General features: G+C 66.7%; 47 protein-coding genes and 1 tRNA gene (1 of these 48 cut by a window edge). 33 read left to right on the top strand and 15 right to left on the bottom strand.

Features of this window, described 5'->3' with window-relative positions:
- Positions 1–2,491, bottom strand: the 5' portion of a protein-coding gene (gene uvrA / locus AAIL68_RS09735) for an excinuclease ABC subunit UvrA (RefSeq protein WP_347139581.1). Its footprint begins 362 nt before the window's first position; 2,491 of the gene's 2,853 nt are visible here — the first part of the coding sequence; it begins with the start codon at positions 2,489–2,491; the stop codon falls past the left edge of the window.
- A 180-nt stretch (positions 2,492–2,671) separates the two neighbouring features.
- Here uvrA and pyc point away from each other — a divergent pair, with 180 nt between their 5' ends.
- On the top strand, positions 2,672–6,103 hold the full coding sequence (gene pyc / locus AAIL68_RS09730) for a pyruvate carboxylase (protein WP_347139580.1): 3,432 nt from the start codon (positions 2,672–2,674) through the stop codon (positions 6,101–6,103).
- 17 nt (positions 6,104–6,120) lie between these two features.
- Here the strand turns inward: pyc and AAIL68_RS09725 are convergent, their stop codons facing one another.
- Positions 6,121–7,518, bottom strand: a complete 1,398-nt coding sequence (locus AAIL68_RS09725) for a hypothetical protein (protein ID WP_347139579.1) — start codon at positions 7,516–7,518, stop codon at positions 6,121–6,123.
- A 76-nt stretch (positions 7,519–7,594) separates the two neighbouring features.
- On the bottom strand, positions 7,595–9,109 hold the full coding sequence (locus AAIL68_RS09720) for a YifB family Mg chelatase-like AAA ATPase (RefSeq protein ID WP_347139578.1): 1,515 nt from the start codon (positions 9,107–9,109) through the stop codon (positions 7,595–7,597).
- A 126-nt stretch (positions 9,110–9,235) separates the two neighbouring features.
- On the opposite strand from AAIL68_RS09720, the gene coaBC reads away from it, so the two are divergent.
- The 10 genes from coaBC to uvrB all read left to right on the top strand — a co-directional run bounded on the left by coaBC (position 9,236) and on the right by uvrB (position 21,179).
- A complete protein-coding gene (coaBC, locus tag AAIL68_RS09715) occupies positions 9,236–10,468 on the top strand; it encodes a bifunctional phosphopantothenoylcysteine decarboxylase/phosphopantothenate--cysteine ligase CoaBC (RefSeq protein WP_347139577.1) in 1,233 nt (410 codons plus the stop codon).
- Entirely contained in the window at positions 10,465–11,502 is a 1,038-nt protein-coding gene (locus tag AAIL68_RS09710; RefSeq protein ID WP_347139576.1) for an aminotransferase class V-fold PLP-dependent enzyme, read from the top strand. Before coaBC ends, AAIL68_RS09710 begins: the two co-directional genes overlap by 4 nt.
- Positions 11,503–11,532: 30 nt before the next feature.
- Positions 11,533–13,077 carry a Fe-S cluster assembly protein SufB gene (sufB, locus tag AAIL68_RS09705; RefSeq protein WP_347139575.1) on the top strand — a complete coding sequence of 515 codons (1,545 nt, stop codon included), beginning with the start codon at positions 11,533–11,535 and terminating at the stop codon, positions 13,075–13,077.
- Positions 13,078–13,144: 67 nt separating this feature from the next.
- Positions 13,145–13,900 carry a Fe-S cluster assembly ATPase SufC gene (gene sufC, locus AAIL68_RS09700; protein WP_347139574.1) on the top strand — a complete coding sequence of 252 codons (756 nt, stop codon included), beginning with the start codon at positions 13,145–13,147 and terminating at the stop codon, positions 13,898–13,900.
- Positions 13,900–15,234 (top strand): SufD family Fe-S cluster assembly protein, encoded by a 1,335-nt coding sequence (locus AAIL68_RS09695; RefSeq protein ID WP_347139573.1) that lies wholly within the window; start codon positions 13,900–13,902, stop codon positions 15,232–15,234. Before sufC ends, AAIL68_RS09695 begins: the two co-directional genes overlap by 1 nt.
- 29 nt (positions 15,235–15,263) lie before the next feature.
- A complete protein-coding gene (locus AAIL68_RS09690; protein ID WP_347139572.1) occupies positions 15,264–15,725 on the top strand; it encodes a hypothetical protein in 462 nt (153 codons plus the stop codon).
- Positions 15,722–16,315 carry a YIP1 family protein gene (locus AAIL68_RS09685; protein WP_347139571.1) on the top strand — a complete coding sequence of 198 codons (594 nt, stop codon included), beginning with the start codon at positions 15,722–15,724 and terminating at the stop codon, positions 16,313–16,315. Before AAIL68_RS09690 ends, AAIL68_RS09685 begins: the two co-directional genes overlap by 4 nt.
- A complete protein-coding gene (locus AAIL68_RS09680; protein ID WP_347139570.1) occupies positions 16,312–17,523 on the top strand; it encodes a cysteine desulfurase in 1,212 nt (403 codons plus the stop codon). The genes AAIL68_RS09685 and AAIL68_RS09680 overlap by 4 nt, the downstream gene beginning before the upstream one ends.
- Before the next feature lie 101 nt (positions 17,524–17,624).
- Positions 17,625–18,839 (top strand): FAD-dependent oxidoreductase, encoded by a 1,215-nt coding sequence (locus tag AAIL68_RS09675; protein ID WP_347139569.1) that lies wholly within the window; start codon positions 17,625–17,627, stop codon positions 18,837–18,839.
- 153 nt (positions 18,840–18,992) lie between these two features.
- Positions 18,993–21,179: an excinuclease ABC subunit UvrB gene (uvrB, locus tag AAIL68_RS09670; RefSeq protein ID WP_347139568.1), complete on the top strand. Its 2,187-nt coding sequence runs from the start codon at positions 18,993–18,995 to the stop codon at positions 21,177–21,179.
- On the opposite strand, the gene AAIL68_RS09665 is transcribed toward uvrB, so the two are convergent.
- The 3 genes from AAIL68_RS09665 to edd form a co-directional block, all read right to left on the bottom strand.
- On the bottom strand, positions 21,176–23,836 hold the full coding sequence (locus AAIL68_RS09665; RefSeq protein ID WP_347139567.1) for an ATP-binding protein: 2,661 nt from the start codon (positions 23,834–23,836) through the stop codon (positions 21,176–21,178). The two genes, uvrB and AAIL68_RS09665, sit on opposite strands and share 4 nt — an antisense overlap.
- A gap of 124 nt (positions 23,837–23,960) precedes the next feature.
- Positions 23,961–24,050: transfer RNA gene (locus AAIL68_RS09660), tRNA-Ser, on the bottom strand.
- Between the two features lie 48 nt (positions 24,051–24,098).
- Positions 24,099–25,901 (bottom strand): phosphogluconate dehydratase, encoded by a 1,803-nt coding sequence (gene edd / locus AAIL68_RS09655; protein ID WP_347139566.1) that lies wholly within the window; start codon positions 25,899–25,901, stop codon positions 24,099–24,101.
- 134 nt (positions 25,902–26,035) lie between these two features.
- Between edd and AAIL68_RS09650 the strand changes: the two genes are divergently transcribed.
- From AAIL68_RS09650 to pgi, 5 genes are read left to right on the top strand one after another with little or no spacing between them, the layout of a single operon-like run.
- Entirely contained in the window at positions 26,036–27,229 is a 1,194-nt protein-coding gene (locus AAIL68_RS09650; RefSeq protein ID WP_347139565.1) for a class I SAM-dependent rRNA methyltransferase, read from the top strand.
- Positions 27,229–27,768, top strand: coding sequence for a PIN domain-containing protein (locus AAIL68_RS09645; RefSeq protein WP_347139564.1), 540 nt, complete (start codon positions 27,229–27,231; stop codon positions 27,766–27,768). The genes AAIL68_RS09650 and AAIL68_RS09645 overlap by 1 nt, the downstream gene beginning before the upstream one ends.
- Positions 27,769–27,828: 60 nt before the next feature.
- On the top strand, positions 27,829–29,280 hold the full coding sequence (gene zwf, locus AAIL68_RS09640; RefSeq protein WP_347139623.1) for a glucose-6-phosphate dehydrogenase: 1,452 nt from the start codon (positions 27,829–27,831) through the stop codon (positions 29,278–29,280).
- 2 nt (positions 29,281–29,282) lie between these two features.
- Positions 29,283–29,954, top strand: a complete 672-nt coding sequence (gene pgl, locus AAIL68_RS09635) for a 6-phosphogluconolactonase (RefSeq protein WP_347139622.1) — start codon at positions 29,283–29,285, stop codon at positions 29,952–29,954.
- Between the two features lie 22 nt (positions 29,955–29,976).
- Positions 29,977–31,587: a glucose-6-phosphate isomerase gene (gene pgi, locus AAIL68_RS09630; protein ID WP_347139563.1), complete on the top strand. Its 1,611-nt coding sequence runs from the start codon at positions 29,977–29,979 to the stop codon at positions 31,585–31,587.
- Between the two features lie 75 nt (positions 31,588–31,662).
- Here the strand turns inward: pgi and AAIL68_RS09625 are convergent, their stop codons facing one another.
- On the bottom strand, positions 31,663–31,881 hold the full coding sequence (locus AAIL68_RS09625; protein WP_347139621.1) for a SlyX family protein: 219 nt from the start codon (positions 31,879–31,881) through the stop codon (positions 31,663–31,665).
- A 51-nt stretch (positions 31,882–31,932) separates the two neighbouring features.
- Between AAIL68_RS09625 and hisS the strand changes: the two genes are divergently transcribed.
- The 4 genes from hisS to AAIL68_RS09605 all read left to right on the top strand — a co-directional run bounded on the left by hisS (position 31,933) and on the right by AAIL68_RS09605 (position 35,547).
- The gene (gene hisS / locus AAIL68_RS09620) at positions 31,933–33,414 is read left to right on the top strand and encodes a histidine--tRNA ligase (protein WP_347139562.1); all 1,482 of its coding nucleotides are present in this window, start codon (positions 31,933–31,935) and stop codon (positions 33,412–33,414) included.
- Entirely contained in the window at positions 33,411–34,475 is a 1,065-nt protein-coding gene (locus AAIL68_RS09615) for an ATP phosphoribosyltransferase regulatory subunit (protein WP_347139561.1), read from the top strand. The genes hisS and AAIL68_RS09615 overlap by 4 nt, the downstream gene beginning before the upstream one ends.
- On the top strand, positions 34,472–35,164 hold the full coding sequence (gene hisG, locus AAIL68_RS09610; protein ID WP_347139560.1) for an ATP phosphoribosyltransferase: 693 nt from the start codon (positions 34,472–34,474) through the stop codon (positions 35,162–35,164). The genes AAIL68_RS09615 and hisG overlap by 4 nt, the downstream gene beginning before the upstream one ends.
- Positions 35,165–35,277: 113 nt before the next feature.
- Complete coding sequence (locus AAIL68_RS09605; protein ID WP_306752513.1) at positions 35,278–35,547, top strand: DUF2171 domain-containing protein; 270 nt, start codon at positions 35,278–35,280, stop codon at positions 35,545–35,547.
- A 48-nt stretch (positions 35,548–35,595) separates the two neighbouring features.
- Here the strand turns inward: AAIL68_RS09605 and ftsY are convergent, their stop codons facing one another.
- The gene (ftsY, locus tag AAIL68_RS09600; RefSeq protein ID WP_347139559.1) at positions 35,596–36,612 is read right to left on the bottom strand and encodes a signal recognition particle-docking protein FtsY; all 1,017 of its coding nucleotides are present in this window, start codon (positions 36,610–36,612) and stop codon (positions 35,596–35,598) included.
- A 139-nt stretch (positions 36,613–36,751) separates the two neighbouring features.
- Between ftsY and AAIL68_RS09595 the strand changes: the two genes are divergently transcribed.
- The 4 genes from AAIL68_RS09595 (at position 36,752) to ispG (ending at position 40,196) form a co-directional block, all read left to right on the top strand.
- Positions 36,752–38,044 (top strand): adenylosuccinate synthase, encoded by a 1,293-nt coding sequence (locus tag AAIL68_RS09595; protein WP_347139620.1) that lies wholly within the window; start codon positions 36,752–36,754, stop codon positions 38,042–38,044.
- Between the two features lie 75 nt (positions 38,045–38,119).
- The gene (locus tag AAIL68_RS09590; protein WP_347139558.1) at positions 38,120–38,332 is read left to right on the top strand and encodes a DUF2842 domain-containing protein; all 213 of its coding nucleotides are present in this window, start codon (positions 38,120–38,122) and stop codon (positions 38,330–38,332) included.
- Positions 38,329–38,991, top strand: coding sequence for a thiamine diphosphokinase (locus AAIL68_RS09585; RefSeq protein WP_347139557.1), 663 nt, complete (start codon positions 38,329–38,331; stop codon positions 38,989–38,991). Before AAIL68_RS09590 ends, AAIL68_RS09585 begins: the two co-directional genes overlap by 4 nt.
- A gap of 77 nt (positions 38,992–39,068) precedes the next feature.
- Positions 39,069–40,196: a flavodoxin-dependent (E)-4-hydroxy-3-methylbut-2-enyl-diphosphate synthase gene (gene ispG, locus AAIL68_RS09580; RefSeq protein WP_347139556.1), complete on the top strand. Its 1,128-nt coding sequence runs from the start codon at positions 39,069–39,071 to the stop codon at positions 40,194–40,196.
- 70 nt (positions 40,197–40,266) lie between these two features.
- Here the strand turns inward: ispG and moaA are convergent, their stop codons facing one another.
- Positions 40,267–41,274: a GTP 3',8-cyclase MoaA gene (moaA, locus tag AAIL68_RS09575; RefSeq protein ID WP_347139555.1), complete on the bottom strand. Its 1,008-nt coding sequence runs from the start codon at positions 41,272–41,274 to the stop codon at positions 40,267–40,269.
- Between the two features lie 110 nt (positions 41,275–41,384).
- Here moaA and AAIL68_RS09570 point away from each other — a divergent pair, with 110 nt between their 5' ends.
- Complete coding sequence (locus AAIL68_RS09570) at positions 41,385–41,888, top strand: hypothetical protein (protein ID WP_347139554.1); 504 nt, start codon at positions 41,385–41,387, stop codon at positions 41,886–41,888.
- Here the strand turns inward: AAIL68_RS09570 and AAIL68_RS09565 are convergent.
- The gene (locus AAIL68_RS09565; RefSeq protein WP_347139553.1) at positions 41,876–42,550 is read right to left on the bottom strand and encodes a DNA alkylation repair protein; all 675 of its coding nucleotides are present in this window, start codon (positions 42,548–42,550) and stop codon (positions 41,876–41,878) included. The two genes, AAIL68_RS09570 and AAIL68_RS09565, sit on opposite strands and share 13 nt — an antisense overlap.
- A gap of 110 nt (positions 42,551–42,660) precedes the next feature.
- Between AAIL68_RS09565 and aroA the strand changes: the two genes are divergently transcribed.
- Entirely contained in the window at positions 42,661–43,992 is a 1,332-nt protein-coding gene (gene aroA / locus AAIL68_RS09560; protein WP_347139552.1) for a 3-phosphoshikimate 1-carboxyvinyltransferase, read from the top strand.
- Here aroA and AAIL68_RS09555 read toward each other — a convergent pair.
- From AAIL68_RS09555 to AAIL68_RS09545, 3 genes are all read right to left on the bottom strand, one after another.
- A complete protein-coding gene (locus AAIL68_RS09555) occupies positions 43,989–44,369 on the bottom strand; it encodes a VOC family protein (RefSeq protein ID WP_347139551.1) in 381 nt (126 codons plus the stop codon). The genes aroA and AAIL68_RS09555 overlap by 4 nt on opposite strands.
- A 54-nt stretch (positions 44,370–44,423) precedes the next feature.
- Entirely contained in the window at positions 44,424–46,316 is a 1,893-nt protein-coding gene (locus AAIL68_RS09550) for a propionyl-CoA synthetase (RefSeq protein WP_347139550.1), read from the bottom strand.
- Positions 46,317–46,549: 233 nt separating this feature from the next.
- A complete protein-coding gene (locus tag AAIL68_RS09545; protein WP_347139549.1) occupies positions 46,550–48,829 on the bottom strand; it encodes an NADP-dependent malic enzyme in 2,280 nt (759 codons plus the stop codon).
- A gap of 127 nt (positions 48,830–48,956) precedes the next feature.
- Between AAIL68_RS09545 and AAIL68_RS09540 the strand changes: the two genes are divergently transcribed.
- From AAIL68_RS09540 to AAIL68_RS09515, 6 genes are all read left to right on the top strand, one after another.
- Positions 48,957–49,352, top strand: coding sequence for a cytidine deaminase (locus tag AAIL68_RS09540; protein WP_347139548.1), 396 nt, complete (start codon positions 48,957–48,959; stop codon positions 49,350–49,352).
- Positions 49,349–50,632: a thymidine phosphorylase gene (locus AAIL68_RS09535; RefSeq protein WP_347139547.1), complete on the top strand. Its 1,284-nt coding sequence runs from the start codon at positions 49,349–49,351 to the stop codon at positions 50,630–50,632. Before AAIL68_RS09540 ends, AAIL68_RS09535 begins: the two co-directional genes overlap by 4 nt.
- The gene (locus tag AAIL68_RS09530; protein WP_347139546.1) at positions 50,629–51,816 is read left to right on the top strand and encodes a phosphopentomutase; all 1,188 of its coding nucleotides are present in this window, start codon (positions 50,629–50,631) and stop codon (positions 51,814–51,816) included. Before AAIL68_RS09535 ends, AAIL68_RS09530 begins: the two co-directional genes overlap by 4 nt.
- Positions 51,813–52,772, top strand: a complete 960-nt coding sequence (locus AAIL68_RS09525; RefSeq protein ID WP_347139545.1) for an adenosine deaminase — start codon at positions 51,813–51,815, stop codon at positions 52,770–52,772. The genes AAIL68_RS09530 and AAIL68_RS09525 overlap by 4 nt, the downstream gene beginning before the upstream one ends.
- Positions 52,769–53,401, top strand: coding sequence for a uracil phosphoribosyltransferase (upp, locus tag AAIL68_RS09520; RefSeq protein WP_347139544.1), 633 nt, complete (start codon positions 52,769–52,771; stop codon positions 53,399–53,401). The genes AAIL68_RS09525 and upp overlap by 4 nt, the downstream gene beginning before the upstream one ends.
- Positions 53,402–53,468: 67 nt before the next feature.
- Complete coding sequence (locus tag AAIL68_RS09515) at positions 53,469–54,416, top strand: SPOR domain-containing protein (RefSeq protein ID WP_347139543.1); 948 nt, start codon at positions 53,469–53,471, stop codon at positions 54,414–54,416.
- Between the two features lie 73 nt (positions 54,417–54,489).
- Here AAIL68_RS09515 and AAIL68_RS09510 read toward each other — a convergent pair whose 3' ends face one another.
- Both AAIL68_RS09510 and tyrS read right to left on the bottom strand, forming a co-directional pair.
- Positions 54,490–54,630, bottom strand: coding sequence for a hypothetical protein (locus AAIL68_RS09510; RefSeq protein ID WP_347139542.1), 141 nt, complete (start codon positions 54,628–54,630; stop codon positions 54,490–54,492).
- A 119-nt stretch (positions 54,631–54,749) separates the two neighbouring features.
- Complete coding sequence (gene tyrS / locus AAIL68_RS09505; RefSeq protein ID WP_347139541.1) at positions 54,750–55,994, bottom strand: tyrosine--tRNA ligase; 1,245 nt, start codon at positions 55,992–55,994, stop codon at positions 54,750–54,752.
- Between the two features lie 59 nt (positions 55,995–56,053).
- Here tyrS and AAIL68_RS09500 point away from each other — a divergent pair, with 59 nt between their 5' ends.
- A complete protein-coding gene (locus tag AAIL68_RS09500; protein WP_347139540.1) occupies positions 56,054–57,181 on the top strand; it encodes an anhydro-N-acetylmuramic acid kinase in 1,128 nt (375 codons plus the stop codon).
- Positions 57,182–57,247 lie beyond the last annotated feature (66 nt).

The following is a 57,247-nucleotide window of genomic DNA, read 5'->3' as shown; positions in this document are numbered from 1 at the left end:
GGGTGGTGGCCTGCTGGCCGACCTTGACGTAGCCGAGGCCCACCTCCATCAGCGCGTCCATCTTGTTGCGGATGGCGGGAACGGCGGAAAAGAAGCCCTGCGCGTCCTCGACCGTCATGTCCAGCACGTCGGCGATGGACTTGCCCTTGAACAGCACCTCCAGCGTTTCGCGGTTATAGCGCTTGCCCTTGCAGGTCTCGCAGGTGACGTAGACATCGGGCAGGAAGTGCATCTCGATCTTGATGACGCCGTCGCCCTGGCAGGCCTCGCAGCGGCCGCCCTTGACGTTGAAGCTGAACCGGCCGGGCTTGTATCCGCGCGCCTTCGATTCGGGCAGGCCCGCATACCAGTCGCGGATGGGCGTATAGGCGCCGGTATAGGTCGCGGGGTTCGACCGCGGCGTGCGCCCGATGGGCCGCTGGTCGATGTCGATGACCTTGTCCAGATGCTCCAACCCCGTGATCGTCTCGCACGGCGCAGGGGTCTGGCGCGCGCCGTTGAGGCGCAGGCTGGCGGTCTTGAACAGCGTCTCGATGGTCAGCGTGGACTTGCCGCCGCCCGACACACCGGTGACGCAGACGAACTTGCCCAGCGGGAACTCCGCCGTGACATCCTTGAGGTTGTTGCCCGTGGCCTTGACGACCTTTACCGCCTTGCCGTTCCCCTTGCGGCGTTCGTCAGAGACGGGGATTTCGCGTGCGCCCGACAGGTATTGTCCCGTCAGGCTGGCCGGATCGGCGGCGATTTCCTCGGGCGTGCCCCTGCTGACCACCGTGCCGCCGTGGACGCCCGCGCCCGGCCCCATGTCGAAGACATAATCCGCGTGGCGAATCGCATCTTCGTCATGCTCCACCACGATGACCGAGTTGCCCTGGTCGCGGAGCCCCTTCAGCGTGTCCAGCAAGCGGTCGTTGTCGCGCTGGTGCAGCCCGATGGAGGGTTCGTCCAGGACATACAGCACACCCGTCAGCCCGCTGCCGATCTGCGACGCCAGCCGGATCCGCTGGCTTTCGCCGCCCGACAGCGTGCCCGCCGCGCGCGACAGCGTCAGGTAGTCCAAGCCCACGTTCACCAGGAAGCCAAGCCGCTCGCGGATTTCCTTGAGGATCGCGTGGGCGATCTCGTTCTTCTGGCGGGACAGATGCTGGGGCGCGGCTTCGATCCAGGCCAGGGCCTCCTTGATCGACAGTTCGACCACCTGACCGATGTGGCTGCCCGCGATCTTGACCGCCAAGGCCTCGTCCTTGAGGCGGTAGCCGTGGCAGGCGCCGCAGGGGCGGTTGTTCTGGTAACGCTCGAATTCTTCCCGGACCCACTGGCTGTCCGATTCTCGCATCCGGCGTTCCATGTTGGGAATCACCCCTTCGAACACCCGGCGCACGTTGTAGACGCGGCCCGCGTCGTCAAAGCGGAACTCGATCTCCTCGCTGCCCGATCCGTGCAGGAACATGCGCCGCACATCTTCCGGCAGGTCTTTCCATTTGGTCTTCTTGTCGAACCCGTAATGCTTGGCCAGCGCATTGACCGTCTGCGTCAGATATGCCGACTTCGACTTGGCCCAGGGGGCAATCGCGCCCTTTTCCACCGACAGCGCGGCATCGGGGACCACAAGGCGTTCATCGAAGAACAGTTCGGCCCCCAACCCGTCGCAGACCGGGCAGGCGCCATACGGCGCGTTGAAGGAAAACAGCCGGGGCTCGATTTCCGGGATGGTGAAGCCGCTGACGGGGCAGGCGAAGTTTTCGCTGAAAGTCGTCCGCTCGGGTTCATCCGCCGCCGTTTCGACGATGGCGATGCCGTCGGCTAGATCCAGCGCGGTTCGCAGCGAATCGGCCAGGCGCGTTTCCAGCCCCTCGCGCACGACGATGCGGTCCACCACCACGTCGATGTCGTGGCGGAACTTCTTGTCCAGGGTGGGCGGCTCGTCCAGTTCGTAGAACTGGCCGTTCACCTTGACCCGCTGGAAACCTTGCTTGCGAAGCTCCAGGAATTCTTTCTTGTATTCGCCCTTTCGGTCCCGGACGATGGGCGCCAGCAGATAGGCGCGCGTGCCTTCCGGCATCTCCATGATCCGGTCCACCATATCCTGGACCTGCTGCGCCTCGATCGGCATTCCGGTGGCGGGGGAATAGGGCGTGCCTGCGCGCGCGAACAGCAGCCGCAGATAGTCATAAATCTCCGTGACTGTGCCCACGGTTGAACGGGGGTTCTTCGAGGTCGTCTTCTGTTCGATGCTGATCGCCGGGGACAGGCCGCTGATATGGTCCACATCCGGCTTGCCCATCATGTCCAGGAACTGGCGCGCATAGGCCGACAGGCTTTCGACATAGCGGCGCTGGCCCTCGGCATAGATCGTGTCGAAGGCGAGGGACGACTTGCCGCTGCCCGACAGGCCGGTGATCACCACCAGCTGGTCGCGCGGAATGTCCATGTCCACGCCCTTCAGGTTATGCTCGCGCGCGCCGCGAACCTCGATGAACTTCTGTTCCATGACATGTCCCTGGCAGACCAAGCGCATCAGATAGGGGCGCGGTTCCAAAAAGCAACCGCAAAATGGGAACATCAGGCGAACACGACCTAGCGTAAACCTTTTGTTGCAGGCGACCTCGGGTGCCGCTTGCGCTGCGCTGCAGCATCGCTAGTCTCCCGCCAACTTCGAAGGGGAACCGCGATGTTTCAAAAGATCCTGATAGCCAACCGCGGCGAGATTGCGATCCGCGTGATGCGGGCGGCCAATGAGTTGGGCAAGAAGACGGTCGCCGTCTATGCCGAGGAGGACAAGCTGGGCCTGCACCGCTTCAAGGCGGATGAGGCGTATCGCATCGGCGAGGGATTGGGGCCGGTGGCGGCCTATCTGTCCATCCCCGAGATCATCCGGGTGGCGAAGGAGTCGGGCGCCGACGCGATCCATCCGGGCTATGGCCTGCTGTCGGAAAACCCCGACTTCGTGGACGCCTGCAAGGCTGCCGGGATCACCTTCATCGGCCCGCGTGCCGACACCATGCGCGCGCTTGGCGACAAGGCCAGTGCCCGGCGCGTGGCGATCGCGGCGGGCGTGCCGGTGATTCCCGCGACCGAGGTTCTGGGCGACGACTTCGAGGCCATCAAGCGCGAGGCGGCCGAGATTGGCTATCCGCTGATGCTGAAGGCCAGTTGGGGCGGCGGCGGACGCGGGATGCGCCCGATCAATGGGCCGGACGAGCTGGTGGACAAGGTCCGCGAAGGCCGGCGCGAGGCCGAGGCCGCCTTCGGCAATGGCGAGGGTTATCTGGAAAAGATGATCCTGCGCGCCCGCCATGTCGAGGTGCAGCTTCTGGGCGACACCCATGGCGGTCTCTATCACCTTTATGAACGCGACTGCACCGTGCAGCGCCGCAACCAGAAAGTCGTCGAGCGCGCGCCCGCGCCCTACCTGACCGACGAGCAGCGCGCCGAGGTCTGCGAGCTGGCGCTGAAGATCGGCCGTGCGGTGGGCTACCAGAACGCGGGCACGGTCGAGTTCCTGATGGATATGGACAGCCAGCAGTTCTACTTCATCGAGGTGAACCCGCGCGTCCAGGTCGAGCATACCGTAACCGAGGAGGTCACCGGCATCGACATCGTGCAGTCCCAGATCCGCATCGCCGAGGGCGCGACGCTGGCCGAGGCGACCGGCGTGGCCTCGCAGGAGGGCATCACGCTCTCGGGCCACGCGCTGCAGTGTCGTGTGACCACCGAGGATCCGCTGAACAACTTCATCCCCGACTATGGCCGGATCACCGCCTATCGGTCGGCCACCGGCAACGGCATCCGCCTGGACGGCGGCACCGCCTATTCGGGGGGCGTGATCACGCGCTATTACGACTCGCTGCTGGTCAAGGTCACGGCCTGGGCACAGACGCCCGAGCAGGCGATCCGGCGCATGGACCGGGCGCTGCGCGAGTTCCGGGTGCGGGGGGTTTCGACGAACATCGACTTCGTCATCAACCTGCTCAAGCACCCGACCTTCCTCGACGACACCTATACGACCAAGTTCATCGACACCACGGCCGAACTGTTCCAGTTCGACAAGCGCCAGGACCGGGCCACCCGGATCCTGACCTATCTGGCCGACATCAGCGTGAACGGCCATCCCGAGACGGCGGGCCGCCCGCTGCCGCCCGCCCAAGCCCGCCCGCCCGTGCCGCCCGCGCCCAGGGCCGAGCCCGCGCCCGGCACGCGGCAACTGCTGGAGGAAAAGGGCGCGCAGGCCGTGGCCGACTGGATGGCCGATCAGACGCGCCTCTTGATGACCGACACCACCATGCGCGACGGCCACCAGTCGCTGCTGGCGACCCGCATGCGGTCCATCGACATGATCCGCGTGGCGCCCAGCTATGCCGCGAACCTTCCGCAACTGTTCAGCGTCGAATGCTGGGGCGGAGCGACCTTCGACGTAGCCTACCGCTTCCTGCAGGAATGCCCCTGGCAGCGTTTGCGCGACATCCGCGAACGGATGCCCAACCTGATGACGCAGATGCTTCTGCGCGCCTCCAACGGCGTGGGCTACACCAACTATCCCGACAACGTGGTCGTCTCCTTCGTGAAGCAGGCGGCGGACACCGGCGTCGATGTGTTCCGGGTCTTCGACAGCCTCAACTGGGTCGAGAACATGCGCGTCGCCATGGACGCGGTGATCGAGACCGGCAAGATCTGCGAAGGCACGGTCTGCTATACCGGCGACATGCTGGACCCCGACCGGTCCAAGTATGACCTGGCCTATTACGTGAAAACCGCGCAGGACCTGAAGGCCGCCGGTGCCCATGTGCTGGGCCTGAAGGACATGGCGGGCCTGCTGAAACCCGCCGCTGCGCGCATCCTGATCAAGGCGCTGAAGGAGGAGGTGGGCCTGCCCGTCCATTTCCACACCCACGACACCTCGGGCCTGGCCGCCGCGACGATCCTGGCCGCGGCCGAGGCGGGGGTGGACGCGGTCGATGCGGCCATGGACGCCTTCTCGGGCGGCACCTCGCAGCCCTGCCTGGGCTCCATTGTCGAGGCGGTGGAGGGGACCGAGCGCGACACCGGGCTGGACATCGCGGCGATCCGCCAGATCAGCAACTACTGGGAACGCGTGCGCGAGAACTACGCGGCCTTCGAGAGCGGCTTGCAATCGCCGGCCTCCGAGGTCTACCTGCACGAGATGCCGGGCGGGCAGTTCACCAACCTCAAGGCGCAGGCACGCTCCATGGGGCTGGAGGACCGCTGGCACGAGGTGGCGCAGGCCTATGCCGACGTGAACCGCATGTTCGGCGATATCGTGAAGGTCACGCCGTCGTCCAAGGTGGTGGGCGACATGGCGCTGATGATGGTCGCCCAGGGGCTGACGCCCGCGCAGGTGCTGGACCCGGCCACCGAGGTCAGCTTCCCCGACAGCGTCGTGGACATGATGAAGGGCAACCTGGGCCAGCCCCCCGGCGGCTGGCCCGAGGCGCTGCAGCGGAAGGTGCTGAAGGGCGAGGCTCCGATCACCGACCGCCCCGGCGCGCATCTGCCGCCCGTGGACATCGAGGCGACCCGCGCGAAGCTGTCCGCCGAGCTGGGTGTCGAGATCGACGATGAGGACCTGAACGGCTACCTGATGTATCCCAAGGTCTTCACCGACTACATGGCCCGGCACGAGACCTATGGCCCCGTCCGCACCCTGCCCACCAGGAACTTCTTCTACGGCATGGAGGCGGGCGACGAGATCAGCGTCGAGATCGACCCCGGCAAGACGCTGGAAGTCCGCCTGCTGACCCTGGGCGACACGGACGAGAAGGGCGAGGTCAAGGTCTTCTTCGAACTGAACGGCCAGCCCCGCCAGGTCCGCGTGCCGAACCGCAAGGCCACCGGCACCAAGGCCGCGCGGCCCAAGGCCGACCCGTCGAATGCGGGCCATGTCGGCGCGCCGATGCCGGGGGTGGTGGCCTCGGTCGCGGCCACGGCGGGCGCGAAGGTCCACCAGGGCGACCTGCTGTTGACCATCGAGGCGATGAAGATGGAAACCGGCCTCCACGCCGACCGCGACGGCACCATCAAGGCCATCCATGTCCGCCCCGGCGAGCAGATCGACGCGAAAGACCTGCTGGTCGAGGTGGAGTGAAACGGAACGCCGCGGCCCTACAGAAGGGTCGCGGCGATCAGCACCCACAGGGTCAGCGCCGCGCCGGTGACCAGCGCATAAAGCCCGTTCCACCGCATCCCGGCATGGCGCGCATCCACTCCGCCCAGCCTGCCGACCAGCAGGACGGATGCGGTGAAGGGAGAGGTATTGCCGCTGAGCGCCCATCCCCCGGTGATGGCTGTGACCAGGGCCGTGGGATGGATGCCAAGCGCGGCAGGCGTCGGCAGCAGCGGCACCAGCAGCGACACGGCCAAGATGGGGTTCATGCCGATCTGGCCGGTCAGCGGAATGATCCAGACCAGGGCCGCCAGGATCAGCAGCGACGGGACCGCCGACAGGTCCGGGCCATGCGCCTGCATGACCGGCACCAGCAGGAATGACCCCAGGCTGCCGATGAAGCCCGCCATGAACAGCAGGATGATCTCTCCGCTATAGCCCGCCAGTTCCCGCGTGGCGAACTGGCCGACGCGGGAGGCGAGCGTCGCTCCGCGTCCGCCCGGTGCCGGTGGCAGGATCAGGATCCAGGTCATGGCGATCAGCGGCACCACCGTCATCACGGCGCCCGTCACGGCAACGCCGGTCGCGACATGCAGCGCAAGGGTGCTGCCCACGACGATGCCCAGCAGCGCCAGCAGCGGGCGCAGGCGCAGCAGCCAACTGTCGGTTTCCACCGCCCGCGGCGGAGGCGGGGCGCTGAGTTGCGGCTTGAAGATCGTGTCCAGCAGCCAGCCGATGCCGATCATCAGGGCGGAACTGACCAGGCAGAAGGGAACGGCTTTCGGCCAGGATGCGCCTTGGACAACCGTCATCGCCACGGCAATCGACAGCCCCATCGGCGACCAGCAGAGCGTCGAGGCAAAGCCTCGCTGAATCGCCACCAGCATCCGGCGCAGTCGGTGGCGGCGCAGGTCGCCGTCCGCTTCCCGCGCGGTGCTTTCGGCCGCCAGGGATCCCAGCAGCGAGATCGAGCCGTAAAGCAGGATCAGCCCGAACAGGTGCCCGCCGACCGTCAGCGCCAGATAGCGGCGGCCGGGCGGCTGACGGGCCAGGAAGCGCCCGCAATCCAGGATCGCCTGCGATCCGATGGCCGCGCTGCGCAGGGCGGACAGGGCGGTGAACAGGGCGATGACAAAGCCGCCGCGCGTCGTGGCGGTCAGGGTGGCTTCCGCCCAGTCGGTCCGCGTGACAGCCGCCCAGGCGACAAGAAGAAGCCCGACCACGACGAAAGCCAGCCGAGATAGGCGCGCGGTCAGCGAAAACAGCGTCACGGCCCCGACCAGCAGCATGGCCGCGATGATGGCGAAGGCTTGACCCGCCCCGTATTGATGCGGAACCGTCGCCAGCAAGGCGCAGGCGGTCAGGATGCCGCCGATCTGGGCGCTGAGTGGGGGCATGGAGATTTCTGCCTTTGGCCGGTCAGCCTGCCTTAGCGACGGCTTGCAGGATGCGCAATTCGTCAGCCGCCCCCGATCAACCGCCTGCTACGAAGGGCAGGCGATAGCTGATCGCCTCGGCCAGATGCGGGGCGCGGACGGCGGCAGAGCCGGCCAGATCGGCGATGGTGCGCGCCGTGCGCAGGATGCGGTGATAGCCGCGCGCGGTCAGGCCCAGCCGTTCCGATGCCTTGAGGATCAGCGCCCGGCCTTCCTCGTCGGGCGCGGCGATCTGGTCCAGCAGCCCGCCCGAGGCTTCGGCATTCACGCGCACATGCGGATGATTGCGGAACCGTGCCGCCTGCACGTCCCGCGCTGCTGCGACACGCACCGCGACCTGGGCCGAGGTTTCCCCGCCCGAGGGCAGTTCCAGGTCCATGAAGCTGACCGCCGGAACTTCAAGCCGCAGATCGAAGCGATCCATCAGCGGGCCCGAGATCTTGCCCATGTAGTCCGGCCCGCAGGTGGGCGCGCGCGGACAGGCGCGGGCGGCATCGGCCAGATAGCCGCAACGGCAAGGGTTTGCCGCCGCGATCAGCAGGAAGCGGCAGGGATAGCGGATATGGGCGTTGGCGCGGGCGACCACGACCTCGCCCGTCTCAATGGGCTGGCGCAGGGTTTCCAGCATCTGCCGGGAAAATTCGGGGAATTCGTCCATGAACAGGACGCCGTTATGGGCAAGGCTGATCTCGCCCGGCTTGGCGCCGCGCCCGCCGCCGACGATGGCGGCCATGGATGCCGTGTGGTGCGGCTCGCGGAACGGCGCGCGGCGGGAAATGCCGCCGTCGTCCAAGGTGCCCGCCAGCGAATGGATCATGGATGTTTCCAGCGCCTCGGCTGCCACCAGGGGCGGCATCAGGCCGGGCAGGCGGGCGGCCAGCATCGACTTGCCTGCGCCGGGAGGGCCGACCATCAGCAGATGATGTCTCCCTGCCGCCGCGATCTCCAGGGCACGCTTGGCGCGTTCCTGGCCCTTCACCTCGGACAGGCAGCCGCCGAAGGGAGCGTCGCCGATCATGCCGGGTGCCGCACGGGCGATGGGGGCGCGGTCGGTCAGGTGGTCGATAACCTCGCGCAGCGTGACGGCGGCCAGGACGGGGACGGCATCGACCCAGGCGGCTTCCGGCCCGCAGGCGCGGGGGCAGATGAGCGCGCGGTCATCCTCGGCCGCGGCCATGGCGGCGGGCAGGGCGCCCGTCACCGCGACCAGCCTGCCATCCAGCGCAAGTTCCCCAAGCGCCACGCAGCGCGACAGTTCCTCGGCCGGGATGATTTCGAGCGCGGCAAGGATCGCCAAGGCAATCGGCAGGTCGAAATGCGACCCTTCCTTGGGCATGTCGGCGGGCGACAGGTTCACCGTCAGCCGCCGGTTCGGCATGGCGATGGCAAGCGAGCCGAAGGTGGCCTTGACGCGTTCACGCGCCTCGCTGACGGCCTTGTCGGGCAGGCCTACGATGGCAAAGCCCGGCAGGCCCGCCGCGACCGAACACTGAACCTCCACCAGCCGCGCCTCGATCCCCTCGAAGGCGACGGAATAGGCGATTGCGACCATGGCTTCCCCTTTGCGTTCCGGGAATGGTTAACGGGGCCGGTTTAAGGAAAGGTTAACGGGCGGCCCTTGCTTGCGACGAAGGGGCGGCGGGGCTATGTGTCTGATGCGTATCGCCAAGGGGGCAAGATGAAGGGCAAGCGGATCCTGTTGATCGTGGGCGGCGGCATCGCGGGTTTCAAGGTGCCCCACCTGATCCGCCTGATCCGGGCCGAGGGGGCAGCCGTCACGCCCGTCCTGACACAGGCTGGCGCGCAGTTCACCACGGCCATGACCCTGTCCGTGCTGGCGAACGAGGCTGCGCATGACAGCCTGTGGAACATCGCGTCCGAGGCCGAGATCGGCCATATCCAGCTGTCGCGCAACGCCGACCTGGTGGTGGTGGTGCCCGCCACCGCCGACTTGCTGGCGAAGATGGCGCATGGACTGGCCGATGACCTGGCATCCACGCTGCTGCTGGCGACGGACAAGCGCGTGCTGGTGGCACCGGCGATGAACGTGCGGATGTGGCACCACCCGGCGACGCAGCGGAACCTGCGGGTTCTGCGCGACGATGGCATCCTGTTCGTCGGCCCCGAGGATGGCGACATGGCCTGCGGCGAATACGGCACGGGGCGCATGTCGGAACCCGAGGCGATCCTGGAGGCCATCCGCGAGGAACTGGTTCCGCAACCCCTGAAGCTGCTGCCCGAGGCGCAGGTCCGCACGGGCGCGCTGTCGGGGCGGCATGTGATCGTGACCTCGGGGCCGACGCACGAACCCATCGACCCGGTTCGCTATATCGCCAACCGATCCTCGGGCGCGCAGGGGACGGCGATTGCGGCGGCCTTGCGCGACCTGGGCGCGCGGGTCAGCTTTGTCACGGGCCCGGCGGATGTCCCGCCGCCCGAGGGCGTCGAGGTGATCCGCGTCCAGACCGCCCGGCAGATGCGCGACGCGGTCGAGGCTGCGCTGCCTGCGGATGCCGCGGTGATGGCTGCGGCGGTGGCCGACTGGCGGATCAGGAATTCCTCGGCAAAGAAGATGAAGAAGGACGGATCGGGCAAGCCCCCGTCGCTGGAGATGACCGAAAACCCCGACATCCTTGCCTGGATCAGCCAGGCGGGCGCGCGCCGTCCCCGGCTGGTGGTGGGCTTTGCGGCGGAAACCAATGACGTGGTCGCCCATGCCACCGACAAGCGGCTGCGCAAGGGCTGCGACTGGATCGTCGCCAACGATGTCAGCGAAGGCACCGGCATCATGGGCGGCACGGAAAACGCCGTCACCGTCATCACCGACGAAGGCGCCGAGGAATGGCCGCGCATGGGCAAGGACGCCGTGGCCCGCAGGCTGGCGCAGAAGATCGCGGGTGCGCTGGCATGAGAACCTATCTCGACTGGAACGCCACCACCCCCCTGCGCGACGAGGTGAAGGCCGCGCTGCGCGAAGGGATGGAGATCGTGGGCAACCCGTCATCCGTCCATACCGAAGGACGCGCGGCCAAGATGGCGATGGAGCGCGCGCGCGAACAGGTGGCGGCGGCGCTTGGGGCGGAAGGGGCGGATGTGATCTTCACATCCGGCACGACCGAGGCCGCGGCGATGGTGCTGGCGGGCAGGGGGATCCACTGCGCGCCGGTTGAACACAGCGCGATCAAGGTCTGGTGCGAACAGGATCTGGCGGTGGACGGTGATGGCATCGTTGCGGTGCCAGATCCCGCGAAGGCCAGCCTGCAACTGGCGAACAATGAAACCGGGGTGATCCAGGACTTGCCGCAGGGCCTGGGGTCCAGTGACCTGACGCAAGCTTTCGGCAAGATTCCCTTCGCCTTCAACTGGCTGGGCATCACGGCGGGCTTCGTCAGCGCGCACAAGCTGGGCGGCCCCAAGGGGATCGGCGCCCTGGTGGTGAAGCGCGGCACCGATGTCGAGGCGATGATCCGGGGCGGCGGCCAGGAACAGGGCCGCCGGGGCGGGACCGAGAACTTTCTGGGCATCCTGGGATTCGCCGCCGCCGCCACCGCAGCGCAGAAAGACCTGGAGGCGGGGCTGTGGGATCAGGTCGCCGCGCGGCGCGACGCGTTGGAGGAACGCCTGCTGTCCCTTCCTGGCACAATCGTCGCCGGAAAGGGCGCGAAGCGCTTGCCGAACACGACTTGCCTTCTTACATCGGGATGGAAAGGTGAAACCCAGGTCATGCAGATGGATCTGGCGGGCTTTGCCATTTCGGCGGGGTCGGCCTGTTCATCGGGCAAGGTCCGGGCCAGCGGAGTTTTGCAGGCCATGGGTTTTGACGATAAGGCCGCGCAATCGGCAATTCGGATCTCGATAAGCCCGGCTTTGGGCGACGATCAGGTGAACCGATTTGCGGATGCGTGGGAAAGCGCGTATGGACGCTGGCGCGAACGCAACGGCTAGGCCAAGCCCCAGCCTTGGGAAGGACAAGGGATGACTGAAACCATCGATCTTGAAGTGCGCGAGGGCGTCGACCGGGAAACGGTCGAGGCCGTGCAAAGCATTGGCAGCTACAAATACGGCTGGGAAACCGAGATCGAGATGGACTATGCCCCCAAGGGGCTGAACGAAGACATTGTCCGCCTGATCTCGACCAAGAACGAAGAGCCGGAATGGATGCTGGAATGGCGGCTGGAAGCCTATCGCCGCTGGGTCACCATGACCGAGCCGAAATGGGCCATGCTGAACTATCCTGAGATCGACTATCAGGACCAGTATTACTATGCCCGCCCGAAAAGCATGGAAGTGAAGCCGAAGTCCCTGGACGAGGTCGATCCGAAGCTGCTGGCGACCTATGAAAAGCTGGGCATCCCGCTGAAGGAACAGATGATCCTTGCCGGGGTCGAAGGGGCTTCGCCCTCGCCTGGCGTGGACATGGCGATCGCCGCGACCGAAGGCCGCCGCGTGGCCGTCGATGCGGTGTTCGACTCGGTCTCGGTCGGGACGACCTTCAAGGATGAACTCGCCAAGGCAGGGGTGATCTTCTGTTCCATCAGCGAGGCGATCCGCGAGCATCCCGAACTGGTGAAGAAATACCTCGGATCGGTCGTGCCGCAGTCCGACAACTATTTCGCCACGCTGAACAGCGCGGTGTTTTCGGATGGATCCTTCGTCTATGTCCCCAAGGGCGTGAAATGCCCGATGGAACTGTCCACCTATTTCCGCATCAACGCGGAAAACACCGGCCAGTTCGAACGCACGCTGATCATCGCCGACAAGGGAAGCTATGTCAGCTATCTGGAAGGCTGCACCGCGCCCAAGCGCGACACCAACCAGCTTCACGCGGCGGTCGTGGAGATCGTCGTGCTGGAGGATGCCGAGGTGAAATACTCGACCGTCCAGAACTGGTTTCCCGGCGACGAGGAAGGCCGCGGCGGCATCTACAACTTCGTCACCAAACGCGCCGACTGCCGCGAGGCCCGCGCCAAGGTGATGTGGACGCAGGTCGAGACCGGCAGCGCGATCACCTGGAAATATCCGTCCTGCATCCTGCGCGGCGATGAATCGCAGGGCGAGTTCTATTCGATCGCCATCGCCAACAACTGGCAGCAGGCCGATACGGGCACCAAGATGATCCATCTGGGCCGCAACACCCGGTCGCGCATCGTGTCCAAGGGGATTTCGGCGGGCCAAGCGCAGAACACCTATCGCGGGCTGGTGACGATGCACCCGCGCGCCACCAACAGCCGCAACTATACCCAGTGCGACAGCCTGCTGATCGGCGACAAGTGCGGGGCGCATACCGTGCCCTACATCGAGGTCAAGAATACCAGCAGCCGCGTGGAGCACGAGGCGACGACCTCCAAGGTCGATGACGACCAGCTGTTCTATTGCCGTTCGCGCGGCATGGACGAGGAGGAGGCCGTGGCCCTTGTCGTCAACGGCTTCTGCCGCGAAGTCCTGCAGGCCCTGCCAATGGAATTCGCCATGGAGGCGCAGGCACTGGTCGCCATTTCGCTGGAAGGTTCGGTCGGCTAAGGCCGCGAACGGATTTGATGATGGTGCCGTGGCTTCGGCACCGCCGCCACCATCTGATGAGGAAAAGATGCTGAAAATCGACAACTTGCACATCAAGCTTGAGGAAGAGGACAAGCAGATCCTGAAGGGTCTGTCGCTGGAGATCCCCGCCGGTCAGGTCCATGCCATCATGGGGCCGAACGGGTCGGGCAAATCGACGCTGTCCTATGTCCTGTCGGGCCGCGACGGCTATGAGGTGACCGAAGGCACGGCCACGCTGGACGGCGAAAGCCTGCTGGACATGGAGCCCGAGGAGCGCGCGGCCGCAGGCCTGTTCCTGGCCTTCCAGTATCCGGTCGAAATCCCCGGCGTCGGCAACATGACCTTCCTGCGCACCGCCGTGAACGCGCAGCGGAAAGCGCGGGGCGAGGAGGAGCTCTCCTCGGGCGATTTCCTGAAGGTCGTGCGCGCCAAGGCGGCGGAACTGCAGATCAGCCCCGAGATGCTGAAGCGCCCGGTCAACGTGGGCTTCTCGGGCGGCGAGAAGAAGCGCAACGAGATCCTGCAGATGGCCATGCTGGAACCGCGCATGTGCATCATGGACGAAACGGATTCGGGCCTTGATGTCGATGCGATGCGGCTGGTGTCGGATGGCGTGAACGCGCTGCGTTCGCCCGACCGCAGCTTCCTGGTCATCACGCACTATCAGCGGCTGCTGAACCATATCCAGCCGGACGTGGTCCATATCATGGCGGACGGCCGCATCGTGAAAAGCGGCGGCCCGGAACTGGCCCTGCAGGTCGAGGAAGAAGGCTATGGCGACCTGCTAGCGGAGGCCGGCTAATGGCGGACCTGGCAATCAAGGCAAAGGACCAGACCCCCACGGTCGAGGGTGCGTCCAAGCCCGCCAACGCGCTTGATGCGCGATTGGCGGGCCTGAGCCTGCCGCAGGGCGGGTTTACGGCACCGGCGCGTCAGGACGCCCTGGCGCGGTTGCAGGACATGGGCCTGCCCGGTCCGCGCGACGAATACTGGCGCTATACCGACCCGCGCGGCTTCAACGCGCCGGAACCTGCCGTGCTGGCGGTGCCGGATGCGCAGGAAACGCCGCTGTTCGACGGGCTGGACAAGCTGACGCTTGTCTTTGTCGATGGCGTCTTCGACGAGGCGGCGTCCGACGACCTGGCGCTGGAGGGGATCGAGATCGCGACCCTGGCCCAGGCCGATGCAGGCGCAAGCTGGGCGGCGGATCTGTATGGCACGCTGGAAGCGGCGGGCCAGAAGCCGGTCAAGCGTCCCTTTGCGGCGCTGAACACCGCCGCCGCGCGCGACGGGCTGCTGATCCGCGTGACGGCGACGCCCACCAAGCCGGTGCATGTGGTGCATCGCCGCGCCTCGGACAGCGCGGACGCGATCTGGCACCATGTCATCCGCATCGAGGAAGGCGCCGAACTGACGTTGCTGGAAACCGGCATGTCGGGCGCGCGGTCGAACAGCGTGATCGAGGTCGATCTGGCCCCCGGAGCGCGGTTCCACCATGTCGGCTCGAAGCGCGCGGTGGATCCCAAGGTCGGCATCGGCCATATCTTCGCCCGTGTCGCGGCCAAGGCGCAGTTCAAGTCCTTCACCCTGTCGGTGAACGGCACGATGATGCGCAACGAAGCCGTGATCGACATCGCGGGCGACGACGCCGTGGCCCATATCGCCGCCGCCGTTCTGGGCGATGGCGGCAAGGCGCCCTTCCACCAGGACGACACGGTGTTCATCACCCACGGAGCCGAGCGCTGCGAAAGTCGCCAGGTCTTCAAGAAGGTGCTGAAGAACGGGGCCGAGGGCGTGTTCCAAGGCAAGATCCTGGTCAAACCCGGCGCGCAGAAGACCGACGGCTATCAGATCAGTCAGGCGCTGCTGCTGGACGAACGCAGCCAATTCCTGGCCAAGCCCGAGTTGGAGATCTATGCCGACGACGTGAAATGCTCTCACGGCTCGACCACCGGCGCGATCGACGAGGAAGCGTTGTTCTATCTCCGCTCTCGCGGGGTGCCGCGCGAACGGGCCATCGTGTTCCTGGTCTTGTCCTTCCTGGCGGACGCCTTGGCCGAGGTCGAGGACGAGGCGCTGCGTGACCGCATCTACGAACGGCTTGACCTGTGGCTGACCCTGAACGCGGTTCAGTAAGACGCGCGCCGGGGGGGATTCTTCCCCGGATGCTGCAAAGCTGGTGGGCCCCGCGCCGGGTGGTGCGGGGCCTTTCCGCCATGCCGGAACGGGTCAAGCTTGTGGTGCTGATGGCCGCGATGCTGATCTTCCTGATCGCGCAGGGCCCCGCCAATGCACGTCTGGCGCAGCTTGACCCTTCGGTTCCGTTCCAGGCGCGGATGGGGGGCGCATTGGTGGCGGTGATGTTCATGATGCCGATCCTGGCCTATGCCCTGGCATCGCTGATGACGATCCTGTCCCGCCTGACGCCCTGGCACCTGACGCAGGAGGATTCGAGGCTGGCGCTGTTCTGGGCGCTGCTGGCAGTCGCGCCCGCGATGCTGCTGGCCGGGCTGGTTTCCGGGCTGGTGGGACCGGGGCCCGCGCTGACGCTGGCGCAGGCGGTCTGCGGCATTGGCTTTCTGATGATCTGGGGCGCCGGCATGTCGGCACTGGCGAGGCGAAGATGAGTTTCGACGACTTCAAGACCCTGGTCGGCCTGTCGTTCCGCGATCCGCAGGGCACGGCGCGCCTGCTGATCGGGCAGAACTGGCCGCTGCAGGCGCGCTGGATGGCGCTGCTGGCCGCCGTGTCGATCTCGGCCCTGCTGGCGTCGCTTGCCGCGGCGATCTTCGCCGCCCCGGCCGAGGATGGCGTCCAGGTCGTCATGCTGAGCCAGCAACCCATGGTCTTTGCGGTGATGCAGATCGGCGCCATCGTGCTGGCGGCGGGCCTGATGTCAGGCGTCGGCCGGATGTTCGGCGGCACCGGTCGGTTCGAGGACGCGCTGCTGCTGACCGTCTGGATCGAGGTTCTGCTGTTGCTGGTCCAGGCCGTCCAGCTTGTGCTGTCGCTGGTTCTTCCTGTCGTGGCCGGGCTGCTGGGCGTTGCCGCGACGGCTCTGTTCCTGTGGCTGACCGTGCATTTCACCAAGGCGCTGCACGGCTTCCAAAGCCTGTTGAAGGTCACGCTGGGGCTGATCGGAACCGCCATTGCCGCCGGTTTCGTGCTGTCCCTTCTGGCCGCCGCCCTTGGGATCATGCCGGAGATGCCGCAATGAGCTTTGATGTCGATGCCGTCCGTGCCGATTTCCCGATCCTGTCGCGTCAGGTGAACAACCGCCCGCTGGTCTATCTGGACAGCGGCGCCAGCGCGCAAAAGCCGCGCCAGGTGATCGACGCGATCACCCGCGCCTATGAAGGCGAATACGCCAATGTCCACAGGGGCCTGCACTTCCTGTCGAACCTGGCGACGGAAAACTATGAACGCGTCCGCGCGATCATCGCCCGCTTCCTGAAGGCCCCGCATGAAGACGAGGTGATCTTCACCAGCGGATCCACCGAAGGCATCAACCTTGTCAGCTATGGCTGGGCCGCGCCGCGCCTGCAGGCGGGGGATGAGATCGTCCTGTCGGTGCTGGAACACCACGCCAATATCGTGCCCTGGCATTTCCTGCGCGAACGGCAAGGCGTCGTGCTGAAATGGGTCGAGCCGGAAGCCGATGGCAGCCTGCCACCGGAAAAGGTGCTGGCGGCGGTCACGCCGCGCACGAAGCTGATCGCCGTCACGCATATGTCGAACGTGACGGGCACCATCGTCGATGTGGGCGCCATCGCGCGGGGCACCGATGTGCCGGTGCTGGCGGACGGATCGCAGGCGGCGGTGCATATGCCGGTCAATCTGGCGGCGCTTGGCGTCGATTTCTACTGCATCACCGGGCACAAGCTTTACGGCCCCTCGGGGTCGGGCGCGATGTGGATCCGCCGCGAACGTCAGGCCGAGATGCGGCCCTTCATGGGCGGCGGCGACATGATCCGCACGGTCACGCGAGAAGCCATCGACTATGCCGACCCGCCCCTGCGGTTCGAGGCGGGCACGCCCGGCATCGTCAACCAGATCGGCCTGGGCGCGGCCCTGGAATACCTGATGGACCTGGGGATGGAGAACATCGCCGCCCATGAACGGTCTTTGCGTGATTATGCCCGCGACCGGCTGCGCAGCCTCAACTGGCTGCAGGTCCAGGGCGACGCGCCGGGCAAGGGCGCGATCTTCTCCATGACCATGCAGGGCGCCCATGCCCATGACCTGTCCACGATCCTGGACAAGCGCGGCATTGCGGTGCGCGCGGGCAGCCATTGCGCCATGCCGCTGATGGAATTCTTCGGAATCACCGCCAGCGCGCGGGCGTCATTCGCGATGTATAACACCACGCAGGAAGTGGACGCTTTGGTCGAAGGATTGAGCTTCTGCCGCGAGCTTTTCGCCTGAATCTTGCAAAGTTTTGAGGGGTCGCCGAAGATCGTCCGATAATCCTTGCCGGTTTCTGGAATGTCTGCATCCCTGACCGAAACTTGGCCAGGGGAAGGATCATGGCGGAAATTCTGGTTCTGGGTGCGGGCATGGTGGGCGTCACGACCGCCCTGGCGCTGCAGGCGCGCGGGCATCAGGTGACGATTGTCGAACGCGGTGTGCCGGGGCGCGAAACCAGCTATGGCAATGCCGGCCTGATCCAGACCGAGGCGGTCGAGCCCTATGCCATGCCGCTGGCGCCCGGCGCGCTGATCCAGATCGCCATGGGGCGCGGCTATGACGTGAAATGGAACCTGCCGGGCCTCTTGTCGCAACTGAACGCGGTCTGGACCTATGCCATCAACTCGCTTCCCGCGGGTCATCGCCGGGCCACGCTGGTCTGGGGCAAGCTGATCCGCCAATCGACCGAACGCCACACGCCCCTGGTCGAGGCTGCGGGCGCCGATAACATCATCCGCCGCGACGGCTATATCGAGGTGCATCGCACGCCGGCGCGGATGGAAAAGGCCCGCGTCACCGCCAAGCGGTTCATGGATGAATTCGGGGTCGAGGCCAAGCTGATGGACGGCAAGGCCCTGCGCGCCCTAGAGCCGGCGATCAAGATCGAGGTCGAGGGCGCGACCCATTGGGCCGATGCCTGGACCTGCTCGGATCCCGGCGGGTTGGTGGCAGCCTATGCGAGCCTGTTCGAAAGGCGCGGCGGGCGGATCGTCAACGGCGACGCGGGCGACCTGCGCCGCGCGGGCAAGGGCTGGCAGGCTGGCGAGGCCGAAGGGGAACATGCCGTGGTGGCACTTGGCCCCTGGTCGCCCATGCTGCTGCAGCGTTTCGGCCTGACCGTGCCGATGGTCTTCAAGCGCGGCTATCACCGCCATTACCGCATGGAGACACCGCCGAACCACCCGATTGCGGATTTCGGCAATTCGGTCGTGCTGTCGCCGATGCGGCGCGGCTTGCGGATCGCCACCGCCGCCGAACTGACCAGCCACCCGCGCCTGACGCCGCCGCAACTGAAGCACGGCGAAAAGGCCGCGCGGGAACTGTTCGACATCGGCAGCCCGGTCGAGGCCGAACCCTGGACCGGCCGCCGTCCCTGCATCCCCGACATGCTGCCGGTGATCGGCCGCGTGCCCGACCAGCCGAACCTCTGGGCCCATTTCGGCCATGGCCACCAAGGCTTTACCCTTGGCCCGGTCACCGCGGAAATCCTGGCCGAGGAACTGGACGGCGGCCAGAGTTGGGCGGAATTGCAGCCGACGCGGTTCAAACGCTAGCCCTATCTTCTGTGCGAAATATCCTCAGGGGGTGAATTGGCCGCAGGCCAAGAGGGGGCGCAAGCGCCCCCTGCTGCCGCAAACCGTCAGCAGTCCCGGTTGACTTTCGCGCCGGGGAACACACCTTAAGGCTCTGCCGCACAAAGGTCGCCCATGGGTCACAACAACACCAACGCGCCGGTCGCGCGCCCGATCGAAGTCACCCGCCCCAAGCTGGAGGGCGGGCGGCGCTTCGTCATGAAAAGCGAATTCCAGCCTGCAGGCGACCAGCCGACGGCCATTGTCGAACTGACCCAGGGCGTGCAGGCGGGCGAACGCGATCAGGTGCTGCTGGGCGCGACGGGCACGGGCAAGACCTTCACCATGGCCAAGGTGATCGAGGCGACGCAGCGCCCGGCGATCATCCTGGCGCCCAACAAGACGCTGGCTGCCCAGCTTTACGGCGAATTCAAGGGCTTCTTTCCCGACAACGCGGTCGAATATTTCGTCAGCTACTACGACTATTACCAGCCCGAAGCCTATGTCCCCCGGTCGGACACCTATATCGAGAAGGAATCGCAGATCAACGAGGCCATCGACCGGATGCGCCACTCGGCGACGCGCGCGCTGCTGGAGCGCGACGATGTCATCATCGTGGCCTCGGTGTCCTGCATCTACGGCATCGGCTCGGTCGAGACCTATTCGGCGATGACGCAGGACATGGTCGTGGGCGACAGCTATGACCAGCGGGAGTTCCTGAGCCAGCTTGTCGCGCAGCAATACAAACGACTGGACGCGGCCTTCCAGCGCGGCGGCTTCCGTGTGCGCGGCGACGTGGTCGAGGTCTGGCCCGCGCACCTTGAGGACCGCGCCTGGCGCTTCGACTTCTTCGGAAACGAGCTTGAGGCGATCACCGAATTCGACCCCCTGACGGGACAAAAGACGGACAATTTCCGCCAGATCCGCATCTATGCCAACAGCCACTATGTGACGCCGCGCCCGACGCTGCAGCAGGCGATCAAGGGCATCAAGGCGGAATTGCAGACCCGGCTGAAACAGCTTGTCGATGAAGGCAAGCTGCTGGAAGCGCAACGGCTGGAGCAGCGCACGAATTTCGACCTTGAGATGCTGGAGGCCACCGGCGTCTGCAACGGGATCGAGAACTACAGTCGTTATCTCACCGGCCGCGCGCCGGGCGAGCCGCCCCCCACGCTGTTCGAATTCATTCCGGACAACGCCATCGTCTTTGCCGACGAATCCCATGTCAGCGTGCCGCAGATCGGCGGCATGTATCGCGGCGACTTCCGGCGCAAGTTCACGCTGGCCGAACACGGCTTCCGCCTGCCAAGCTGCATGGACAACCGACCGCTCAAGTTCGAGGAATGGGACGCGATGCGCCCGCAATCGGTCTTCGTCTCGGCCACGCCTGCCCAGTGGGAGATGGACCAGACCGGCGGCGTCTTCACCGAACAGATCATCCGACCGACTGGCCTGCTTGACCCGCAGATCGAGATCCGCCCAGTGGAAATGCAGGTGGACGACCTGCTGGACGAAATCCGCAAGGTCAGCAAGGCGGGCCTGCGCACGCTGGTCACGACGCTCACCAAGCGCATGGCCGAGGATCTGACCGAATATTTCCACGAACAGGGCATCCGCATCCGCTATATGCACAGCGACATCGACACCATCGAGCGGATCGAGATCCTGCGCGACCTGCGGCTTGGCGCCTTCGACGTGCTGGTGGGCATCAACCTGCTGCGCGAGGGGCTGGACATCCCCGAATGCGGGCTGGTCGCGATCCTGGATGCCGACAAGGAAGGGTTCCTGCGGTCGGAAACCAGTTTGATCCAGACCATCGGCCGGGCAGCGCGGAACGCCGATGGCCGCGTCATCATGTATGCCGACCACATCACCGGCAGCATGGAACGCGCCATGGCGGAGACCGAACGCCGCCGCCAGAAGCAGATGGCCTATAACGAGGCGCACGGCATCACCCCCCAGACCGTCCGCAAGAATGTCGAGGACGTGCTGGCGGGCCTGTGGCAGGGCGACACCGACCAGTCGCGCGTCACCGCCAAGGTGGACCGCCCCATGGTCGGCGCGAACCTGCAGGCGCATCTGGACGCGCTGCGCGCGCAGATGCGCAAGGCTGCCGAGAACCTGGAGTTCGAGGAAGCCGCCCGCCTCCGCGACGAGGTCAAGCGGCTGGAAGCGGTCGAACTGGCCGTGGCCGACGATCCCCTGGCGCGTCAGTCCGTGATTGAGGAAGCGGCCGAGGAAGCCGTCAAGGCATCCGGCCGGTCCACGGCGGGCAGGGCAGGGCAGCGGGGCGGCAACAAGCGGTCCAAGCGGCGGCGCTAGACCGCCGCCTGCCGGACCAAGGCTTCGCTGATCTTTCGCGCAAGCTGGTCGAAGGTGAAGGGCTTGGGCAGGAAGTTGGTGCTTGACCGAAGCCTGCCATCGGTTTCCAGCGATTTGCCGGTATAACCGCTGGTGTAAAGAACGCGCAGGCCGGGGCGCATCGCCTGCGCCTGTTCGACCAGTTGGGGGCCGGTCATCTGCGGCATCACCACATCGGTGAACAGCAGGGCGACATCTTCCCGCGCCTTCAGCAGCGCCAGGGCCGCCGCGCCCGATGCCGCCTCCAGCACGGTATATCCCAGTTCCTGCAATGAGGCGACGGTGAAGCTGCGCACGCGGTCCTCATCCTCGACCACCAGGACCACGTCGCCGGGCCGCCCCATCGGCACGTCGGACGCCTGATCGCGCGGCGCCTGCGCCGGACCTTCCAGGCAGCGCGGCAGGTACAGGTCTATCGACGTGCCCTGGCCGACCCGTGAATCGATCGCGACATGCCCGCCCGACTGCCGGATGAAACCATAGACCTGGCTCAGGCCTAGGCCCGTTCCCCGGCCGGTCGGCTTTGTGGTGAAGAAGGGATCGAAGGCCTTGGACAGCACCTCGGGCGTCATGCCGCTGCCCGTGTCCTGCACGCGGATGCGGACGTAATCCCCTGCCTCCATGCCGGTTGGGCGGGCCTGACCGGCGTCCAGCGTGGCGTTTGTGGTCTGGATGAGTACCCGCCCGCCATCCGGCATCGCGTCGCGCGCATTCACCGCCAGGTTGATGATCGCGTTTTCAAGCTGATTGCGATCGACCTTGGTGGTCCACAGATCCGGTTGCAGCAGTGTTTCCAGCGCGACCGTTTCGCCCAGCGAACGCGACAGCATGTCCGACAGGCCCGTCAGCAACCCGTTCGCATCGGCCACGGCCGGCTCCAGGGGCTGCTGGCGCGAAAAGGACAGCAACCGCTGCGTCAGCGCGGCGGCGCGATTGACGCCTTCAAGCGCGCCTTCGATATAGGCGCCCACATCGGTGTTGCCCCGCGCCAGCTGGCGCTGCGTCAGGTTCAGACCGCTGATGACCACGGCAAGCATGTTGTTGAAATCATGCGCGATCCCGCCGGTCAACTGGCCCACGGCCTCCATCTTCTGCAACTGGCGCAACTGGCGTTCGGCCGCCTCGCGCCGCTCGAACTCCTCGCGCAGGACGATCTCGCGCTGGGCAAGGGTGGCCTCCTGCTCCTCGACCCGGCGGTTCAAGCTGCGCAGGGCCTCGGCCCGCTCCATCGCCAGCCAGGTCTGCTGCACGATTTCCTTGGCCAGCGTGATTTCCGGTTCTGTCCACGGGCGGACCGAGGCCTGGTGCAGATAGATGCCCGCCGCCCACTTCCCGGCTGTCAGCAACGGAACGCAAAGCCCGGCCAGAACCCCTTCGGCGGAATAGGGGACAAGTTCGCCATTGTTGTCGCAGCGGCTGTCGCCGAACACCAGGGCGCGGCCCGCCCGGCGCTCCCGATCCGCAAGCGCGCCGTAATGGTCCGTCGCCTGCATCCCGATCAGCGGATCAAGCTTGCCATCGGTCCAGCACGCTTCGTGGCAGATGCTGTGCGTGCCCGTCAGGCGATAGAAGCCGACACGGTTGACGCCCAGCCGCCTGCCAAGCGCCTCGGATGCGGCGTGCAGGATTTCGCGCGGATCGGACAGCATCCGCTGCCGGCCCATCAGATCCAGGACGAACTCGCGCTCCTCCTTGGCGGCGCGCAGCAGCAGTTCGGCTTCCTTCAACAGGGTGATGTCATAGCTGACACCGGGCAGCCGGACGCATCGCCCGTCCGGCCCCGCGATGCAGCGCCCCTGCGCGGAAACCCAGCGGACCGTTCCGTCCGACCGCAGCAGCCGGTATTCCGAACCGAAGCTGCCGACCGCCCGGATCGCCTGCGAGATTTCGGCCTGGACCCGCGCGCGGTCGTCGGGATGGATGCCCTGGAAGAACTGGTCGATGGACGCGCCTTCGGTCGCGACATGCGCATCCACCCCGTAAAGGCTCGCGAAGCGCGTATCCGAGGTGACCCGATCCTCGACCACGTCCCAGTCCCAGATGCCGACGCTGTTGGTCGAGGACATGGCCAGGCCCAGGCGTTCGTCCGCCTTGTCGCGCGCGCGTTCCGCCAAGATCCGCGCCGTGGTTTCGCCGGTGACGCAAAGCAGCCCGGCGACCCGCCCTTCGTCGTCATAGACGGGGGAATAGGTAAAGGTCCAATAGCTTTCCTCGGGCACGCCCTGACGGCTCAGGTCAAGCCGCATGTCCACCATCTTCTGGCTTTGCCCGCGAAGGCAGGATTCCACCAGCGGAGAGATGTCGTCCCAGATGCTGGCCCACAACTCGCGGAACGGCCTGCCAAGGGCGTCGGCCTCGCGGTATCCCAGAATCGGGCGATAGGCATCGTTATAGAACGAGATAAGGTCCGGTCCCCAGGCCAGGAACATCGGCGTCGGGCAGGTCAGCATCGCCGACAGGATGGCGCGCAGGGACAGGGGCCAGGCGTCAAGCGGCCCCAGCGGACTTGCCGACCAGTCCCGCAAGGCGATTTCCCCGGCGACGTGGCTGTCGGGCAAGGGCAGCCAGGTTCCGGCGGGCCGTTCGATATTCATCTGCAGTTCCTGATCGTGCGTCATTCGTGAATCGTCCGTGCGGCCAAGTGGTTGCTGCCGCTGGATCGCGCGATATTTGCTTGCGCCGACCGGCGCCGCAAGAGCTTGAAAAAGGGACGTTGCGGCGGGATGGGCCGGGAGAGGCGAATGGCGGAGCAGGTGGGATTCGAACCCACGGGACCATCACTGGCCCGGCGGTTTTCAAGACCGCTGCCTTAGACCGCTCGGCCACTGCTCCGTGGGCCTGGGGTTAAACCCTGGCAAGGGGATTGCCAAGGTCCAACCGTCAGACGACGACGCCCGCGCCCTCGGTGGCGGGACCGGCGACGGCGCGGAAGGCGGCGAACAACTCGCGGCCCATGCCTTCGCTGCTGGGGGCGGGGTCATGGGCGGCGGCCGGCCGGGCGTCGAAACCGGGGGCGAGGCAGTCGATGGTGCCGCTGACGGCATCCAGGCGGATCACGTCGCCATCGCGGACGCGTGCCAGGGGGCCGCCGACCGAGGCCTCGGGCGAGATGTGGATGGCAGAGGGCACCTTGCCCGACGCGCCCGACATGCGGCCGTCGGTCAGCAGCGCGACCTTCAGGCCGCGATCCTGCAGAACCGCCAGGATCGGCGTCAGCGAATGAAGCTCGGGCATCCCGTTGGCGCGGGGGCCCTGGAAGCGGACGACGACCACCGTATCCTCGATGAACTCGCCCGCCTTGAAGGCGTCCTTGACCTGATCCTGGTCGCTGAAGACGCGGGCCTTGGCCTTGATGACATGGCGCTCGGGGGCCACGGCGCTGACCTTGATGACGCCGCGTCCCAGGTTACCCTGCAACTGCTTCAACCCGCCGGTCTTGGCGAAGGGTTCGTGGGCCGGGCGCAGGATCTTGTCGTTCAGGGTCTCGCGCGACCCTTCCTCCCAGCGGATGCGGTCGCCGTCCAGCTTGGGTTCGGCGGTGTAGCCGTCAAGACCGGTGCCGTTGATCGTTTTCACGTCAGGATGCAGCAACCCGGCCTCCAGCAACTGGCCAATCATGTAGCCGATGCCGCCCGCCGCGTGGAAATGGTTTACGTCGGCCAACCCGTTGGGATAGACGCGGGCCATCAGCGGCACGGATTCCGAGATGTCGTGGAAATCCTCGATGTCGATCAGGATGCCCGCGGCCTTGGCCATGGCGGGGATGTGCATGACAAGGTTGGTCGATCCGCCCGTCGCCATCAGGCCGACAATGCCGTTCACGAAGGCCTTTTCGTCCAGAACCTCGCCCGCGGGCAGGTAGTCGTTGCCCAGCCGGGTGATCGCGGCGGCACGCTGAACGCCCGCTACTGTCAGGGCGTCGCGCAGGGGGGTGTTGGGGTTGACGAAGCTGGAGCCGGGCAGGTGCAGGCCCATGAACTCCATCAGCATCTGGTTGCTGTTGGCGGTGCCGTAGAAGGTGCAGGTGCCGGGCGCGTGATAGGAGGCCATTTCGGCCGCCATCAGCGCGTCCCGGCCGACCTCGCCTGCGGCGAATTGCTGGCGGACGCGGGACTTTTCATCGTTGGGCAGGCCCGAGGGCATGGGTCCGGCGGGCAGGAAGACGGCGGGGATATGGCCGAAGGTCGCGGCGGCCATGACGAGGCCCGGCACGATCTTGTCGCAGACGCCCAGGTACAGCGCCGCGTCGAAGCAATCGTGGGACAGCGCCACGCCCGCCGCAAGCGCGATCACGTCGCGGGAGAACAGCGACAGCTCCATCCCGGCGCGGCCCTGGGTCACGCCGTCGCACATGGCGGGCACGCCGCCCGCGACTTGGACCGTGGCCCCTGCGGCATGGCCCGCGCGGCGGATCAGGTCGGGAAAGCGCTCATAGGGCTGATGGGCGGACAGCATGTCGTTATAGGCGGTGAGGATGCCGATATTCGGCTTTCGCGTCAGGGCCATGTCGTCCTTGTCAGGCATGGCGGCATAGGCATGGGCCTGGTTGCCGCAGGACAGGTGGGCGCGGCGGGGACTGTCTTCGGCCGCGCGGGCGATCTTGGTCAGGTAGGCGTCGCGCGTGACGCGGGACCGGGCGCGGATCCTGTCGGTGACGCGGTCGATGCTGTCGTGCAGGGTCATGGCTGGCTCCTTCTGCTTGCAGGGAATATACGTTGTTAGCGTTAACGGTTCAACATGGCTTGTGACGTGGCGGGCTGCGGTCTTGTGCCGGGCGGGGCGGCGTGCCAGATCCACAGGCGCGAAAGGATACCCCGATGACCGATCTGCCCGTGCTGCGCCTGCGCCCGAAATCCAAGCCCCAGGCGATCCGCCACGGCTTTCCCTGGGTCTTCGCCGACGAGGCGGTGCTGGACCGCCGCAGCCGCGCCATGCCCGCAGGCAGCTTTGCTGTGCTGGAGGATGCCGAGCGCAAGCCGCTGGGATTGGTGACAGTCAACCCCAACTCGAAGATCGTGGCGCGGGTGATGGATGCCGACCCGCAGGCGGTGATCGACGGGGAATGGCTGCGCGCCAAGCTGGCGCGTGCCTTGCAGATGCGGGAACGGCTTTACGATGCGCCCTTCTATCGCCTGGTCCATGCCGAGGCGGACGGGCTGCCGGGGCTGGTGATCGACCGCTTCGGCGACGCGGCGGTGATCCAGCCGAACGCCGCATGGGCCGACCGGATGGCCGATGATCTGGCCGATGCCCTGGTCCAGGTCACGGGCGTGTCCACCGTGATCCTGAACGGGCAGGGCCGCGCGCGCGGGCTGGAAGGGCTGGACGAGCGGATGGAGGTTCTGCGCGGCGATGCTCCGTCGGATCCGATCGCGGTGCCGATGAATGGGGCGACCTATCTGGCCGACCTGATGGGCGGGCAGAAGACCGGGCTGTTCTTCGACCAGCGCCCGAACCATGCCTTTGCGCAGCGTCTGGCGAAAGGCGCGACGGTGCTGGATGTCTTCAGTCATGTCGGCGGCTTCGGGCTGGCGGGTTTGGCGGCAGGCGCGACCCGCGCCACCTGCGTGGACGGCAGCGCGGCGGCGCTGGAACTGGCCAAGGGCGGGGCAGGGCGGATGGAAGCCGCCGACCGGCTGGAGACGATCCAGTCAGACGCCTTCAAGGCCATGGAGCAACTGGCCGCCGAAGGCCGCCGCTTCGACGTGGTCGTCTGCGATCCACCGGCCTTCGCACCCTCGAAACCGGCGCTGGAGGCGGGGTTGCGCGCTTATGAACGGGTGGCAAAGATGGCAGCGCCGCTGGTTGCGCCCGGCGGCTATCTGGGGCTGTGCAGCTGTTCCCATGCCGCCGACCTGACGGCGTTCCGCAATGTCAGCGCGCGCGGCATCGGGCGCGGCGGGCGGCGCGGGGTGCTGATCCATACGGGGCAGGCGGGGCCGGATCACCCGATGCTGCCGCAACTGGCGGAAACCGGCTATCTCAAGGCGCTGTTCTTCCGGCTGGACTGATGCGAGCCGTTCTTGACGCCAACGTCCTATTCCCGACCATCCTGCGAGAGATTCTGACAGATCTGGCTGCAGGCGGGCTTTTCGTGCCCTTGTGGTCGCCGCGCATCCTGACTGAATGGCGCCATGCGGCTGCCCGGCTTGGCCCCGATCAGGACGCCGTGGCGGGGGCCGAAATCGCGCTGCTGCGCGACCGTTTTTCCGGCGCGGAGATGCCCGACAATGGCACCCGCGCCATCGACCTGCATTTCCCGGACCCTGCTGATCGCCACGTGGTCGAGGCCGCGTTGGCAGGGGACGCTTCGCTGATCGTCACCGCCAATCTGCGCGACTTTCCGCAACATCTGATGGCAAGCCTGGGCCTGCGGGCAATCCACCCCGACGCTTTCCTGCTGGATCTTCTGGCGGATCATCCGTCAGCCGTGACGACAGCCATCCAGGCGGCGCGCGACAAGGCGGCTGCCATGGGTGGCGCCATGACTGCCGACGAAATGCTCAAACGCTGCCGCCTGCCTCGGCTGGCCAAAGCCCTGAGAGGTTGAACCGAGTTGCTGTTAACGCTAACAAGAGATATGGCGATCCCCAACCGCAAGGAGGACAGCATGGTCTCGCGCGTCATTCCGGTCGATGACTTCGATCTGGTCATTTTCGGTGCCACGGGCGACCTGGCGCAGCGCAAGATCCTGCCTGGTCTGTTTCGTCGCTTTGTCGCGGGCCAGATCCCCGAAACCTCGCGCATCATCGGCGCGGCGCGGACCGACCAGGACGACGACGTGTTCCGTGAGGAAGCGGCCAAGGCTATCGTCGAATTCGCGGGCGTGCAGAAGAAAGACCCCCGGCTGGCGCAATTCCTGCAACTGCTGGGCTATACCCCGATCGACGCCAGGGGCGAGGGCGGCTGGCAGGAACTGAAGGCCCGGATGCGGCCGGACGCGGTTCATGCCTTCTATTTCTCGGTCGCGCCCGCCTTGTTCGGCGACATCGCCAGCCGCCTTGCCAGCCACGGCATCGCGGACGCCAACAGCCGCATCGTTGTCGAAAAGCCCTTCGGCCGCGATCTTGAATCGGCCCGCGCGCTGAACGCCACCCTGGCCCGGCATTTCCGCGAGGACCAGATCTATCGGATCGACCATTACCTGGGCAAGGAAACGGTCCAGAACCTGATGGCGGTCCGTTTCGCGAACATCCTGTTCGAGCCGCTGTGGAATTCCCAATACGTCGATCACGTCCAGATCACCGTGGCCGAAACCGTGGGCGTGGCCGGGCGCGGCAGCTATTACGACAAGTCCGGTGCGATCCGCGACATGATCCAGAACCACCTGATGCAGCTTCTGTGCCTGATCGCGATGGAGCCGCCCTATCACTTCGATCCCAATGCCGTGCGGGACGAAAAGCTGAAGGTCATCCGCGCATTGCAGCCGGTCGCACCGGGCGACATCGTGCGCGGCCAGTATCAGGCGGACGGCAAGTCCACCGGCTATCTTGAGGATTCCGAGAACCCGGATTCGCGGACCGAAAGCTATGTCGCGATGAAGGTTTGCATCTCGAACTGGCGCTGGCAGGGGACGCCCTTCTATCTGCGCACCGGCAAGAAGCTGCGGTCCCGCACCAGCGAGATCGCCATCGTCTTCCGCGAGCCGCCGCATTCGATCTTTGACGACACCGGCGCGCCCAAGGCGAACGAGCTTGTCATCCGGCTGCAGCCGAACGAGGGTATGAACCTCAAGGTGATGATCAAGGAGCCGGGGCCGGGAGGAATGCGGCTGGTGCAGGTGCCGCTGGACATGTCCTTCGCCGAGGCGCTTGGCGCCGACGGCAGCGACATGCCGGACGCCTATGAACGGCTGATCATGGACGTGATCCGGGGCAACCAGACCCTGTTCATGCGCGGCGACGAGGTCGAGGCCGCCTGGGCCTGGACCGACCCGATCATCGCCGCATGGGAGGACAGCAAGCGCCGCCCGGAACCCTATGACGCCGGATCCTCTGGCCCCGAGGAAGCGTTGCGCCTGATGCATCGCGACAACCGCCGATGGAGGGAGATTCGCGGATGAGCATGACTTTCAAGGAATATCCCGACCGGGAAATGCTGGCCCTGTCGCTGGCAGACCAGATGGCCTCGCAACTGGCGCAGCAATTGCGCACGGGTGACACGGCCAGCCTCTGCGTGCCCGGCGGCACGTCCCCGATCCTGGTGTTCGAGACGCTGAGCGGTGCTGATCTGGACTGGGAGCGCGTGACGGTTTTCCTGGGCGACGAACGCTGGGTGGACGGCGAACACAAGCGGTCCAACGGCCGCCTGCTGCGCCGCCACCTGTTGCGCGACCACGCGGCGACGGCGAACTATATCGACCTGTATACCGGCGCCACGACGCCCGATGAGGCTGCGGAACCTCTGGCCGAGGCGATCCGCCCGCATCTGCCGATCAGCGTCGTCCTGCTGGGCATGGGCAACGACATGCACACCGCCAGCCTGTTCCCCGGCGCCGACCGCCTGGCCGAGGGGCTGGCGACGGACGCCCCCCTGGTCCTGCCGATCCGCGCCGAGGGTGCCGAGGAGCCGCGCATCACCCTGACCCGCCCGGCCCTGGCCGATGCGATGAACGTCCATGTCCTCATCATGGGCCCGGAGAAGCGCGAGGCCCTGGAGCGCGCCACGAGGCTGGACGCCACCGAGGCGCCGATCCGCGCCTTCCTGGACAACGCGACCGTTCACTGGGCCGAATAGGCAGCCGAAGGAGCCTTCCCGAATGACCGACATCTGGAGCCGCCTGAAGTCCCATCGTCAGGCGCAAGGCGAGACCCGCATCACCGACCTGTTCGACGCCGACCCCGACCGTGCCCGCGCCTTCTGCACGGAAGCCGACGGCCTGGTCTTCGACTGGTCCAAGACGACCATCGACGCGGATGCGCGCGACCTGCTGGTCGAACTTGCCGAAGGGGCGGACCTGGCTGCCCGCCGCGAGGCGATGTTCACCGGCCAGAAGATCAACGAAACCGAAGGCCGCGCCGTCCTGCACACCGCCCTGCGCAACCTGCGCGGCAGCGTGGTGGTGGACGGCCAGGACGTGATGCCCGCCGTTCGGGAAACCCATGACCGCATGGCTGATTTTGCGCGCGATGTGCGGTCGGGCGCCTTCACGGGGCAGGGCGGCACCATCACCGACGTGGTCAATATCGGCATCGGCGGGTCCGACCTTGGCCCCTACATGGCGGTGCTGGCGATGGCGCCCTATCACGACGGGCCGCGCACGCATTTCGTCAGCAACGTGGACGGCGCCGACATCGCCGACACGCTGAAGGGGCTGGACCCGGCGACGACGCTGGTGATCGTGGCGTCCAAGACCTTCACCACCATCGAGACCATGACCAACGCCCAGACCGCGCGGGATTGGATGGGCCGCGTGGTGACGGATCCGGCGGCGCAGTTCGTCGCGCTGTCCTCGGCTGCGGACAAGACCGCCGCTTTCGGCATCGACCCCTCGCGCGTTTTCGGCTTCGAGGATTGGGTCGGCGGGCGCTATTCCGTCTGGGGCCCGATCGGGCTGTCGCTGATGCTGGCGATCGGGGATCAGCGTTTCGATGAATTTCTGGCAGGCGCCGCTGCCATGGATACGCATTTCCGCGCGGCACCCCCGGCGGAAAACCTGCCCGTGCTGCTGGCCCTGGTGGGCATCTGGCATCACCAGGTCTGCGGCTATCCGACGCGTGCCGTGCTGCCCTATGACAATCGCCTGCTGCGGCTGCCGGCCTATCTGCAGCAGCTTGAGATGGAATCGAATGGCAAGCGCGTCGCTATGGACGGCAGCGACCTGACGGTCGTGTCCGGCCCGGTCGTCTGGGGCGAGCCCGGCACCAACGGCCAGCACGCCTTCTATCAACTGATCCACCAGGGCACGACGCCTGTGCCTTGCGAGTTCATCCTGGCCGCGCGCGGGCATGAGGATGAATTGGCGCACCATCACATCCTGCTGGCCGCGAACTGTCTTGCCCAGTCAGAGGCCCTGATGCGCGGCCGCCCGCTGGAGGAGGCGCGCGCGTTGATGGCGGCCAAGGGGCTGGAAGGCGCGGAACTGGACCGGCAGGCGCGTCACCGCGTGTTCCCCGGCAACCGGCCCTCGACCACGCTGCTGATCGAGAAGCTGACACCCTTTACGCTGGGCCAGATCGTCGCGCTGTATGAACACCGCGTCTTTGTGGAAGGTGTCATCCTGGGCATCAACAGCTTCGACCAGTGGGGGGTCGAGCTGGGCAAGGAACTGGCGCTGAAGGTCGAGCCGCTGCTGAAGGGCGAAGCCGCGCCGGGGCATGATGCCTCGACCGAGCATCTGGCAAGTCTGTTCCGGCAGATGCGCGGGTAAGCCGGGGGCGCTTCGCCCCCCGCTTCGGGCCTGCCAGCCCCTTCGGGTATTTTTGCAAAGAAGAAGTCCTGCTGCTTACCAATGCGGCGGGCGCTGATCGGCCAGGGGGATCGAGCCTTCGGCATCGGCCTGCTGTTCGGCGGCAAAGCGCATCAGCATCTCCACCCGGCGGGTCAGGAGGGCGATCTCGCCGTCCTGGCGGGCAATGACTTCGTGCAACTCGTCGGTCACGCGGGTCAGGTGAGCCAGCGTTTCCTCAAGCTGGCGGATTTGCGTCTCGGTATCCTTGTCCATATCGGCCCCGTCGGTTAAGGCAGCCACGGATTTGGCCGGAAAGGCAGGACCATGGCAAAAGATCAGAAAAAACAGCCCCGTCCCAAGGCGGAAACGCCCAAGGGCTTTCGCGACTATTTCGGCGCGGACGTGACCGAACGCAAGGCGATGCTGGACCGGATCGCCGAAATCTATCATCGCCATGGCTTCGATCCCTTGGAAACCAGCGCCGTCGAGACGGTCGAGGCCCTGGGCAAGTTCCTGCCCGACGTGGACCGCCCGAACGCAGGCGTCTTTGCCTGGCAGGAGGAAGCCGTACCCGGCGGCGGGTCCGGCGACTGGCTTGCGTTGCGTTATGACCTGACGGCGCCGCTTGCGCGCGTGGCGGCGCAGTTCCGCAACGATCTGCCGATCCCCTATCGCCGCTATGCCATGGGGCCGGTCTGGCGCAACGAGAAGCCGGGTCCGGGGCGGTTCCGGCAGTTCTATCAATGCGACGCGGATACGGTCGGCAGCGCGTCGGTCGCGGCGGATGCCGAGATCTGCGCGATGCTGGCCGATGCGCTGGAGGCCGTGGGCATTGCGCGCGGCGACTATCTGGTGCGGATCAATAACCGCAAGGTTCTGAACGGCGTGCTGGAGGCCGCCGAGGTCCGCGCGGATCAGGCCGATGACGTGCTGCGCCAGATCGACAAGTTCGACAAGGTTGGCCGGGAAGGCGTGCTGGCCCTGCTGACCACGGGGCGCAAGGACGACAGCGGCGCGATGATCGAGGGCGTGGGGTTGACGGAAACCCAGGCCCAGCCGGTGCTGGCTTTCCTGACCTCGAAGGGCGCAGACAACGCTGCCACGCTGGACAACCTGCGGACGGCGGTTGGTGCGTCCGCCATCGGGGGCGAGGGCGTGGACGAACTGGCCGAGATCGCCCGGATGCTGGCCACCATGGGCGTGGCCGAGGATCGGGCGGTCATCGATCCCTCGGTGGTGCGGGGGCTTGGCTATTACACCGGTCCGGTCTTCGAAGCGGAACTGACCTTCGAGATCCTGGACGAGAAGGGCCGCAAGCGGCAGTTCGGATCCGTCGCGGGTGGCGGGCGCTATGACGGTCTGGTCGAGCGCTTCACGGGTCAGAAGGTGCCCGCGACCGGCGTGTCCATCGGCGTGGACCGGCTGCTGGCCGCGCTGCGCGCCAAGGGGTTGGCGGGGGCCGAGGCGCAGGGGCCGGTTGTCGTCACGGTCATGGACCGCGATCGGATGGCGGATTACCAGGCCATGGCTGCTGACCTGCGCGCAGCGGGCATCCGGGCCGAGGTCTATCTGGGCAACCCCAAGAACTTCGGCAACCAGTTGAAATATGCCGACAAGCGCGGCGCCCCGGTGGCGATCATCCAGGGCGGGGACGAGGCCGCGCGCGGTGTGGTGCAGGTCAAGGATCTGGTCCTGGGCGCGCGCATCGCTGCCGAGGCCAGTCTTGACGAATGGAAGGCGCAGCCTGCCCAGACCGAGGTGCCTCGCGCCGATCTGGTCGCGGAAGTGCGGCGGATCATCGGATGATCCCCAAGCGCGACAAGCAGGCCATCGGCCAGCGGTTCCTGTCGGCCTTCCGTGACGCGGGCGCCGCCGAGGTCGCGCCCGATATCCTGCTGCCCGCCGACACCCTGCTGGATCTGTATGGCGAGGATATTCGCGCCCGCGCCTATACCTCGACCGATCCGCTGCGGGGCGAGGTGATGCTGCGCCCGGATTTCACGGTGCCGGTGGTGCAGATGCACATGGCGGGCGGGGCCGAGCCCGCGCGCTACTGCTATCTAGGCGAGGTCTTCCGCAAGCAGGATCCGGGTGACGAACGCCCCGCCAATCCGCGCGACAACGAATATCTGCAAGCCGGGTTCGAACTGTTCGCCCATGACCCCCAAGCGGATGCCGAGATCTTTGCGCTGTTCCACCGGCTGCTGGCACCGTGGCGCCTGCGCGCGGTCACGGGCGATATGGGGCTGGTGATGGATGCCATCCGTGCCCTGCCGTTGTCCGATGCCCGGCAGGACGCCCTGCTGCATCACGTCTGGCGGCCAGGGCGGTTCAGCCGGCTTCTGGCGCGCTTCTGCCGCCCGGCGATGCCGCGCGACTTTGCGCCAGGCGCTGCCGCCTGGACAGGCCTGCGGTCCGAGGAGGAAATGGAACGGCGCATGGCAAGACTGAAGGCGGATCAGGACGCCAGCCCCCTGGACGGGACGTGGATCGCCCGGCTGGACCGGCTGTTCGCCATCAGCGCGCCCTTGCCCGAGGCAGTTCGGACACTGGCCGATCTGGCACGGGAATGGCCCGATCTTGTCCCCGCCATCCGCCGCATTGAGGAACGCGCGGCGATGCTGGGGGATCGCGGCATTTCACCCGGAACCGTGCTGTTCGACGCAAGCCATGGGCGGCAGACGATGGAATATTACGACGGCTTCACCTTCAGCTTTCTGGCCGAAGGGCGTGCAGGCTGGCCGCCTGTCGCATCCGGCGGGCGTTACGACGCGTTGACCGCCGTGCTGGGGCGCGGCGGCCGCGCCATTCCCGCGGTCGGCGGCATCATCCGCCCAGGCCTGATTGCCGAACTGGAGGCCGCATGATCCGGCTTGGCGTGCCGTCCAAGGGGCGGCTGATGGAACAGACCTTCGACTGGTTCGCGGCGCGCGGCGTCACCCTGTCGCGCAGCGGGTCGGACCGCGAATATGCGGGGCGGGTCGATGGCGCGGACGGGGTGTCGCTGGTCCTGCTGTCGGCGGGCGAGATCCCGCGCGAACTGGCGGCCGGGCGGATCGAACTGGGCGTGACAGGCACAGACCTGGTACGCGAGAAGCTGGCGGGCTGGCGGTCGGATCTGGTCGAGATCGCGCCGATGGGTTTCGGCCATGCCGATCTGATCCTGGCGGTGCCGGACTGCTGGCGCGATTGCGAGAACCTGGACGACTTCGCCTCGATCACCCGCGACTTCCGGGCCGCGCATGGCTTTCGGCTGCGGATCGCGACCAAGTATCACCGGCTGGTCCGCGCCTTCCTGGCGAAACACGAAGTCGCGGATTACCAGCTTGTGGACAGCCAGGGCGCGACCGAGGGCACGGTGGCGAACCTGACCGCCGAGGCAATCGCCGACATCACTAGCACCGGCGAGACCTTGCGCGCCAACCACCTGAAGATCCTGCCCGACACGGTGATCCTGGAAAGCCAGGCGACGCTGTTCGCCAACCGCCAGGCCGCGGCCACCCCGCCGATGCGCGCCCTTGCCGCCAAGCTGGGACTGGCCGACGCCGCCTTTTAAAGCCATTCCCCGGCAGCCCTTGACGGTTCCTTGAACAACAATGAGCCGCGACGGGGGATCGGAACCGGCGGTGGCGCGTTGAGACAGCCTCACCGCAAGGAAAGGGAACCGACATGGTCAACGCAAGCGAGATCAAGGAACACATGGAAATCGTCGGCGCGGACGGCGTTCACGTCGGCAAGGTCGATCACGTCGAGGGCGACCGCATCAAGATGACCCGCAAGGACGACGAGCACGGCCAGAAGGACCAGCACCACCACTATGTCCAGTTGTCGGCGGTGGCGTCCTGCGACGGAGGCAAGGTCTGGCTGTCGGCGGACGCTGCCAACGCGCGCCAGTTGTTCCAGGAACAGGACGGCTCGCCCGTCAATCACTCGGGCTGAGGCCCGGTGCCTGGAAGGGATGCGCGCAGACCGCGCATCCCTTGGCCCCTACAGTCCCACCAGGGCGCGGGCGAAATCCTGCGCGTCGAAGGCGTCCAGGTCGTCGATCTGCTCGCCCACGCCGATAGCATGGATCGGCAGGCCGAAGCGGTCGGCAAGCGCCACCAGCACGCCGCCGCGTGCCGTGCCATCCAGTTTCGTCATCACCAGGCCGGACACATCGGCCAGCTGGCGGAAGGTTTCCACCTGGTTCAGCGCGTTCTGGCCGGTGGTCGCGTCAAGCACCAGAAGGGTATTGTGCGGCGCGGTCGGATCCTTCTTGCAGATCACGCGGACGATCTTGGCCAGTTCCTCCATCAGATCCTGGCGGTTCTGCAGCCGGCCCGCCGTGTCGATCATCAGCAGGTCGGCGCCCTCGGATTCGGCCCGCACCATGGCATCATAGGCGAGGCTGGCCGGATCGCTACCCTGTGGGGCGACCATGACCGGCACGCCCGCGCGCTGACCCCAGATCTGCAACTGCTCGACCGCGGCCGCGCGGAAAGTGTCGCCTGCCGCGATCATCACCGACTTTCCGGCAGACCGGAACTGGCTGGCCAGCTTGCCGATGGTGGTGGTCTTGCCCGCGCCGTTCACGCCCACCACCAGCACGACCTGCGGCTTTTTCGGATAAAGAGGCAGGGGACGCGCAACCGGGGCCATGATGCGCGCGATCTCTCCGGCCAGCAGTTCCTTGAGTTCGGTGGACGACACCCGGCGGCCCATCCGGCCTTCGGCGATGTTCGCCGTCACGCGCAGCGCGGTATCGACGCCAAGGTCGGCCTGGACCAGCATGTCCTCCAGATCCTCCAGCATCTCGTCGTCCAGGGCGCGGCGCGGTTCCTCGGGGCGCGCGGCGGCGGGGGCGGTGCCGAACAGGCGGCCCACCAGGCCCGGCGAAGGGGCGGCAGGCGCCGGTTGTTCCGCGACCGGGGCGGGCGCGGCCTCGACGATGCCGTCCAGGCCTTCGCCGATCTTCGAGGACGATCGCGTCAGCCGGTCTCGCAATTTGGTGAAAAACGACATGCGCGCACCTTTCCAATTCGCCGGTGAACCTAATCCCTGCGGGCCGAAAGGAAAAGGGCGGCAAATCGCTGCTTTCAACCCGCCCTGCCTTGCGCTAGACCCTGCACCGGACATTTTTCGGCGAATGGAAGGACCGTTCATGGCCAATGTGGTGGTTGTCGGCGCGCAATGGGGCGACGAGGGCAAGGGCAAGATCGTCGATTGGCTGAGCGAACGGGCCGATGTGATCGCCCGCTTCCAGGGCGGTCACAACGCCGGGCACACGCTGGTCATCGGCAACACGGTCTTCAAGCTGTCGCTGCTGCCCTCGGGCATCGTGCGGGAAGGCAAGCTGGCCGTGATCGGCAACGGCGTCGTGCTGGACCCTTGGGCGCTGTTTTCCGAAATCGACAAGCTATCGGCACAGGGCGTCAAGATTTCGACCGACAACCTGATGATCGCGGAGAACACCCCGCTGATCCTGCCTCTGCACCAGGATCTGGACAAGCTGCGCGAGGAAGCGGCGGGCAAGGCCAAGATCGGAACCACCGGGCGGGGCATCGGCCCGGCCTATGAGGACAAGGTCGGCCGCCGCACGATCCGCGTGGCGGATCTGGGCGACGAGGAAACGCTGGACGCGCGGCTGGACCGCCTGCTGGCCCATCACGACGCGCTGCGCCAGGGGCTTGGCGCGGAGCCCATTGACCGGGCCGAGTTGAAGGCAAAGCTGATGGAGGTCGCGCCGAAGCTGCTGCCCTATGCCCAGCCCGTCTGGAAGATCATGGCGGACGCGCGCAAGGCCGGAAAGCGCATCCTGTTCGAAGGCGCGCAGGGGTCGCTCTTGGACATCGACTTCGGCACCTATCCCTATGTCACCAGCTCGACCACCATGTCGGGGATGGCGGCGTCCGGGACCGGCATGGGTCCGTCGGCCATCGGTTTCGTGCTGGGGATCGTCAAGGCCTATACAACCCGCGTGGGCGAAGGCCCGTTCCCGACCGAATTGCACGACGGGGACGGCCAGCGTCTGGGCGAACGCGGGCATGAATTCGGCACTGTGACGGGTCGCAAGCGGCGCTGCGGCTGGTTCGATGCGGTTCTGGTGCGCCAGACCTGCGCGATCAGCGGCGTGAACGGCATCGCGCTGACCAAGCTGGACGTGCTGGATGGGTTCGAGACGCTGAAGATCTGCGTGGGCTATGAGATCGACGGGGTGAAATACGATTATCTGCCGACCGCCGCCGCGCTGCAGGCCAAGGTCACGCCGATCTACGAGGAAATGGAAGGCTGGCAGGAATCGACCCAAGGCGCGCGCAGCTGGGCCGATCTTCCGGCCGCCGCGATCAAGTATGTCCGCCGGGTCGAGGAACTGATCCAGTGCCCTGTCGCGCTGCTCTCGACCAGTCCCGAGCGGGACGATACGATCCTGGTGACGGATCCTTTTGCGGACTGAGGGCGCAAGCCGGGGGTTTCACACCCCCGGACCCCCGTGGGATATTTATCCACAGAAGATGAAAGGGAGGCGGCGATGAACCTGAAGACGCGCAAGAGGCTGTCGCTGCTGATCCTGGTCATCGGGCTGCCGCTTTACATCGTTGCGGCGGTGACGCTGGTCAACTGGATGGATGCCCGCTGGGGCCGCCAGCCGATCCTGGTCGAGGTCGCGGTTTATGTGGGCCTTGGCATCCTGTGGGTGCTGCCCTTCAAGCGGGTCTTTTCCGGCATCGGGCGCGGGGAATGATCCCGCCCGTCGTCATCTCGGACCGGGGGGTGACGGTGATCGGGGGCGGCACGGCCACGCCCTATGACCTGCAGACTGCGCTTGCGGTGGCGCCCACCCTGGTGGCGGCGGATGGCGGGGCGGACCGGGCGCTTGCCCTGGGCCAGCCGCCCGACTGGGTGATCGGGGATCTGGACAGCATCACGTCACAGGCCCGCCGCATGATCCCGTCCGGGCGCATCTGCCATGTGGCCGAACAGGACAGCACCGATTTCTCCAAATGCCTGACCCGGATCGCCGCGCCCTTCGTGATGGCCGTGGGCTTTGCCGGGTTGCGGCTGGACCATACCCTGTCGGCGCTGACCACCATGGCCAGCACACCCCGGCCTTTCGTGATCCTGCTGGCATCCGATGACGTGGTGTTTGTCGCGCCGCCCCGGCTGACCCTGCCGCTGATGCCGGGGACGCGCGTGTCGCTTTACCCGATGGGTCCGGCGCGCGGGATCAGCACCGGCCTTGAATGGCCGATCGAGGGGATCGAGTTCGCGCCGGGCGGACGGGTCGGCACCTCCAACATGGCGAACGGGGTCGTGACCCTGCGGATCGAGGGCAAGATGCTGCTGATGCTGCCTCGCAGCACGCTGGGAACCGTGATGACGGCGCTGCGCCTACCGGCCTGACTGATCAAAGCCCCGTGCGGCGGTTGCCGCCTTGGCCGGGATGGCTTATCTGCAAGGGGCGAACCCCGGAGGCCTCCATGTCGCTGAACCCGATCCGTCCCTGGCGCAATATCGAACGCCGGAAGTCGCGCCAGATCATGGTGGGCAACGTGCCAGTGGGGGGCGACGCCCCGATCAGCGTGCAGACCATGACCAACACCAACGGCCATGACGTGCGCGCGACGCTGGACCAGGTGATCCGGGCGGCCGATGCGGGGGCCGACATCGTTCGGATCAGCGCGCCCGATCAGGAAACGACGCGGGCGCTGCGCGAGATCTGCCGCGAAAGCCCGGTGCCGATCGTGGCTGACATCCATTTCCACTACAAGCGCGCCATCGAGGCCGCCGAGGCGGGCGCGGCCTGCCTGCGCATCAATCCGGGCAATATCGGCGATGCGGCGCGCGTCCGCGAGGTCATCAAGGCGGCCAAGGACCACGGTTGTTCGATCCGCATCGGGGTGAACGCGGGATCGCTGGAGCGGCACCTGCTGGAGAAATACGGCGAGCCTTGCCCGGACGCGATGGTCGAATCTGGCCTGGATCACATCAAGATCCTGCAAGACAACGACTTTCACGAATTCAAGATCAGCGTGAAGGCCAGCGACGTGTTCCTGTCCGCCGCCGCCTATCAGCAGCTGGCGGAGGCGACGGACGCGCCGATCCACCTGGGCATCACCGAGGCGGGTGGTTTCGTGGGCGGCACGGTGAAATCCGCCATCGGCCTGGGCAACCTGCTGTGGATGGGCATCGGGGACACGATCCGCGTCAGCCTGTCCGCCGACCCGGTCGAGGAGGTCAAGGTAGGGTTCGAGATCCTCAAGTCGCTGGGCCTGCGGACGCGGGGGGTGCAGATCATTTCCTGCCCCTCCTGCGCGCGGCAGGGCTTCGACGTGATCAAGACCGTCGAAAAGCTGGAAAAGCGGCTGGAGCACATCAAGACTCCCATGTCGCTGTCGATCATCGGCTGCGTGGTCAATGGGCCGGGCGAGGCGCTGATGACCGACATCGGCTTCACCGGCGGCGGCGCGGGCAGCGGCATGGTCTATATGGCTGGGCGGCAGAGCCACAAGATGAGCAACGACCAGATGATCGACCATATCGTGCAATTGGTCGAGGAACGCGCCGAGAAGATCGAGGCGGAAGCCACGCAGACTGCCGCCGAGTGATGCGTCCCGCGGTGGCCGGGGGCGCTTCGCCCCCCGGTCCCCCGAGGGTATTTGTGCAAAGAAGAAGCGCTCAGCCGCCGGTATGGCTCATGTGGCGGGACATCTGGCCAGCGACGCTTTGACGCGAGTAGTCGAAATCGTGGCCCTTGGGCTTGTGGGCAATGGCTGCGCGGATGGCGTCCTTCAGGACCATATCATCAGATGATGCGCGCAGGGGCGCGCGCAGGTCGGCGCGGTCTTCCTGGCCCAGGCACATGTAAAGCTCTCCGGTGCAGGTCAAGCGGACGCGGTTGCAGCTTTCGCAGAAGTTATGGGTCAGGGGCGTGATGAAGCCGATCTTCTGGCCGGTTTCCTGCAGGCGCACATAGCGGGCAGGGCCTCCGGTCCGTTCTGCCAGGTCGATCAGGGTAAATCGCTCGGCCAGGCGGGCGCGCAGGTCGGATAACGGCCAATACTGGTCCAGCCGATCCTCGTTCCCCAGGTCGCCCATCGGCATGACCTCGATGAAGGTCAGGTCGTGGCCCTCGTCCCCGCACCAGCGGACGAGGTCGAACAACTCGCTGTCGTTCACGCCCTTGAGGGCGACCGCGTTGATCTTGACCCGCAGGCCTGCGGCAGTGGCGGCGCGGATGCCGTCAAGCACCTGCGGCAGGCGGCCCCAGCGGGTGATCGCCGCGAACTTGTCGGGGTCCAGCGTGTCCAGCGACACATTGACCCGCCTGACGCCGCAATCGGCCAGTTCGCTGGCATAACGGCCAAGCTGGCTGCCGTTGGTGGTCAGCGTCAATTCGTCCAGGCCCGCGCCCAGGTGCCGCGACATGTCACGGAAGAAGGACATGATGTTGCGCCGCACCAAGGGCTCGCCCCCGGTGATGCGCAACTTGCGGACGCCCAGGTCCACGAAGGCGCTGCACAGGCGGTCCAATTCCTCCAGCGTCAGAAGCTCGGCCTTGGGCAGGAACTGCATGTGCTCGGCCATGCAATAGACGCAGCGGAAATCGCAGCGGTCCGTCACCGATACCCGCAGATAGGTGATCGGCCGCGCGAAGGGGTCGATAAGAGGGGCCGCCTGTTGCATGTCCCCAATCTAGGGGCACGGGGCGCCGCAGACAAGCGGCGACTGGCTGTGGACGGGGCCGCTTTATGCGGGCTAGGTTGAAGCTGAATATGGGACAGAAGGGACAATCCATGCGTATCACCACCGCCCTAACGACGCTGATCCTGACCGCCGGGCTGCTGGCGGGCTGCACCCAGGGGGCGATGACGGCCAGCCGAACCACTGCGGCCCCGCAGACGCAGATGACCGGCGAACAAGTCGCCGCCGCGACCGCCATCACCCGCGCGCCCGCGCCTCGGCCAGCGGCCCGCGCCACCCCTGCGCAACTAGATACCACGACGCCGGAACAGCGCGCCGCCGCCGCGCAACCAGCACAGGCGGCCGAGGTCCGGCTGGGCAGCACCATCGCCTCGCTTGGCAATCCGTCCGAGGGCGGGTTCTGGATCAAGACGCCGCTGGTCAAGGAGCGCGGGCTAGGCCGGATCGTGGATCCCTCCACCGGCAAGTCGGCCAAGGTGGACCTGATCCCGCTGGATGGTCCGGCCAGCGGCGGTTCGCAGGTGTCCTTGCCCGCGCTGCAACTGCTGGGCGTGTCGCTGACCGATCTGCCGACGATCGAGGTTTATCGGCCCTGAACCAGCCGCGCGGCTTCCTTGCGCGCAAAGGACTTCATGCGCGCGCCGTGATCGGCTAGGAAGGCCCGGACGCGGGGCGCGTCGCGCTTGGACAGGTCGCGCAGCCACCAGGCGATGGCCTTCTGGATGAACCAGTCACGGTCCTCCGCCAGCCGGGCCGCCCAGTCCAGCACGCGCTCGCGCTGGGCCAGGTCATCCGGCTTGGGGTTGTTCATCTTGGCCCAAGGCAGGGTGCCGACCAGGGCGGCGCGGCGGGCCCATGTGTTCGGATGGTCCAGCCAGGTTTCGACCTGGTCCAGCCTGCCGGGGTCGGCCACCAGCCGCTTCTGCCCCGCGATCATGGCGTGGTCGGCGATGGCCCAGCCGTCGAAATCGGCCGCCCAGCCAGCGATCAGCGACCAGATGGCATCGTCGGGGCGGATGCGCGCCTGGGTCAGCAGCTTGGCTGCGGCAATGCGGGCTTCGTGGATGTCGCTGGCCCACAGCTCTGCTGCCAAGGCGATACGTCCATCCACGTCCCGCCCCGCGCGCCATTCGGCCACCAGGTCGTCGATCTGGGGGTTCGATACCCCCAGATAGGCGCGCGGCGCCTTGTGATAGGCCAGCATCTGTTCGGCCTTGTCAGGGTCGGCCAGTGCCCGCAGCGCGTCAAGTTCGTTCATTCCAGCCTCCGTTCCGCCGCTTCTAGGAAGGCGGGCCGCCATGCGCAAGAACGGGGTGGCAACGCGGGGGTGCTAGCGGTAAAAGACCCGCGCAATCAACAGGTGTTCTCATGTCCCATTCGTCCGAGCCCCGCCCGATGACCGCCCGCCGCAGCGGACCCCTGACCGGCGTTGCCACCGTGCCGGGCGACAAGTCGATCAGCCACCGGGCGCTGATCCTGGGGGCGCTATCGGTGGGCGAGACCCGGATCACCGGGTTGCTGGAAGGCGAGGACGTGCTGGACACCGCCAAGGCGATGGAAGCCTTCGGCGCGCAGGTCGCACGTCTGGGTGATGGCGAATGGTCGGTCCACGGCGTGGGCGTCGGCGGGTTTTCGGAACCGGCGGGCGTGATCGACTGCGGCAATTCGGGCACCGGCGTGCGGCTGATCATGGGGGCCATGGCCACCACGCCCATCACCGCGACCTTCACGGGCGATGCCAGCCTGTCGCGCCGCCCGATGGCCCGCGTAACCGATCCGCTGGCGCTGTTCGGCGCGCAGATCACCGCGCGCGAGGGCGGGCGGCTGCCCATCACCATTCAGGGCGCGGCCGATCCGCTGCCCGTGCGCTATCGCACCCCCGTCCCCAGCGCGCAGATCAAGTCGGCGATCCTGCTGGCGGGCCTGAATGTTCCGGGCGAGACGGTGGTGATCGAATCCGAGCCGACCCGCGATCATTCCGAACGGATGCTGGCGGGCTTTGGCGCCGATATCCGCACCGAGACCACCGCCGAAGGCCATGTGATCACGCTGCATGGCCGCCCCGAACTGCGCGCGCAGCCGGTCGCCGTGCCGCGCGACCCGTCAAGCGCCGCCTTTCCCGTCGCCGCCGCCCTGATCGTGCCGGGATCCGAGATCCGGGTGCCGGGCGTCAGCCGCAACCCGACGCGCGACGGGCTGTATGTGACGCTGCTGGAAATGGGCGCCGACATCGCCTTCGAGAACGAGCGCGAGGAAGGGGGCGAGCCGGTGGCGGATCTGGTCGTCCGCCATGGTCCGCTGAAGGGCGTGACCGTGCCTGCCGAACGCGCGGCCAGCATGATTGACGAATTCCCGATCCTGTCCGTGATCGCCGCCTTTGCCGAAGGCACGACGGTGATGAATGGCGTGGCGGAACTGCGCGTCAAGGAAAGCGACCGGATCGACGCCATGGCGCGCGGCCTTGAAGCCAATGGCGTGCGGGTCGAGGAAACGCCCGACAGCATGACCGTGCATGGCACGGGCAAGGTGGCAGGCGGCGGTACGGCGGCCACGCATCTGGATCACCGCATCGCCATGTCCTTCATGGTGCTGGGGCTGGCGGCCGATGCGCCGGTTTCCATCGACGATGGCGCGCCGATCGCGACCTCTTTCCCCAGCTTCCTGCCGCTGATGCAGGGGTTGGGGGCGGACCTGAGCTAGGCCACGCGTTCGTCGAACTTGGCCTCGATATTGTTGCCGTCGGGGTCGCAGAGATAGGCCGCATAATAGCCGGGGTGATAGTCCCGCAACCCCGGCCCGCCATTGTCGTTGCCCCCCGCCTTCAGACCGGCGGCGTGGAAGGCTTCGACCTCGGCCCGCGAACGGGCGGTGAAGGCCAGGTGGATCCGGCTGGGCGGCGTGTCGGCATCCGCCTGATCCAGGTAGAAGGAGCCAATCTCCAGCCAGTCGCGGCCGCTTCTGACTTCGCTGCCCCGGCCCAGGGACTCGAAGATGGCCTGGTAGAAGGCCATGGCCTCATCCAGATGGACCGAGCGCAGGTGGATATGGTCGATGAGGGGTGGGATCATTTCTGTCATGCGCGCCTCCGGCATTTGAACGCAGAGGCAGCGCATTGGTTCGGCAAATGTTTATTAGGCCCGCTGCGGATAGCCGACGGCACGCAGGGCCACCGCGATCTCATCGAGGATGGCGGGGTCGTCGATGGTGGCGGGCGTCTTGAAGTCCTCGCCATCGGCAATCTTGACCATCGTGGCGCGCAGGATCTTGCCCGACCGGGTCTTGGGCAGGCGATCCACGACGCAGGCCGTCCTGAAGGCCGCGACGGGGCCGATCTGGTCGCGGACCATGCCCACGACCTCCTTGACGACCTGGGCATCCGGGGTATTCGTGCCTTTCTTCAGGCAAAGAAGCCCCAGCGGCATCTGCCCCTTCAGGCTGTCGGCCACGCCGATCACCGCGCATTCGGCGACGGCGGGGTGGGCTGACAGAACCTCCTCCATCGCGCCGGTGGAGAGGCGGTGGCCCGCGACGTTGATCACGTCGTCGGTGCGCGCCATGATATACAGGTATCCGTCCTCGTCGATGTAACCCGCGTCTCCGGTCTCATAATAGCCGGGGAAGTGGGACAGGTAGGACTTGCGGAACCGATCCTCGGCGTTCCACAGCGTGGGCAGGGTGCCCGGCGGCAAGGGCAGCTTGATCGCCACCGCGCCCAGGGTGCCCGCCGGAACAGGGTGCCCGGATTCGTCCAGAACCTGCACGTCATAGCCCGGCAGCGTGACCGAAGGGCTGCCGCGTTTCACCGGCAGAAGCTCGATCCCCACGGGGTTCGACACGATGGGCCAGCCGGTTTCGGTCTGCCACCAGTGGTCGATCACCGGCACGCCCAGCTTTTCCTCGGCCCATTGGATCGTATCAGGATCGGCGCGTTCGCCCGCCAGATACAGTGTCTTGAAATGGCGAAGGTTGTAGTCGCCGATCAGCTTGCCATCGGGATCCTCGCGGCGGATGGCGCGGATCGCCGTGGGCGCGCTGAACACGGACTTTACGCGGTGATTCTGGATCACGCGCCAATAGGCGGCGGCGTCTGGGGTGCCCACCGGTTTGCCCTCGAAGACGATGGTGGTGGCGCCCACGGTCAACGGACCATAGCAGATATAGCTGTGGCCCACGACCCAGCCCACATCGGATCCCGCCCAGAACACATCGCCCGCGTCGATGTCATAGACATGCTTCATCGACCAGGCGAGCGCGACCAGATGCCCGCCCGTATGGCGCACCACCCCCTTTGGCTGCCCGGTCGTTCCCGAGGTATAGAGCACATAGGCCGGATGGTTGCCTTCGACCGGTACGCATTCCGCCGGTTCAACGCCATACTGGAAGCTGTGCCAGGCCACATCGCGGCCCGGGATAAGCTGCGCGACTTCCTGTTCGCGCTGGAAGATCACGCAGAAATCGGGCTTGTGGGTCGCTTCCTCGATCGCGCGGTCCAAGAGCGGCTTGTAGAGGACGATCCGCCCCGGCTCCAGTCCGCAGGATGCGGCGATGATGGCCTTGGGCGTGGCGTCGTTGATGCGGACGGCCAGTTCATGCGCCGCGAAGCCGCCGAAAACGACCGAGTGGATGGCGCCAAGGCGCGCGCAGGCCAGCATCGCCTCCAGCGCCTCGGGGACCATGGGCATGTAGATGATGACCCGGTCGCCCTTCTGGATTCCCTTGGCGCGCAGGGCGCCCGCAAGGCTGGCCACCCGGTCGCGCAGTTCGGCATAGGTGATGCCGCGATAGGACCGGGTGATCGGGCTGTCGTGGATGATGGCAAGCTGGTCGCCGCGCCCGGCCTCGACATGGCGGTCCACGCAGTTCCAGCAGGCGTTCAGGCTGCCGTCCGCGAACCATTCCCCCGCCGGTCCCCGATCGAAGAACGCCCGGCTTGGGGGGCGGTCCCAGTCGATCTGCCGGGCGGCCTGCATCCAGAACCCCTCGGGGTCGGCCTGCCAGGCGGCATAGGTGTCGCGGTAAGACATGCTTCGCTTCTCCCCTCACTCCCCCGTCTTGTTACGAAGCCAGTGGGGGATCGCGCAACGGTGTTAGCGAAAGCAGGAAGCCAGCCGCAGCCAGATTTAGCAAAAACAGGTAAAGCCGCTTTGCAATCATCGCTGCAAAGAGACCTATACCGGCACCGCCGCTTTGCAAATGCAGCAATGCAGATGCAGCGGGCCTGGGCGATCATCAGCCGAATCGCCCAGGCCACGTCGCGTCAACTGTAATGCGCGACCGGAGTTCCCGCGATGACGCTCATGTTCAGCAGGCCGCGCGTGGTGATGGACGGGGTGACGATATGGGCGCGGTTGCCCATGCCCATCAGGATCGGCCCGACCTCCAGCCCGTTGGCGCGCATCTTCAGCGCGTTCCTGACGCCCGACGCGGCGTCCGTGCCCGCGAAGACCAGCACGTTCGCCACGCCTTCCAGCCGCGATCCGGGGAAGATGCGTTCGCGCAGCGCCGGATCCAGGGCGGCATCGACATGCATTTCGCCGTCATACATGAAGTCGGGCTTTCTCGCGTCCAGCATGGCCAGGGCTTCGCGCATCTTGCGGCCCGTATAGGTGTCGAGGTTCCCGAACTGCGAATGGCAGCACAGCGCGATCTTGGGCGTCAGGCCGAAGCGGCGGACGTGGCGCGCAGCCCCCATCACCGTCTCCATCACCTGCTGCGGCGTCGGATCATCGTGGCATTGCGTGTCGGCCACGAACAGCGGCCCGTCTTCCAGGATGATCATCGACAGCGCGCCGATGGGCGACAGCCCGTCGCGGGCTAGAATCTCGCGGATATAGCGCAGGTGCCAGGTATATTGTCCGAAGGTGCCGCAGATCAGGCTGTCGGCCTCGCCCCGGTGGACCATGACGGCGGCGATGGCGGTGGTGTTGGTGCGCATGATCGCGCGGGCGATGTCGGGGCTGACCCCGCGCCGGGCCATCAGCTGGTGATAGGTTTCCCAGTAATCGCGATAGCGGGGGTCGTTCTCAGGGTTCACGATCTCGAAATCGCGTTCGGGGCGGATCGGCAGGCCCGCGCGTTCGGCGCGCATGGCGATGACCTCGGGGCGGCCGATCAGGATCGGCACGTCGGTCGTTTCCTCCAGCATGGCATTGGCGGCGCGCAACACGCGCTCATCCTCGCCCTCGGCAAAGGCGATGCGGCGGGTGGCGGTGGCGGCGGCCTCGAAGACCGGACGCATGATGAGCGCGGAGCGGAAGACGGAACTGTCCAGCTTGCGCTTGTAGGCGTCCAGGTCGGCGATGGGCCGCGTCGCCACGCCGGTTTCCATCGCGGCGCGGGCCACGGCGGAACTGACCACGCCGACAAGGCGCGGGTCGAAGGGCTTGGGGATCAGGTATTCCGGCCCAAAGGTCAGCGTCTCGCCCCGGTAAGCCGCCGCCGCTTCGGCAGCAGTCGTGGCGCGGGCGAGGGCTGCGATACCTTCGATGCAGGCAAGCTCCATCTCCAGGTTGATGGTGGTAGCGCCCACATCCAGCGCGCCTCGGAAGATGAAGGGGAAGCAGAGGACGTTGTTCACCTGGTTCGGAAAATCGCTGCGGCCCGTGGCGATGATCGCGTCGGGGGCGACAGAGCGGGCATCATCCGGCAGGATCTCCGGCGTGGGGTTAGCCAGGGCGAAGATGATCGGGCGGCGGGCCATTTTCGCCACCATCTCGGGCTTCAGCACGCCGGGGCCGGACAGGCCCAGGAACATGTCGGCGCCCTCGATCACCTCGGCCAGGGTGCGGGCCTCGGTGTCCTGGGCGAAGGCGGCCTTCTGGACGGTCATATCCTCGACCCGGCCCTTGTAGACCAGCCCGTGGATGTCGCAGAGCCAGACGTTCTCGCGTTTCACGCCCAGCTTCAGCAGCATGTTGAGGCAGGCGATCCCCGCCGCCCCGCCGCCGGTCGAGACGACCTTGATGTCCTCGAACCGTTTTCCGGCGACGTGCAGGGCGTTCGTCGCAGCCGCGCCGACAACGATGGCGGTGCCATGCTGGTCGTCATGGAAGACCGGGATGTTCATCCGTTCGCGGCAAAGCTTCTCGACGATGAAGCAGTCGGGCGCCTTGATGTCCTCAAGGTTCACCGCGCCAAAGGTCGGCTCCAGCGCGCAGACGATGTCGGCCAGCTTTTCGGGGTCGGATTCGTTCACCTCGATATCGAAGCAGTCGATATTGGCGAATTTCTTGAACAGGACGGCCTTGCCCTCCATCACCGGCTTGGACGCGGCCGCGCCGATATTGCCCAGCCCCAGGACCGCCGTTCCGTTCGACACGACAGCGACCAGGTTCCCGCGCGAGGTATAGCGGCTGGCATTGGCGGGATCGGCCTTGATCTCCAGGCAGGCCTCGGCCACGCCGGGGGAATAGGCGCGGCTCAGGTCGCGGCCGTTCGCCAGTGGCTTCGTGGCCCGGATTTCCAGCTTACCGGGGCGCGGGAATTCGTGATAATCCAGTGCCTCTTGCCGGGCGTTGTCCTGCCTGCGTTCTTCCATGTCTGCCCCCGTGTCATCAAAATTGGTTGACCGTTAAACCATTTTCCAGGCCGGGAACAGAAGCCTTCGACTTGCGTTAGCGCCAGCCCTGCGCAAAACTGATGATCCAATTGGTGGAGAATGGCGAATGTCGCTTCTGGATGCCGCCCGCGAGGTGCGCGAGATGGCCTATGTGCCCTATTCCCGCTTCAAGGTCGGCGCCGCCATTCGCGGCGCTTCGGGCGCGATCTATCGCGGCTGCAACGTGGAAAACGTGGCCTATCCCGAAGGCACCTGCGCCGAAGCCGGAGCCATCGCTGCCATGGTCGCGGCCGGCGAGACGGAACTGATCGAGGTCGCGGTGATCGCCGACAGCCCCTCGCCCGTGCCGCCCTGCGGCGGCTGCCGCCAGAAGCTGGCGGAATTCGGCAAGGGGCATACGCCCGTCCTGCTGGCAACGGTGGACGGCGCGACGCTGGCGACAACGGTCGGCGAATTGCTGCCCGGCCGCTTCGACGCCGGGCACATGGCCAAGGCGGAATGACCGACCCGCGGCCCGTCATTTCAGCCATCCGGGACGGCCGTGGCCTGGACGGTCCAGGTGCGGCGTTGATCGCACAAGGGCTGGCGGATGGCTCGGTCAGCGATGCGCAGGCGGGGGCCTTTGCGATGGCGGTCGTGACCAAGGGCATCGGGGTTCCGGGCCGCGTGGCGCTGACGCGGGCGATGCGCGATTCGGGCCATGTCCTGCACTGGGATCTGCCGGGGCCGGTGGTGGACAAGCATTCGACCGGCGGCATCGGCGATGCGGTCAGCCTTGTGCTGGCGCCCTTGCTGGCGGCGGCGGGCATGTTCGTGCCGATGATTTCGGGCCGGGGCCTGGGCCATACCGGCGGCACCCTGGACAAGCTGGAGGCGGTCCCTGGCTATCGCTGCGACCAGTCCGAGGATGATTTCCGCCGCATCGTGCGCACGGTCGGCTGCGCCATTGTCGCGGCCAACCGCGATTTCGCCCCCGCCGACCGCAGGCTTTATGCCATCCGTGACGAATCGGCGACGGTGGAATCCATCGACCTGATTACGGCGTCCATCCTGTCGAAGAAGCTGGCGGCGGGATTGCAGGCCCTGGTGCTGGACGTGAAGGCCGGGTCGGGCGCGTTTCTGCGCAAGGCCGAATCCTCGCGGCGGCTGGCCGAGGCCTTGGTGGAAACGGCGAATGGCGCAGGCTGTGCGACATCGGCGCTGATTACCGACATGGACCAGCCCCTGGCCCGCAGCGCCGGAAACGGACTTGAGGTGGCCGAGGCGATCCGCGTGTTGCGGGGCGAGGGCGGCGCGCTGCGCGACTTGACCATGGCCTTGGGGGCGGAGGTTCTGCGGCTTGCAGGGCAAGGGGATCAGGGGCTGGCATGTCTGCTGGATTCCGGCAAGGCGGCCGAGGTCTTCGGCCGCATGGTCGCGGCCCAGGGCGGCCCCGCCGACCTGCTGGACCGTCCCGACGCGCATCTGTCCCCCGCGCCGGTGATCCGGCCCGTGCCGACGCCCGAAGGCCGCGTGGCCCAGATCGACGTGACCGCGCTTGGTCATGCCGTTGTCGCGCTTGGCGGCGGCCGCGTCCGCGCGGGCGAAGCCATCGACCCGCGCGTCGGCCTGTCCATGCTGGCGAAACTGGGCGAGGGGGTCGGCCCCGGCCGCCCCTTGGCCCTGGTCCATGCCGCCGACGACACCGCGGCCGAGGTCGCCATCGCCGCCGTCACCGCCGCCTATCGCCTTGGCGAGGGTGGCGAACCCGGCCCCCTGGTCCGCGACAGGATCGCGCCGTGACGGACCGGCGCGCCTTCCTGATCGTGATGGACAGCGTCGGCATCGGCGGGGCGCCCGATGCGGATGGGTTCTTCAACGACCACCTGCCCGATACCGGCGCCAATACCCTGGGCCATATCGCGCAGGCACAGGTGCTGAACATGCCGAATCTGGCGCGGCTTGGCCTTGGCGCGGCGGTCAGGCTGGCCTCGGGGCAAGATGCGCCGGGGCTGATGGTGCAGCCGCAGGGGCTGTGGGGGGCTGCCACGGAAATCTCACGCGGCAAGGACACGCCTTCAGGCCACTGGGAAATCGCGGGCGTGCCGGTGCCGTGGGACTGGCATTATTTCCCCGACACCACCCCGGCCTTTCCGCCCGAGGTCACGGCGCGGATCTGCGAACTGGCGGGGACCGAGGGAATCCTTGCCAACCGCCACGCCTCGGGGACCGAGGTGATTGAGGATTTCGGAGCCGAGCATATCCGTACCGGCTGGCCGATCTGCTATACCTCGGTGGACAGCGTCCTGCAGATCGCCGCGCATGAGGACCATTTCGGCCTGGATCGGCTGATTTCGTTGTGCGAATCGCTGGCGCCCACCCTGCACGCCATGCGCGTGGGCCGGGTCATCGCACGGCCCTTCGTGGGCGAGTCGCCGGGCGACTTCCGCCGCACCGGCAACCGCCGCGACTTCGCCATCGCGCCGCCGGGCCGCACCATCCTGGACATCGCGCAGGGGGCAGGGCGCGTGACCCATGCCATCGGCAAGATCGGCGACATCTTCAGCCGTCGCGGCATCACCCATCTGCACAAGGGCAAGTCCGATACCGATCTGGCGGACCATCTGATTCGCCTGGGAAGCGAAGCCGAACCGGGCAGCCTGACCTTTGCCAATTTCGTCGAATTCGACACGAATTTCGGTCATCGCCGCGACATTCCGGGCTATGCCGCGCAACTGGAATGGTTCGACGGGGTGGCGGGCCGGTTCCTCTCCACGCTGCGTCCCGGAGATCTGGCGATCTTCACCGCCGACCATGGCAACGATCCCTCCTGGCGCGGCACCGACCACACGCGCGAACGGGTGCCGGTGCTGGGGCATGGTCTGGGCGCGCGAGAGATCGGATTAGTGGGCTTCAGCGACATCGGCGCCTCGGTCATGGCGCATCTGGGCCTGCCGCTGCCGGATCATGGAAGGTCGTTCCTGTGAAGAAGATCGAACTGCACCTGCATCTGGAGGGCGCCGCCCCGCCTGCCTTCATCCGCAGCCTTGCCGCCGAAAAGCACGTCGACCTGACCGGCGTCTTCGACGAGGCCGGCAACTATGCCTATGACGGCTTCGAAGGATTTCTGCGCTGCTACGAGGCCGCGACCAGCGTGCTGCGGACCCCGCAGGACTATGCCCGTCTGCTGGCCGAGGTTTTGGAATGGTCAGCCGAACAGGGCGTCATCTATACCGAGCTTTTCGTCTCGCCCGAGTTCTGCGGTGGCGGCGACCTGTCGGCCTGGCGCGATTATCTGGCCGCGATGACCGAGGTCGCCGACAAGGGGCGCGGCGGCGGCATCGACAGCCGAGCGATCCTGACCGCCATCCGCCATTTCGGCCCCGACCGCGCGAAAAAGACCGCGATCTGCGCGGCGGAAACGGCGGGCGATTGGGTCACAGGCTTCGGCATGGGCGGGGCCGAAAAGGTGGGCCGCGCGACCGATTATGCCTGGTCCTTCGATTGCGCGAAGGAAGCGGGGCTGGGGCTGACCTGCCATGCAGGGGAATGGGCCGGGCCGGACAGCATCCGCGACGCCCTGTCGCTTGGCTGCACCCGCATCGGCCACGGCGTACGCGCCGTCGAGGATCCGGCCTTGGTCCGCGATCTGGCAGACAAGGGCGTCACGCTGGAAATCTGCCCCGGATCGAACGTCGCGCTTGGCGTCTATCCGTCCTGGTCCGCCCATCCCATCGCGCGGCTGGCCGATACGGGCTTGCGCGTCACCGTATCCACCGACGATCCGCCCTTCTTCCACACGACGATGCGTCACGAATACGACCGGCTTGCCGATGCCTTCGGTTGGGGCGATACGGAGTTCGCGCAGATCAACCGCTGGGCCGCCGATGCCGCCTTCTGCGACCAGGCGACCCGCGACTGGCTTTTGAAGGAGTTTCCGTGAACCAGCACCTGACCGTCATCGACCACCCGCTTGTCCAGCACAAGCTGACGATCATGCGCCAGAAGGACGTGTCCACCGCCGGATTCCGCCGCCTGCTGCGCGAGATCAGCCTGCTGCTGGCCTATGAGGTCACGCGCGAATTGGAACTGACCATGACGCGAATCGAGACGCCGGTCTGCGAAATGGACGCGCCCACGCTGGAGGGAAAGAAGCTCGCGCTGATCTCGATCCTGCGGGCGGGCAACGGGCTTCTGGACGGGATCCTGGAAATGATCCCTTCGGCCCGTGTGGGCTTTGTCGGCATGTATCGCGACCCCGAGACGCTGATGCCGGTTGAATATTACTGCAAGGTGCCCAAGGAACTGGATGCGCGGCTGACCATCGTGGTCGATCCGATGCTGGCCACCGGCAATTCCTCGGTCGCGGCCATCGACATGCTGAAGGCGCGGGGAGCCACCAACCTGCGTTTCCTGTGCCTGCTGGCCGCGCCCGAAGGGGTGGAACGGATGCGGCAGGCCCACCCGGACGTGCCGATCTTCACCGCATCCCTGGACGAACGGCTGGATGACCACGGCTATATCGTGCCGGGCCTGGGTGATGCGGGCGACCGGATGTTCGGAACCAAGTAGAGCCGTTAACCGGCGCTTCAGGCTTTCGGCCTATCCAGGGTTCATGAAATCGAATCGCGGGTGGCCGATGCGGGTCTTTGCTTGGATGGTGCTGGTGCTTTGGCTGCCGGGGCGGGTCTTGGCCGCGCCCGAACCGCCCCCGCCCGGTGATTATCCGGGCGCGCAATATATCGACCGCACCGGCTGCGTCTTCCTTCGCCAAGGGGCCGACTGGGTTCCCCGACGGGACAAGGAAGGCGCCCCGATCTGCGGCTTCCCCCCCAGCCAGCCAGCCCAGTTGTCCGAGGCGCCCGAAACCCCGCCCTCGCCCGAGGAGATGCTGACCGCAGTCCTGGCCGAGGGGCTGCGATCCGGCGATCTGGTCGCCGATGCCTCTGCCACGCCGCTGGCTCCGGCAGCGCCTGATCCTGCGCAGGCCGAACTGGACGCGACGCTTGCCCAGCGGGTCGAACTCGACAGCCGGATCCGCGGCGTCATGGCGGGTCGTGCGCCGGATGGTTTGTGCGCGCGGCTGGGCTATCACCCGTCGGGCGACGCCCTGCCGATCATCGGCGGGGACGTGACACAGGGCCTGTGTCCCGGCATGTCGGCGCCTGCCAACGGTCCTGCCGTCATTATTGCAACGGCTGTTCCACAGAATGCCCAATCTTCGGCGATTGCCGAACCCCCTGCAAAGGCGCAGCGTCGGTCAGCCGCCGCCAAGTCCGTTCCTGTGAAACCCGCCTCGGTCATCGCCCGCCGTCCCGCACCGCCGCAGCCGGCGACAGCGCAGGTCGAGATGATCCCGGCCCATGCGCGCTATGTCCAGATCGGCATCTATGCGGACGAAGCGAATGCCCTTGCGGCCCTGCGGCGCCTGTCGGGGATGGGATACCGGACGGCGCAGCGGAAGGAACGCAGGGATGGTGCGCCAGGAAAAGCCATCCTTGCCGGACCGTTTGCGGACAGGCAGGCCTTGGTGGCAGCCCTGACTCGATTGCGCGCGAATGGCTATCCGCGGGCGGTGGCGCGGTAGGTTTACGTTCCAGGGTCCAGACATGCAAAGGGGGCGCGAACGCCCCCGGAAAATCCTGTGCTGGTCTGGGCTGTCAGGCCGCGCGGCGCGTCTCAACCACGCGCGGAGCTTCTTCGCGGGTGAAATAGCCAAACATCTGATCCAGCACGGCATCGGCCTGGGCCTGCAACTTGCGGGCGGCGAGGCTGAGGGGTTGTGCGGTGTTCTGTGCCATTGTCCTGTCTTCCGGTCGGAGTAGTCCTCCCGCGGCAACAGATAGGGCCGGCATGCCACGGTGTCCAGCCGGGCGACGTTGCGTCAGAAGCGCCGCAAGGCTGCCATGCACTGGCTGCATCAGCCAACCGTCACCATGCGATGTTTTTTCTTGCCCACCGAAACCTTCAGCCCGTCCCCGATCAGCGCCGCATCGACGGCCATCTGCGGATCCGACACCGCCTGGTTGTTCAGCCGCAGCCCGCCTTCGGCGATCAGGCGCTTGGCTTCCTTGCCCGATGCGGTGATGCCGGTCTGCACCAGCAGTTGCGCAACCGTCAGCCCGCCCGACAGGGCGTCCGCGCCGATGGTCGCGACCTCCAGATCGCCGCCCGCGCCGCCTTGTTCAAAGACCTCGCGCGCGGTCGCCTCGGCGCTTGCGGCAGCATCCGCGCCGTGAAGCAGGGTCGTCACCTCATTGGCAAGTCGGACCTTGGCTTCGTTGATCTCGGACCCTTGCAGCGCGCCCAGACGGTCGCATTCCTCGGCCGGAAGCTCGGTGTAAAGCTTCAGGAAGCGGCCCACATCCGCGTCGGTGGTATTGCGCCAGAATTGCCAGAACTCATAGGGCGACAGCATCGCGCCGTTCAGCCAGACCGCGCCGCCCGCCGACTTGCCCATCTTGCGCCCGTCGCTGGTCGTCAGCAGCGGCGAGGTGAGGCCCCAGATTACCGCGTCATCCACCCGCCGCGTCAGGTCGATGCCATTGACGATGTTGCCCCACTGGTCCGACCCGCCCATCTGCAAGCGGCAGCCATAGCGGCGGTGCAGTTCCAGGAAGTCATAGGCCTGCAGGATCATGTAGTTGAATTCCAGGAAGGACAGCGACTGTTCGCGGTCCAGCCGGGACTTCACCGACTCGAAGGACAGCATCCGGTTGACGCTGAAATGCCGCCCGATGTCGCGCAGGAACTCCAGGTAGTTCAGCCCGTCCAGCCATTCGGCGTTGTTCAGCATGGTGGCCCGGCCATCGCCATAATCCAGATAGCGCGCGAAGACCTGCTGCATCCCGTCGATGTTCGACTGGATCGCGGCCTCGTCCAGCAGCGGGCGCTCCTCGGACCGGAACGAGGGGTCGCCCACCTTGGTCGTCCCGCCGCCCATCAGCGTGATCGGCCGGTTGCCGGTCCTCTGGAACCAGCGCAGCATCATGATGTTCAGCAGGTGGCCCACATGCAGGGATGCCGCCGTCGCGTCATAGCCGATATAGGCCGTGACCGGGCCGTCCAGCAGCGCCTGGTCCAGCGCCGCGTAATCGGTGCAGTCGGCGACATAGCCGCGCTCAATCATCACGCGCAGGAAATCGGACTTGGGCTGAAAGGTCATCGGCTTTTTCCTTCTGGTCGGCGCGGATATACCGGCTGCGGCAGGGAAGGAAAAGCGCGATGATCCGGGTTCTGGGAATGATGTCGGGCACCTCGATGGACGGGGTGGACGCGGCGATGATCGAAACCGACGGGGTGCGGATCGGCGGCTTCGGGCGCAGCGCGTTCCGCGCCTATTCGGACAACGAGTCTGCCGCGCTGCACGCGGCGCTTGGCTGCTGGCCCGGCGATCCGGGCGTGGCCGAAGCTGCGGATATTTCCATCGCAAGCCATGCCGCGATGGCCGCCGATTTCCCTGACGCCGGGTTGATCGGCTATCACGGTCAGACCCTGGCGCATGATCCGCAGGGCAGGGGGACGCATCAGGCGGGCGACGGCGCGCTGCTGGCGAAGATGGCGAACCGTCCCGTGGTCTGGGACTTCCGCAGCGAGGATGTGCGGCAGGGCGGAGAGGGCGCGCCGCTTGCGCCCTTCTTCCACTGGGCCTGCGCTGGCTGGGCCGTGGGGCAAGGGCACCTGCCGCCGCAGCCGGTGGCCTTCCTGAACCTGGGCGGGGTCGGCAACATCACCTGGGTCGATCCGGCGGCCCCGGCCCCTGAAGCGCCGGGCGCCTGCCTTGCCTTCGACACCGGCCCTGCCAATGCGCCGATCAACGACCTGCTGCGGCGCAGGCTTCGCCGCAGCCATGACCAGGACGGCGTGCTGGCAGCGGCGGGCAGGGCGGATGACGCCATCGTCGCCGACTTCCTGCGGCACCCGTGGTTCGACCGGCAACCGCCCAAGTCGCTGGACCGCGACCAATTCGCGGACCTTGCCCCCGCTGTCGAGCCGCTGACGGATGCCGATGCCGCCGCCACCCTGGTCGCGGCCCTGACAGGCGCGGTCGCGGCAGGCTTCCGCTGGCTGCCCCAAACGCCGGCCACGGTTCTGGTCTGCGGCGGCGGGCGGCGCAATCCGGCGATCATGGCGCGGCTGGCGCAAGACCTGCCCTGCGACGTGCAGCCGGTCGAAGCCGCGGGCCTCGACGGCGACATGCTGGAAGCGCAGGCCTTCGGCTGGCTGGCGGCCCGCGTCATGCGAGGACTTCCGACCTCGGGGCCGACGACCACCGGCGTTCCCGCGCCCTGCTGCGGGGGGCGGATCAGTTATCCACGCGGCCAGTGCGGATTTTTTCCGGCGCGCCCTTGACGGGGGCTGGCTGTCTGCGTAAACCCCCCTCACCCCGGCGGGCGAAACGGTCGGGGTGGTGAGTGT

Source organism: Paracoccus sp. SSK6 (assembly GCF_039770665.1).
In the GTDB taxonomy this organism is placed as follows: Bacteria; Pseudomonadota; Alphaproteobacteria; order Rhodobacterales; family Rhodobacteraceae; genus Paracoccus.
Note: the sequence above shows the minus strand (reverse complement) of the source record. Positions and strands in the feature narration are given on the sequence as shown.

What these genes read in the sequence shown, in the direction of transcription:
- AAIL68_RS09690 (WP_347139572.1), top strand. Translation starts at nt 15,264, where the DNA reads ATGCTGCAAAGCTGGTGGGCCCCGCGCCGGGTGGTGCGGGGCCTTTCC.
- AAIL68_RS09515 (WP_347139543.1), top strand. Translation starts at nt 53,469, where the DNA reads ATGCGGGTCTTTGCTTGGATGGTGCTGGTGCTTTGGCTGCCGGGGCGG.
- AAIL68_RS09535 (WP_347139547.1), top strand. Translation starts at nt 49,349, where the DNA reads ATGACCGACCCGCGGCCCGTCATTTCAGCCATCCGGGACGGCCGTGGC.
- AAIL68_RS09565 (WP_347139553.1), bottom strand. Translation starts at nt 42,550, where the DNA reads ATGAACGAACTTGACGCGCTGCGGGCACTGGCCGACCCTGACAAGGCC.
- moaA (WP_347139555.1), bottom strand. Translation starts at nt 41,274, where the DNA reads ATGCAACAGGCGGCCCCTCTTATCGACCCCTTCGCGCGGCCGATCACC.
- zwf (WP_347139623.1), top strand. Translation starts at nt 27,829, where the DNA reads ATGGTCTCGCGCGTCATTCCGGTCGATGACTTCGATCTGGTCATTTTC.
- pgl (WP_347139622.1), top strand. Translation starts at nt 29,283, where the DNA reads ATGACTTTCAAGGAATATCCCGACCGGGAAATGCTGGCCCTGTCGCTG.
- coaBC (WP_347139577.1), top strand. Translation starts at nt 9,236, where the DNA reads ATGAAGGGCAAGCGGATCCTGTTGATCGTGGGCGGCGGCATCGCGGGT.
- sufB (WP_347139575.1), top strand. Translation starts at nt 11,533, where the DNA reads ATGACTGAAACCATCGATCTTGAAGTGCGCGAGGGCGTCGACCGGGAA.
- pgi (WP_347139563.1), top strand. Translation starts at nt 29,977, where the DNA reads ATGACCGACATCTGGAGCCGCCTGAAGTCCCATCGTCAGGCGCAAGGC.
- hisS (WP_347139562.1), top strand. Translation starts at nt 31,933, where the DNA reads ATGGCAAAAGATCAGAAAAAACAGCCCCGTCCCAAGGCGGAAACGCCC.
- AAIL68_RS09625 (WP_347139621.1), bottom strand. Translation starts at nt 31,881, where the DNA reads ATGGACAAGGATACCGAGACGCAAATCCGCCAGCTTGAGGAAACGCTG.
- AAIL68_RS09650 (WP_347139565.1), top strand. Translation starts at nt 26,036, where the DNA reads ATGACCGATCTGCCCGTGCTGCGCCTGCGCCCGAAATCCAAGCCCCAG.
- AAIL68_RS09725 (WP_347139579.1), bottom strand. Translation starts at nt 7,518, where the DNA reads ATGCCCCCACTCAGCGCCCAGATCGGCGGCATCCTGACCGCCTGCGCC.
- AAIL68_RS09555 (WP_347139551.1), bottom strand. Translation starts at nt 44,369, where the DNA reads ATGACAGAAATGATCCCACCCCTCATCGACCATATCCACCTGCGCTCG.
- ftsY (WP_347139559.1), bottom strand. Translation starts at nt 36,612, where the DNA reads ATGTCGTTTTTCACCAAATTGCGAGACCGGCTGACGCGATCGTCCTCG.
- AAIL68_RS09545 (WP_347139549.1), bottom strand. Translation starts at nt 48,829, where the DNA reads ATGGAAGAACGCAGGCAGGACAACGCCCGGCAAGAGGCACTGGATTAT.
- AAIL68_RS09550 (WP_347139550.1), bottom strand. Translation starts at nt 46,316, where the DNA reads ATGTCTTACCGCGACACCTATGCCGCCTGGCAGGCCGACCCCGAGGGG.
- hisG (WP_347139560.1), top strand. Translation starts at nt 34,472, where the DNA reads ATGATCCGGCTTGGCGTGCCGTCCAAGGGGCGGCTGATGGAACAGACC.
- AAIL68_RS09510 (WP_347139542.1), bottom strand. Translation starts at nt 54,630, where the DNA reads ATGGCACAGAACACCGCACAACCCCTCAGCCTCGCCGCCCGCAAGTTG.
- sufC (WP_347139574.1), top strand. Translation starts at nt 13,145, where the DNA reads ATGCTGAAAATCGACAACTTGCACATCAAGCTTGAGGAAGAGGACAAG.
- AAIL68_RS09590 (WP_347139558.1), top strand. Translation starts at nt 38,120, where the DNA reads ATGAACCTGAAGACGCGCAAGAGGCTGTCGCTGCTGATCCTGGTCATC.
- aroA (WP_347139552.1), top strand. Translation starts at nt 42,661, where the DNA reads ATGTCCCATTCGTCCGAGCCCCGCCCGATGACCGCCCGCCGCAGCGGA.
- AAIL68_RS09585 (WP_347139557.1), top strand. Translation starts at nt 38,329, where the DNA reads ATGATCCCGCCCGTCGTCATCTCGGACCGGGGGGTGACGGTGATCGGG.
- AAIL68_RS09540 (WP_347139548.1), top strand. Translation starts at nt 48,957, where the DNA reads ATGTCGCTTCTGGATGCCGCCCGCGAGGTGCGCGAGATGGCCTATGTG.
- AAIL68_RS09680 (WP_347139570.1), top strand. Translation starts at nt 16,312, where the DNA reads ATGAGCTTTGATGTCGATGCCGTCCGTGCCGATTTCCCGATCCTGTCG.
- AAIL68_RS09605 (WP_306752513.1), top strand. Translation starts at nt 35,278, where the DNA reads ATGGTCAACGCAAGCGAGATCAAGGAACACATGGAAATCGTCGGCGCG.
- AAIL68_RS09645 (WP_347139564.1), top strand. Translation starts at nt 27,229, where the DNA reads ATGCGAGCCGTTCTTGACGCCAACGTCCTATTCCCGACCATCCTGCGA.
- tyrS (WP_347139541.1), bottom strand. Translation starts at nt 55,994, where the DNA reads ATGACCTTTCAGCCCAAGTCCGATTTCCTGCGCGTGATGATTGAGCGC.
- AAIL68_RS09685 (WP_347139571.1), top strand. Translation starts at nt 15,722, where the DNA reads ATGAGTTTCGACGACTTCAAGACCCTGGTCGGCCTGTCGTTCCGCGAT.
- AAIL68_RS09695 (WP_347139573.1), top strand. Translation starts at nt 13,900, where the DNA reads ATGGCGGACCTGGCAATCAAGGCAAAGGACCAGACCCCCACGGTCGAG.
- uvrB (WP_347139568.1), top strand. Translation starts at nt 18,993, where the DNA reads ATGGGTCACAACAACACCAACGCGCCGGTCGCGCGCCCGATCGAAGTC.
- pyc (WP_347139580.1), top strand. Translation starts at nt 2,672, where the DNA reads ATGTTTCAAAAGATCCTGATAGCCAACCGCGGCGAGATTGCGATCCGC.
- AAIL68_RS09665 (WP_347139567.1), bottom strand. Translation starts at nt 23,836, where the DNA reads ATGACGCACGATCAGGAACTGCAGATGAATATCGAACGGCCCGCCGGA.
- AAIL68_RS09675 (WP_347139569.1), top strand. Translation starts at nt 17,625, where the DNA reads ATGGCGGAAATTCTGGTTCTGGGTGCGGGCATGGTGGGCGTCACGACC.
- AAIL68_RS09720 (WP_347139578.1), bottom strand. Translation starts at nt 9,109, where the DNA reads ATGGTCGCAATCGCCTATTCCGTCGCCTTCGAGGGGATCGAGGCGCGG.
- AAIL68_RS09595 (WP_347139620.1), top strand. Translation starts at nt 36,752, where the DNA reads ATGGCCAATGTGGTGGTTGTCGGCGCGCAATGGGGCGACGAGGGCAAG.
- AAIL68_RS09570 (WP_347139554.1), top strand. Translation starts at nt 41,385, where the DNA reads ATGCGTATCACCACCGCCCTAACGACGCTGATCCTGACCGCCGGGCTG.
- AAIL68_RS09710 (WP_347139576.1), top strand. Translation starts at nt 10,465, where the DNA reads ATGAGAACCTATCTCGACTGGAACGCCACCACCCCCCTGCGCGACGAG.
- edd (WP_347139566.1), bottom strand. Translation starts at nt 25,901, where the DNA reads ATGACCCTGCACGACAGCATCGACCGCGTCACCGACAGGATCCGCGCC.
- ispG (WP_347139556.1), top strand. Translation starts at nt 39,069, where the DNA reads ATGTCGCTGAACCCGATCCGTCCCTGGCGCAATATCGAACGCCGGAAG.
- AAIL68_RS09615 (WP_347139561.1), top strand. Translation starts at nt 33,411, where the DNA reads ATGATCCCCAAGCGCGACAAGCAGGCCATCGGCCAGCGGTTCCTGTCG.
- AAIL68_RS09500 (WP_347139540.1), top strand. Translation starts at nt 56,054, where the DNA reads ATGATCCGGGTTCTGGGAATGATGTCGGGCACCTCGATGGACGGGGTG.